The following is a 57,078-nucleotide window of genomic DNA, read 5'->3' on the forward strand; positions in this document are numbered from 1 at the left end:
CTGACGGATTACTTTATCAAGGCCTTCCGCGAGTAGCCCAACTGTGCGCAAGGTCGAGACGATGGCGCGTCTTACAGGCCAAATAGTTGCCCGCAGTGTTGCCATGCCTGTCCTTGACCATCATGCCGGTACATTGGGCGGCAGGCAGGCGTGATACGGGCCGGTTTCGTCCAATTCGGCGTGCACTCGCACAAATTGGGGATTTGCTTCACTGCGCCAAATCGTTAGCGTCACAGCCATATAAATCACGCGTGGAGAAGCGATACATGGGACAATTCGAACGTAAACTGGCAGAAATGGGTGTAGAATTGCCAGACGCGCCCGCGCCAGCGGCCAACTATGTGCCCTATGTGCAGGTGGGCGACATCGTCTATGTCTCAGGTCAGATTTCAAAAGACGAAAGCGGATTGATTACCGGCAAGCTTGGTGACGACATGGACACCGCCGCCGGTGCCGCCGCCGCAAAGGTTTGTGCCATCAACCTGCTGGCTCAGGTCAAGGCGGCCTGTGGCGGCGATTTGGACCGGTTGGTGCGCGTGATCAAGCTGGGCGGATTTGTTAACTCCACTGCTGATTTTGTCGAACAGCCTCAGGTCATCAACGGCGCATCGGATTTCATCGGCGAAGCTTTGGGAGATACGGGCAAGCACGCCCGCGCCGCCGTTTCTTCGCCTTCACTCCCCTTTGGTGTGGCGGTGGAAATCGAAGGCGTGTTCCAAGTTAAATGAGTAGGCTGCACGCCCATTTCAAACAGGTCCCGTTGGCCCATCGTGGCCTTCATGACATGTTTGATGGACGACCCGAGAATTCCCTGTCGTCCATCCGCGCGGCTGTTGCGGGTGGCTATGGGATCGAGATTGATCTTCAGCTCAGCAACGATGGCAATGCGTTGGTGTTCCATGACTACGATCTGGCGCGGCTCACCGGGCAACCGGGCGCAATCCAGCAATTGAACATGCCCGAGGTCGCGGAGCTTCGTCTGAATGGCTCGGATGAAGGTATTCCGACGCTCGCGGAGGCGTTGGATTTGATCGCAGGCCAGGTGCCTGTGCTGGTCGAATTGAAAGACCAACATGGGCAAATGGGGTCTACTGACGGACGGCTGGAACGTGCCGTGGCCCAGGAGGTCAGCGGCTATGAAGGCGCAATCGGGTTGATGTCGTTCAATCCGAATTCAATGGTCGAACTCTCTACGCTATTGCCCAATGTCCCGCGCGGATTGGTGACTGAGAAGTTCTCGGCCAAGGATTGGTTGCTTTTGAAACCCGAAGTCCGCGCGCGCCTACGCCACATCCCGGATTATGATCGTGCGGGTGCCTGTTTTGTCAGCCACGCCTGGGATGATCTGGCCAATCCACGCGTCGTGGACCTCAAGAAGAAAGGCGCAACGGTCATCTGTTGGACCGTCCGATCAGAAGAACAAGAGGCCGAGGCGCGCAAGTTCGCGGATAACATCACCTTCGAGAAGTATTTGGCCGCCCACACGTCTTGACCTGCGCTCCACACGGCACAGATTGGAACGAGACAGGGAACCGGTCATGAGTGACGCACAAATCACCATTAATCTGCATGACACGTTGGCGGCGATTGACCCGCACGACTGGGATGCGTGCGCTTGCCCTGAGGCTCAGGATGGCGCCCGCCCGGAGGATCCTTTCACCACCTACCGGTTCATGAAAGCGCTGGAGGATAGCAAATCCATCGGCGTCGGATCCGGATGGCAGCCGCACTATCTGACCGCCGAGCTGGATGGACAGGTGATCGCCTGTGCGCCGCTTTATTCCAAATCTCACAGTCAGGGCGAATATATTTTCGATCACAACTGGGCCCATGCGTACGAGCGCGCAGGCGGGCGTTATTACCCAAAACTACAGATGGCTGTGCCGTTTACACCGGCAACGGGGCGGCGCTTTCTGGTGCGCCCCGATTTTGAGGAGATTGGCCAGTCCGCACTGATCCAGGGGGCTGTCAAAATCGCCAGCCAGAATGACGTGTCATCGCTCCATGTCACCTTCTGTACGGCGCAAGAATGCGATGCTGGCGAGCAAATGGGACTGATGTCGCGCACCAGCCAGCAATTTCACTGGATGAACGCGGAATACGACGATTTTGATACGTTTCTGGCTGGGTTGAGTTCACGCAAGCGCAAAAACATCCGCAAGGAACGGAAGCAAGCGAATGCATTTGGTGGCGAGATTTTGGAACTCACCGGTGATCAGATCGCTCCAGAATACTGGGATGCGATCTGGGCGTTTTATCAGGACACGGGCGCGCGCAAATGGGGCACGCCCTATTTGACTCGGCGCTTTTTCGAGATCGCTCATGACACTTTGCGCGATGATATTTTGCTGGTTTTGGCCTGCCGTGATGGATACCCGGTCGCAGGGGCGATGAATATGATCGGTGCGTCGGCGCTATATGGCCGCTATTGGGGCTGTGTCGAGGATCACCCGTGCCTGCATTTTGAGCTGTGCTATTATCGGGCAATAGATTACGCCATACGCAATGGGCTACAGCGGGTTGAAGCTGGTGCGCAGGGCGAACACAAATTGGCGCGTGGATATTTGCCTGTTCCGACACATTCGCTGCATTGGGTGCGAGATGCGGGATTTTCCGACGCAATTCAGCAGTATCTGCAGGCTGAACGTCAGGCTGTTGAACAAGATATCGAAGTTCTGACAGAGTACGGCCCGTTCAAAAAAGTCACGATGGAGGATCACGAATGACCGAACGTCTGAGCGATACGGCACGCAAGACCACCTTGGAGCCGCTGTTGGAAAACGGGTGGAGCATGGTTGCGGATCGTGATGCGATCGAAAAAGAATACAAGTTCAGCGACTTTGCGGATGCCATGGGTTTCATGACGCGCGCGGCGATCTGGGCCGAGAAATGGAACCACCATCCGGAATGGTTTAACGTCTACAGCCGCGTTCGGGTGACATTGACCACCCATGATGTCGATGGGTTGAGTACATTGGATGTGAAACTGGCGCGCAAGTTCGACACATTGGCCGGTTAGCTGCGGTGATATGGCCCGCCCGATAAAATCGTGGTGGCGCGATAGAGCTGTTCTGCCAGCATCACTCGCGCCAGCATGTGGGGCCACACCATCTGACCGAAAGACAATTTGAAGTCAGCGCGAGCGCGCAGTTCCGGCGCGATGCCGTCTGCACCACCGATCAGAAAAGCCACATCGCCCCGGCCGTCATCGCGCCAGCCAGCCAGCTTTTCGGCGAATTTTGGTGAGGTAAGGAGGCTACCGCGCTCATCAAGCGCTACCGTGATGGCGCCGTTGGGCAATACGCGCTCCAACAGCAGCGCTTCGGATGACATGCCGCCGCCCTTGCGATCGTCGACCTCATGAACCGTCACAGGGCCGAGGCCAAGCGCTCGGCCCGTTCGATCAGTTCGGGTCAGATAGTCATCAATCAGATCGCGCTCGGGCCCGGCGCGGAGCCGGCCCACAGCGCAGATATGAAGGCGCATTTAGGCTTGGGTGGCCGCAGCATGCCCGGCGGGCAGCCACATTTTCTCAAGCTGATAGAATTCGCGCACTTCCGGGCGGAAGACATGAACGATTACATCGCCCGTGTCGATCAGAACCCAATCACCTGCATCTTTGCCTTCGACCTTGGCAGCAACGCCGAGGTCGTGTTTGAGCCGGTCAACAAGTTTGGCAGCGATTGCGGCAACCTGACGGGTCGAACGTCCCGAACAGATGACCATAAAATCGCCAATAGCCGATTTGCCGCGCAGATCGATCTGCACAATTTCTTCGGCCTTGTCTTCGGTGACTGAGGAAAGGATACGCGCAAGCTGCGTTTCGCTGGTTGCGGGCATTTTGGAGGCCACTACAGGCGCCCCTTTATCAGCGGTTGATACCGCGTCGGCAGTAAAAGACAGGACATTGTCCTCCTCTCTGGCGCATCGTCAAAACCCCGATGCCGGGCGTACGTTTAAAGTAGCAATCGTTTTACGAAGTTTCAATGAAACGGTGCGCGCGGTGCCATCAGTCGTCACAATTGTGCTCGAATACCACCAAGTTGCAATATTTCGTGACGATTTGAATGTTTTGGGTCCCGGGCACAAAGCTCGAAAGGCGCGTCAGATCAAGAGGTTTGTGCATCCGGCTCTGATTTCGGCTCAGATGTCTCCTCATCTTCCAAAAGGCGCACTTCGCGCTGCGGGAACGGAATTGAGATATCGTGCTCCTGAAACGCGTCCCAAAGCGCAAGATACACGTTGCCGCGGATATTTGTCAGGCCACCGGTCGGATCGGAAATCCAGAACCGCAGGATGTAATCCACGCTGCTGTCGCCAAATCCGACGATGTGACAGACCGGCGCTTTGAAACTCAGCACCCGTTCCACGTCCTGCGAGGCCTGGATCGCCAGTTTGCGCACGAGATGCGGATCGCAGCCATATGCCGTCCCAAAATAGATATCGAGGCGCACAAAGTCATTGGAATGAGACCAGTTGACCACCTGACCCGTGATCAGGTCTTCGTTGGGGATCAGGTATTCGCGCCCGTCCCGTGTGACAACGGACACGTATCGCGCGCCCAGAGAATTGATCCAGCCAAAAGTTTCCCCAAGTGAAATCACGTCTCCGGGCTTGATCGACTTGTCCATCAGGATGATGACACCGGACACCAGGTTGGACACGACTTTTTGCAGGCCAAAACCAAGACCCACACCGATGGCACCAGACAGAACAGCAAGACCGGTCAGGTCTACGCCAACCGCGCGAAGCCCAATGAAAAACGCCGCACCATAGAGCAAGACCTGCAGGAACTTGACCGCAAGGACCTGCATGGACGGTGATATGTCCTTGTTCGATTTGATCTGTGCGGTTGTCGTTCGCGACAGAAAACGCGCCAGAATAAAGAGCGAGGTGATGACCACCAGCGCCTGCAAAACAAGCCAGAGCGAGAACCGTGTTTCGCCGACGGTAACCGCGGCACTGTCTAGAAGGCCCTGAGCCTCGGACGTTAAACCCAAAATGATCAGGGTGGCCCAGATCCACCCGCCATAGCGGATAACGGCACGCATCAACCCATTCGAGATCAACCGCGTAAGCAGGGCAATCAGCAGCCATGCGGTGGCCAGACTGGCCACGACTCCAAGGATGTAAGACCGGCTCGGCCACGTAAATTCGCGCATAGCCCAAACGACCGGCCAGATCAGGATGACAAACGCAATTAGCTCGAGGCGCCTTTGCAGAACCACGGCCATCCGCATGCGCCATTTCGGCCAACCCTCACGCGACCTCAGCCATTCACGGATGCGCGGGGCACAGATTTTGGCCAGACAATAGGCCAGAAAATAAGTGCCAACCGCGATGCCGATCTGATAGGCGTTCCAGGGGCGCATTAACCCATCGAGGAAACTATGCCCGTAGCTCAGCATAACTTCTAGAAATGCTTGCGCTTCCTGTGCGATCTCGACCGGTTCTTGTTCCATGCGGTCACATTGGCACGGGCCAGCGGGCGCAACAAGCCCGCCTGGACACTTGCCACGCGCTGACGTTTCTTGGCACCGGAAAAGGGAGGATCTCGCATGGCAACGGCACTGGTCACACACCCGAGTTGTTTGGAGCATGAAAACCCGCCGGGCCACCCCGAACAGGTGGCGCGTCTGGAGCGTATCTTGCAGGCTTTGGAGGGCAAAACGCTTGAAAAGATTAAAGCGCCGCTTGTCGCCGAGGACGATCTGCTTTTGGTGCATCCGCGCGAGTATGTGGAAATGGTGCGCGATGCCTCCCCATCCACGGGCTGGGTGCAATTGGACGGCGATACATTCATGTCGCCGGGTTCGCTTGAGGCGGCGCACCGGGCTGCGGGCGGTGCGGTGCGGGCGGTTGATCTGGTCATGGCGGGGGATGTCAGCAACGCGTTTGTGGCGTGCAGGCCGCCAGGACACCACGCAGAAACATCAACGGCCATGGGATTTTGCTTTTTTGGCAATGTCGCCATTGCTGCAAAACATGCGCTTTCACATCACGGGCTGGATCGGGTGGCGATCATCGATTTCGATGTGCACCACGGCAACGGTACGCAAGATCTGGTCGAAAGTGATGCACGCATTCTCTTCTGTTCAACGCATCAGTCGCCGCTCTTCCCGGGCACAGGGCACGCCCATGAAACCGGCGTGGACAACAATGTCCTGAACGTACCATTGCCCGATGGCACCGGCAGCGCGAAGTTTCGCGAGGTGATGGAGAATGTGGTTGTGCCCGCCGTTGATGCCTTCAAACCGAACCTGATTTTGGTGTCAGCCGGTTTTGACGCACATGCCGCTGATCCGCTTGCGGGAATGCGCCTGACGGACGAAGACTACGTTTGGGTGACGGATCAAATCTGTGATCTGGCCGATACGCATTGCGACGGCAGATGCGTGACCAGCCTGGAAGGTGGTTACGATCTTGATGCGTTGGCATCCAGTGTCGCCGCCCACGTGGACACATTGATCCGGCGGGGAAGCAAAAAACTCACGTGACGGCTCATTCAGCGGCGAAACGTTTGCGCGACGCACTCTCCTGCAGCAGCCAGTTTGACACGACCTCGCTGGCAGCAGGTTGTTTTGCGCCGTGACGCGTCAAAAGGTAGTAGCCCGAATTCGTTCGCACGTAGTCTGACCCCATCGGCCGGATCAGATTGCCCTTTTGCAGGTGGTGGTCCACCAGATGGCCCCAGCCCAACGCAACACCAAGACCGTCGACAGCGGCCTGAATGGCCAAGGGGTAGGTGTTCACAAAGGTCGAATGGCGTACCTTGTCCGGATCAAGCCCCTTTTGCGCCAGCCAGGTTTTCCAATTCAGCCACTCAGTATGGTTATTGTTGATCTCGATCAGCGCGTGATCCAGCAAGTCTGACGTGTTGGGGATGTTGACGTGGTTTTCCAGATAGCTTGGGGCGCAGACAGGAAACACCGTTTCGCCAAAAAGCAACCGCGCATCAAAGCCGGGCCAGTTGCCATCGCCGCGCAGAATGGACAGATCAAAGTCTTTGGTCAGACATTCGGAATCAAGATCACTGGACATCAGCGAAATTGTAATGCTGCGATTGGCTTTTCGGAACTTGTGTAACCGCGGCATCAACCACAACGAAGATACCGAATTCGTTGCGGACATACGCACCGTGGTCGGGGCCTGGTCTGTCATCATTTCCTGAGATGTCCGCGCGATCGAATTCAATGCGGGCGTGATCCCGTTCAACAATTTTCGCCCCGGTTCCGTCAATCGCACAGATCGATGCCCGCGCACAAAAAGTGCACAATCGAAATGCTCCTCCAGAAGTTTCATCTTGCGGCTGATGGCGGTTTCGCTGACGTTCAATTCCTTTGCCGTGGCCGCAAAACTTTCAAGTTCTGCGGCGATCTGAAAGGTCACGAGGTAATCCAGCCGCGGCAGTGCGGCGCGATTTTGCAACATTGGCGATGGCCCCGTCGTTACAGGCACTGACTTTGGCTGACCAACATTAGTGCGGTTCGTATTGTTTGCCAAACTTTTTGTTGGGCAAAGCAAAACCTTTTTAGATTCACACATTCAAAAAAACTGGGCCATACTGAAAATTCTAAAACCAGGCGTTCGCACGGAATGGACGCCACATAGAACGCTAATGGGGAGTTAGTATGAAAACCAAAATCCTTATGACGGCATCTGCACTGGCGCTGGCCACAGCAACCGCATCCTACGCTGCGGACAGTTCGGACCCGATTGTTATTCCTATTCACAACTGGTCCAGCCAAATTGTGATGAGCAATGTTGTTGGTCAAATTCTTGAAGCCAACGGCAACAATGTTGAATTCGTGACAACAGACAGCCAAGCGGTTTACGAGTCGATCCGCTTGGGCGACGTGACCTTGGAGCTTGAAGTTTGGGAAGGTGCCTTTGGTGCGTCCTTCCGTGCCGCTCTGGAAAAAGGCGGTATTGTTGACGTGGGTGACCATGACGCCGTCACACGCGAAGACTGGTGGTACCCTATGTGGACCAAGGACGCATGCCCTGGTCTGCCAGACTGGAAAGCACTGAACGATTGTGCCGAGCTTTTCGCTACAGCTGAAACAGGCGGCAAAGGTCGTTACCTGGACGGTCCGGTTGACTGGCTGAAGCATGGTAAGGAGCGTGTTGAAGCGCTGGGCATGGACTTCGTTGTGATCAACGCGGGTTCGGCTGCGGCACTGTGGGCTGAAATCGGTGCGGCTGAAGCCGACAAGAAGCCGGTTGTTGTGTTCAACTGGACACCTAACTTCGCCGAAGCCGTATGGCCCGGTGAGTTTGTGGAATTCCCAGCATGGGAAGACGGATGTGACAAAGACCCAGCCGTTGGTCCAAACCCTGACGCGCTTTATGACTGCGGCAACCCTGCTACGGGCTACCTGAAGAAGGCAGCCTGGGATGGTATGGAAGCCAAATGGCCAAGTGCGTATGGCATTCTGGAAAAAATCTCGTTCACCAACCCGCAAATCGCGGAAATGGCCAAAAAGGTCGACATTGATGAACTGGAGCCAGAAGAAGCTGCAGAAGTCTGGCTGGAAGAAAACCCAGACGTCTGGAAGGGCTGGCTGAGCTCGGGCAGCTAAGTCTGTCAGGCAGAGATAGAGATCTGCCCACCAACAACGACTGGTGGGCAGGTTTGCTACCTAAGTCACAAGAGCCCGTCCGACCCTTTTGAGCGGGCGGGATTTTTTTACCTCGTGGCGATTTTTCCCGAGCAACAAAATTACAGCAAGGACACCTCGTAATGACCGACTCCGCACCAGTAATTTCCTGCAAGAATGTCTGGAAGCTTTTCGGCGCTAATCCCCAAGAATACTTGGCAAAGATGACGCCCGGACGCAGCTTCGATGAGATTCGCGAGGATGGCTATATTGCCGGTGTAAAAGATGTTTCGGTTGATGTCGGGCGTGGTGAAATGCTGGTGATCATGGGCCTATCAGGCTCAGGCAAATCCACACTTGTACGATGCTTTTCGAGGCTGCACGACATTACGGGCGGCACCATCGAAGTTGATGGCGAAAACATCATGGACATGGATGAAAACGCTTTGATCGAGATGCGCCGCAGCAAGATGGGTATGGTGTTCCAGTCTTTTGGTCTGCTGCCGCACCGAACCGTTCTCGACAACGTGGCCTTTCCGCTGGAAATGCGCGGACAGGACAAGCATGACCGGCGCGAGCGCGCACTAGAGGTCATCAAACTCGTGGGCCTTGAGGGCCGCGAAGAATACTTCCCGCGTGAGCTCAGCGGCGGTCAGCAACAGCGCGTGGGTATTGCCCGCAGCCTCGCGATTGAGCCGGATATCTGGTTCCTCGACGAGCCGTTTTCGGCACTTGATCCGCTCATTCGCCGCGAAATGCAGGATGAATTTCTGCGTCTTCAAGAAATGCTCGGCAAAACGATTGTCTTCATCACGCACGATTTCGACGAAGCCCTGCGCCTTGCGGATCGGATTGCCATCATGAAGGATGGCGCGGTTGAGCAATGCGACACACCCGACCAGATCGTGTTGAACCCGCAAACACCCTACGTCAAGAAATTCACCGAAGAGATCGAAAAATCACGCGTGGTGCATGCCCGCGTTCTGGCCAACCCGGTCAATGGGGCGACACCAGAAGGTGAGCCTGTGCGCGCCGGACATACGATTTTGCAACTGGCCCGCCAGTTGGTGAACGACCCGCGTGAAGAATTGCCTGTCGCCAACAAAAATGGTGAATTGATCGGGATCATGAACCGTCAGGAAGCGTTGGACGTTCTCCTGGGGAAAGGGTGACATGGTCGACTTAGCCGCAAAACTGGAACATGAACCCGCCGGATTGAGCAAGACGAGGATCTTGCAGATTTTGATTGGCGTCGCGGTGCTTTTGATTGCGGCGCGCCCTGTTCTGCCAGAATTCCTTGTCCGGCTGCCGGAGGCGTGGATACCGCCGCTTGCGGATTGGCTGGATGCGATTTTCGGCTTTTTGATCGATGATCTCAAACTGACCGTTCTGACCCGTTGGTTTGCGGAAGGGCCGCTTGATTTCATGCTGGGCCTCACCGCAAACCTGTTGGAAGGCAAGCACCGTTGGCCCTTCATCGGCCCCGTGCCGTGGTCCTGCGTGGCGGCGGTTGCGGCGGTGATCGGCTATTACCTGGGCGGATGGAAGTTTGCTTTGCTAGGCGGCGGAACGTTCGTTTGGACCGCGATGGTGGGCCAATGGGAAATTGCCATGCAGACGCTTTCGGTGTTGGCTGTTGCGGCGCCCATGGCGTTTGGTATCGGTCTGGTCCTTGGTATCGCCGCGTGGAAATGGGACGCCTTTGAGAAGGCGATCAAGCCGATTCTGGCCATCCTTCAGACAATCCCGTTCTTTACCTACCTCCTTCCGGCGGTGATTTTCTTCAAGGTGGGGCCTACGGCGGGCGCCATTGCGACAACCATCTATGCCATCCCGCCGATGGTTCTGATGACATCCCTCGGCCTGCGTAAAGTGTCCCCTGAGATCGTGGAAGCGGGCAAGATGTCCGGCTCGACACGCTGGCAGATGCTCTCCAAGGTCTACATTCCCTCGGCCCGCACAGAGATCCTTGTGGGGGTGAACCAGGTGATCATGCTCTGTCTGGCCATGGTGGTTCTGACTGCCTTCATCGGCATGCCCGGACTGGGCGGCAAACTTCTGGCCATGATGAACAGCTTCAAACTGGGTCGTTCGTTCGAAATCGGCGTGACGATCGTATTGGTTGCTGTCATGCTGGATCGCTTTTCCAAAGCCTGGGTTGTCAAACTGCCCGAGCACCATGAGCGCGGCACATCTTGGTTCGTACGCCACAAATACCTTGTGACGGCTGTCGCCGCCTTTGTCGGCTTTCTTCTGATTGCGCAAGTTGTGGGCATTCTGAATGAAGTTGGTCGCCGTCAATCCCTGTCGATGGGCAAGGAAATGGACCAGATCATCAAGGGATTTCTGGCGATTGATGCCGTGCAATGGATCACGGGCAAAATGCGGTATGTCCTGAACGTCTGGGTGCTGATCCCATTCCGGAACGCGCTGTTATACATTCCGACACCTGCCTTCATCCTGTTGGTCGTTGCCTTTGCCTATTGGCTGGGTGGCAAGCGCCCCGCCATTTTTGCGGCGATCTTCTTTTCGATTGTGGCGTTCAGCGGATGGTGGGATCGTTCGGTAATCACGCTCTATTCCGTGATCTCCGCTGTGATTCTGTCGATGTTCATCGGCATCCCGCTTGGTATCTTTGCATCGCGCAGCGAAAAGTGGTCAAACCGCATCCTGCTTCTCTGCGATACGGCCCAGACCTTCCCGAGCTTCATCTACCTCTTGCCGGCAATCATGCTCTTTGGCGTTTCGGACGTGACCGTTGTGCTCTCAATCGTGATTTTCACAACGGTACCGCTCACACGCTATACAATCGAAGGCTTGCGCACCGTGCCGTCGGAAATGACCGAAGCTGCGGACATGGCTGGCGCAACTAAGCGGCAGAAGCTCACATCCGTGCAGTTGCCACTCGCGTTGCCGACGATGGCTGTTGGCTTCAATCAGGCGATTATGTTCGCGTTTTTCATGGTCATCATCGCGGCCTTTATCGGCACGCAGGACTTGGGTCAGGAACTTCAGCGGACCCTCGCGGGCACCGATTTGGGCAAGAACTTTGTCTTGGGGATGAACGTTGCACTGATGGCGCTGACTTTTGATCTGACGATCATGAGTTGGGCGCAAAGACGCAAAGAGGCATTGGGGTTAGCATGATGGCACATCTGGACGAACAACGTACAATCGCCGCGTTCAACAGAGACGTATTCGAGCCGATGATGCTGGACGGCAAACCGCTCGAAGGAAGCTGGTGGCACAACATATCCTTTGATGCGTCCACTGGTATCGGCAGCTATCTGATGATCATGGCGCCGGGTGCAAAATCCAACCCGCACCGTCACAACGGCCCGGAAGAGTTTTACATGGTCGAAGGTGATTTGGTGGATTGTGACGGGACCACCTATCACGCAGGCGATTTCATATCGCTTCAGGGCGGTTCCGCCCATGAAAGCCATTCGCCATCGGGATGCAAAATCATCGTGACGCATCGCGGTAGCGTCGACAACATTTCCAAAGCTGAATTGGAAAATGCCTCATGAATGTAACACCCGTCTTCCAGACCCCGTATGAACGCGCCGGTGTGGTTACGCCGGGTTTGCCGATATTACCGCATGGTACAGAAAGACACCCCATTCCGGGGGTGGGTCGCGTGCCGTCCCGGTCTACAAGGGTGACGAAATTTCGGTGCTGGACCGTGAGGGGTTGCAGCCCGGAGAACTGGTTTTCTTCACCCCGGACGGACGCTCAGACGCGGCCATGCTGGGCGCAACTGTGACGGGCAGGCCAGACGGTGTGATCTCGGTTCTGAGCAACGGATCGCGATCCGGTGCAAAAGTTGCCAAGGCCTTGGAGGCGGCCGGGTTTGATCTGTCCAAGGGGCAGGCAATCCGGATCTTTGCCGAAGGTTCGCATCCGGGCGACATGGCGACCTTTGCCGCCGGATGTGACGGGTTGCTGATCGTGGCCGCACCCGGTGGCCCGATGCATCCGGGTGAGCAGAACGCACCAAGCGAATTGATCCTCTATATCCGCCGAGCCAATCCCGGCACGGCCAAGGGAGAGCATGACGTACCGGACCCGCTGGCCGACCCGCTGGTTGACATCAACATTCAGCCCGGCAACGCGAAGAGTTATGAAGTCAAAAAGGGCGAGTTCATCCAGATTCTGGATATTCAGGGCCGCGAATGCTCGGACTTTCAGGCGTTTTCGACCCGGGCGCTCGACAAGGGTCTTGAGCGTGAAATCGACCCGACGACAACCCGGGCGTTGATGGGCAATCTTTATCCCGCACCCGGCATTTTCTCGAAGTACTGGTCGTCGGATCAAGAACCGCTTGTCGAGATCATTCAGGACACTTGCGGGCGGCATGACACATTCGGTCTGGCCTGCACGGCGCGCTACTATGACGATCTGGGCTATCCGGGCCACCTGAATTGCTCGGACAATATGAATGCCGATCTGGCGCAATACGGTGTGCGGCCGCGCGGCGGCTGGCCCGCGATCAATTTCTTTTTCAATACCATGCTGGATGACACAAACGCCATCGGGATGGACGATCCGTGGTCACGCCCGGGGGACTATGTCCTGCTGCAAGCGCTGACCGATCTGGTCTGTATCTCGACCGGGTGTCCGTGTGACGTGGATCCGGCAAATGGGTGGAACCCCACGGACATTCAGGTGCGCACCTATGGTGCAACAGAGGATTTCAGCCGCTCGGTCGGCTACAGAAAATCGGCGGAGGCGGATTTGGAAGAAACAAAGCAGACAGGTTTTCACGAGTGTTTTGCCCGTCACACACGGGACTTCGTGGAGTACGCAGGATATTGGTTGCCCAACCAGATGTCGAATCACGGGGCGATTGCGGAGTACTGGGCGTGCCGCGAAAAGGCAGCGATCATGGATTTGTCGCCGCTGCGGAAATATGAGGTCACAGGACCCGATGCAGAAGAACTGCTGCAAAGTTGCCTGACGCGTAACGTCAAGAAACTAGCCGTGGGGCAACTGGTCTATACGGCCATGTGCTACGAACATGGCGGCATGATTGATGACGGTACGTTGTTCCGATTGACCGACACCAATTTCCGCTGGATCGGCGGCAATGATACCTCAGGGCTTTGGTTGCAGGAGCAGGCGCAGAAATCAGGCCTGAACGTGTGGGTCCGCAATTCGACGGATCAACTGCACAACGTGGCCATTCAAGGCCCGCTCAGCCGCGATATCCTGAAGGAAGTGCTGTGGACCGCGCCGACCAACCCCACGGTTGAAGAGCTGGGCATGTTCCGGTTTTGTGTGGCCCGGTTGGGCGATGTCAGCGGAACACCCGTTGTGTTGGGGCGCGCGGGATATTCCGGTGAACTGGGCTATGAGGTTTTCTGTCACCCCAAGGATGCGGTCGAGGTGTTCGACGCAATTTGGAAAGTTGGCGAACCGATGGGGTTGACGCCTTTTGGTTTGGCCGCCCTGGATATGGTGCGGATCGAGGCGGGGCTGATCTTTGCAGGATCAGAATTCGATGATCAGACAGACCCATGGGAAGCAGGTATTGGTTTCACGGTGCCGCTCAAGTCAAAGAATGATGACTTCATCGGTCGTGCGGCCCTCGAAGAGCGCAAGGCACATCCACATCGTAAACTCGTTGGGCTTGAGGTCGAGGGCGGTATCGTCGCGTCGCCCGGTGACTGTTTGCGTATTGGTAAAGCGCAGGTTGGCGAAGTCACCAGTGCGGTGAAATCCCCGATCCTGGGCAAGAACATCGCCTTGGCGCGCATTTCGGTGTCGCACGCGGAACCGGGTACGGAGATTGAGATTGGACAGCTGGATGGACAGCAAAAACGCCTCAAGGCGCGTGTTGTTACCTACCCGCATTTCGACCCGACCAAGGCGCGCGTAAAAGGCGACTACAGCCAACCATTGGCCGCCGCAGCGGAATAACATAGCGGCGCACGTTGCCATTCTGTGGTTGCCGTGCCACGCAGGGCGCAATGAAGTTCTCCCGGGAGATGTTGCTCATGCGCGCCGGTCTTATCCTCCTTTGCTTGGCCTATGTACTCAGCCAGTTTTTCCGCGCCTTTCTGGCGGTGCTGAGCGGCGTCTTGGCACAGGATATCGGCACGACTGCGGATGACCTGGCCTTCGCATCGGGTCTTTGGTTTCTTTCATTTGCGGCAATGCAAATACCTGTAGGATGGGCTCTTGACCGCATTGGCCCACGGCGCACTGCCTGGGTTTTGTTGTTGCTCGGCGGGGCCGGTGGTGCCGCCGTTTTTGCGCTGGCGAACTCGGCTTTCCATATCAACATAGCCATGCTCCTGATCGGCGTCGGGTGCTCGCCGGTCCTGATGGCCTCTTACTACATCTTTGCGCGGCAATTCCCGGCGGCGCAGTTTGCGACATTGGCCGCCCTGATGCTGGGCGTAGGATCCATTGGCAATCTGGTGGCGTCCTATCCAATGGCATGGGCGGCCGAGACCATGGGATGGCGTGCGGCTCTCTGGGTCTTGGCAGGTGTATCGGGCGTGGTCGCACTCGGTATTGCTTTGACAGTCCGTGATCCGGAACCGGTTGAGGGGGATGCAAAGGGCTCCGTTCTGGATTTGTTGAAAATGCCAGCCCTCTGGCCAATTTTTCCATTGATGTTTGTCGCCTATGCCCCCTCCGCAGCGGTACGGGGCTTATGGATTGGGCCGTACCTGACCGACATTTTCAACCTTGAGACCGGGCAGGTCGGACAGGCCACATTGGTGATGGGGCTGGCGATGATCGCAGGCACACTTTGCTATGGCCCGCTGGACCGGGTCTTCAAAACGCATAAATGGGTCGTATTCACCGGCAACATGCTATGCGCCGTGACCACGCTGCTCTTGGCGTTTTTCATCAGCAACAATGTGGCCATCTCCGTGGCACTATGCGCGGCGCTTGGCTTTTTCGGGGCGTCGTTTCCAGTGATCATTGCCCACGCCCGCAGCTTCTTTCCAGCGCACCTAGCAGGCAGGGGGGTGACACTTCTGAACCTCTTTGGGATTGGAGGTGTGGGTGCCATGCAGTTTATCTCTGGTCCTCTGCACACCGGGGCGTTGGCCGCTGGTCCGCAGTCTGCCTATGTGACGCTTTTCGCCTTCTTCGGACTTTCACTGCTTGTTGGCACGCTGATCTATCTCTTCAGCCGCGACAGCACCAACTGACGCACCCCCTTTCCACTCCGGCGCTAAGGGAGTAAGAGGCCGCAGCCAACCCTCTAACTCTGGAGAAAATCAAATGGGGTACAAGGTCGTCGTCATCGGCGCCACAGGTAATGTGGGCCGCGAAATGCTGAACATTCTGGCCGAGCGCCAGTTCCCGGTGGATGAAATCACCGCACTTGCCTCGCGTCGGTCGCTGGGCACGGAAGTGACGTTTGGTGACACGACGCTCAAGACCAAGGACCTTGATGTTTTTGATTTCACGGGCTGGGATATTGCGCTGTTTGCTGTGGGATCCGAGGCAACCAAGGTCTATGCCCCAAAAGCAGCGGCGGCGGGATGTATCGTGATCGATAACTCCTCACTGTACCGCTACGATCCGGACGTGCCGCTTGTGGTGCCGGAAGTGAACCCGGACGCTGTGCTGGGATATGCCAACAAAAACATCATCGCGAACCCTAACTGCTCGACGGCACAAATGGTTGTGGCGCTCAAACCGCTGCATGATCGGGCGACGATCAAGCGCGTTGTCGTCAGCACGTACCAATCCGTATCAGGGGCGGGCAAAGACGGGATTGATGAGCTTTGGGATCAGACCAAATCCATCTACAATCCGACCGATGACAAACCGGCCAAGAAATTCACCAAGCAGATCGCGTTCAACGTGATCCCGCATATCGACGTCTTCATGGATGACGGCTCGACCAAGGAAGAATGGAAGATGGTTGCTGAGACGAAAAAGATCGTCGACCCGGCCATCAAGGTCACAGCGACCTGTGTCCGTGTGCCTGTGTTTGTGGGCCATTCCGAGGCCGTCAACATCGAGTTCGAAGAGTTTCTGGACGAAGATGAAGCACGCGATATCCTGCGTGAAGCGCCGGGGGTTATGGTCATCGATAAACGCGAAGACGGTGGCTATGTGACGCCTGTCGAATGCGTCGGTGATTTCGCGACGTTCATCAGCCGCATCCGTCAGGACAGCACCATCGAAAACGGCCTGAACCTGTGGTGTGTGTCTGACAACCTGCGTAAAGGTGCTGCGTTAAATGCCATCCAAATCGCCGAAACACTGGGAACACGGGTTCTCAAAAAAGGCTGATTTTGCAGATGCTTATGTAACGAAAGTGGCGGCGTTTAGCGGCCCCTTTTTTATGGCTGGTTTCCGCGCATCCTGCCTGTTTTTTCACCGATCCGGCGGCTTGCCCCTTGTATTTCGCGCAAATGAGGCCCCACCTTATGGGCATCTGAGTATCTCAAGGAGTTCCCTGATGCGTGCTTTGCCAATGGTTCTGGCCTTTTTCCCGACATTCGTTTTTGCAGAAGATATTGCTCTGACCAGCGATGTGACCGCGGTCACGATGTATCCACGTGGCGCAACTGTTACGCGCGTCATTCCATTTGAAGCTACCGCGGGACAGCATGACTTGATCCTGACCGACCTGCCGCAATCAACGCCGCTGGATTCTGTTCGTGTTGCCGTCGATGGCGCGGTGCTGGGAAGTTTGACGGTACGGAACAGTTTTGTGCCTCCGCGGAATGACCAAAACGATGCCGCGTTCGAGGCTGCCGAGGCCGAAGTCGAACGGCTTGAGGCCGCGTTGCGCGATGGTCTGGCCGGAGTGGAACGGATCAAACTGGAAAGCCAGGCTGCGGAAGCCCGTGTGCTTTTCCTGCGCCAATTGGGCGAAGGTGAGGGCGTGGCGGAGATGGACGTATCGTCGCTGCGCGAATTGGTTGGCATGATTGGCGAAGAAACACTGGCGGCTCAGCAGGCGGCGCTGGATGCGCGGCTGCGCGCGGATGAGGCCAAGCGCAATCTGAAAGACCTTCAGGAAGAGCTGGAAAAAGCACGACAGGCCCTTCAGGCGCTTGTTCCCGAAGAAGAAGCGCGCGCGATGCTGGCCGTGGCGGTTTCGTCCGAACAGGAAATGCAAGGCACGCTGACTGTGACCTATAATATCTGGGATGCGCAATGGCGCCCGGTCTACGACGTGAAACTGGACCGTGACGCGGGTCAGTTGGACATTGAGCGTGGTGCATTGGTGGCGCAGGGAACGGGTGAAAACTGGCAAGATGTAGAGCTTACCCTTTCAACGGTGCGCCCGTCCGAACAAACATCACCGGGCCAGATCTGGCCATGGCAGCGCTGGATCGAAGATCCGGCGGACCTGCGTCAAAAACAATTGGAACGGGTGCAAACCTATTCCGATGAGGCCGTCATGGGCGCCTTGGCAGAACCGGTTATGGAGGCCGAAGCCGCGGATGCCGTATTCGATGGTTTGGCGGTGACCTATTCCTACCCGAGTGCGGTTTCTATCGCCTCGCGGGCGGATAATATCCGCATCTCGCTTGGGTCTTTGGGCACATCCGCTGAAACAATCGCTCAGGCGGTTCCGCTAAGCGACACAAATGCATTTTTGATGGCTGAATTCACCAATGACATGGGCGAACTGATCCTGCCGGGATCGGCGATGTTCTATCTCGACGGGCGTTTCATCGGCAAACAACAGCTTGAAATGATCCCGGCGGGCGCGGAGGCAGATTTGGCCTTTGGTCCGATTGATGGCATCCGCCTGACCCGCACTGTTCTGGACCGGAATGCCGGTGATCGGGGCATCATCACCAAATCCAATGAGTTTTCAGAACAGGTTCAAATCAAAGTGGAAAACCTGACAGGCGAGGCATGGCCCCTGCGCGTTCTGGATCGCATTCCGTTTTCGGAACAAGAAGACCTCGAGATCAGCTGGCGCGCACAACCCAACGCGTCTGATGAAAACGTAGAAGGGCAGCGCGGCATTCTTGCGTGGGAATTCGACCTTGATGCGGGCAGCAACCAACTGATCAAGTTGGATCACGCACTGGAATGGCCAGAGGGCAAAGTGCTCCGCTAGAAATCCCGCATGAGCGGCCGTATTACAGGTGGTCCACCACTTGCAAATGCTGCGCCAGCGTGTCGATTTCGCCAAGGAAGCGGCTGACCAGTTTTGGATCTGATGGCGCCGGGGTTACACCGGCAGGGATTTCGCGGTTCATCACTGCCTCGACGGCCATTGCCACCGGGATCGAAACCAAGCGGGCCATTGCGGTGCCGCGGGCGTCACCCCAGGCATCCATCACAAAGGTCTTGTGCCACACGGGCACGCCTTCCTTTTCGGCCTTCAGCGCCACGCAGAGAACTACCCTGTCCGGCTCATCTTCGTCATACGCGTTTTCGGCCCAGAATTGATCGGACATCTCCTTGAGGCGCGCATCCCCGGTTGGCCCTTCCAGCGTTTCGATTTCTTCAAACACGTCTTTCCATGCGTCAGTCCAGCCATTCAGGCGCAATGTCCCGCGGACGAATTCCTTCACGCGCCAATAGGGTTCGAACTGATAGTCTTCCATGAACGGCAAGCTGTCCCGGTTGGGATAGACTTCAAAACTCTCCGGGCTGGGCAGCGGAGCGATATAGCTGCTGATCGCATCCCATGGGCGGTTCACATTCAATTCAGCGTAGTTGCGAATCGAACGGGATGGGGACCGTAACGCTTTGAGCACCCCCAAGGGCGACCAGCTAAACTTGTAGCGAAACGGGTTGGGATGTTTCGGAATGCCGCCGCAATAGGAAATGAAAGACAGGTCATTTTCCGCGTCAAAGGCTGGCGAAGCGCGATAATCGGCGATCAATTGATGCGCCATCAGGTGATCGATGCCCGGGTCCAGGCCCACCTCATTGACGCAGGACACGCCGCGCAACAGAGCCTTGGCGTGCAGCTCGCGCATTTCGGGTGCGATGTAGGAGGAGCTGACAAAATGCGCGCCCTTGTTGATGCACATTTCCGCCAAAGGGACATGCCAATCACCGGGCAACATCGATACCACAATATCGCCTGCCTGTACCTCGGCGGCCAAGGTATCGGCGTCAAATTGCATGATCCGTTTCGTCAAATCTCCGACGGCACTTTCTGCCTTATCGAGGGTCCTGTTCCATACGGTGACTTCGTGGCCCGTTTCGATCAGCCTACGCAGACCCGGAATGGCCGAAAGCCCTGTACCGCACCAATGGATTGTCATCGATTAAATCCCCTTCATCGCCGCGTCAAACGTGGCCTTTGCCCTGGCCCAAACGCCACTGTGCAGAGTGTCCAAGCATTGCAGCGAGGGCAAGAGCTGTTCAGCAAAATCTATCGAGGATTCGACCGGCAAAAGCGAGGGCAGATTATCAATCGCCATCACATCAAGGGGCGGGTGATCACAGACGCGGAACGCCGGGGCGTCCCAGCTTGTGGCGTCTGAATATAGAGGGACGGGGTTGTAGTCACTGTCGGGATCGCAGGCGACATCACCGATAACACTAAGCTTCCGCGGCGCATTTACGGCCTCCTTTGGAACGAAAACCGGGGTGCCGGGGCGCGCAAAGATGCAATTGATGAAAAGATCATGGGTCAGAATTTCCGGGAACGGTCCACCATGGGCAGTTTCATCCATGTCCCACTGCGTGGGAGTGATGCCAAGGGCGGTGCACAGATCGGATGCGCCTGTCCCCACGCGCCCCAATGCGCCGATGACGATGGCCGTGGGTCGTGGCATCTGTGTTGCATCCAGATCGCGCGCCAGATCTGCCAAAAGCACATCTTTGTTTGCGTATGTCGACACGGCTGGGCAAATCGCACCGTGTTGCTGTGCAGCCCAGCATTTCAATGAGATCGCGGCGCCTGCGTACCCCGCCCAATAGCCAAACGCGGCGACGCGGCGGCCTGTCTCATCCACCAGATACTCCAGATCGTAAAGTGTGCCGCCCCCGGCTTTAAATCGTTCGAGCAGCGCCCGCCCGGAATGCTGGCCCTTGAACGCGTGTCCAAAGAGAATGTGTTTGTGCAGGAGCGGTGTGCCGTCCTCCGGCAATTCCTTGACCCCGAAGATAATCGCGTCACGTGGCGCCTCGGGCCAGCTGTTTTCCGGCGCAATGGCGCAGCCGGCGGCGCGGTAGCCATCGATTGGTATCGCGCGCACATGGCTTTCCTCGACAGTCACCGAGATGCCCTTGGCCATCAAAACGGCGGCCCCGTCCGGTGTGAGGGCCACGCGTTCCTCATTGGGGCGCTGTTCTGCTCGAACCCAAAGATGTGTCATGGTCTGATTTCCTATCCAAAGAGCCCAGCATCATGGGTGCGCTGAACGGATGGCCTCGCCCGCATCGCCGCACGAAACGCTTCTAGTTTCGGGAATGCCTCGAGCGAGACGCCATCGCCCTCCAGCCAACTGGCAATGGCATAAAGATAGGGGTCAGCGATTGAGAATGTGTCGCCTATCACAAAGGGCCCGCGCAGGGCGTGGTCGCATATATAAGTGCAACTTTCGGTCATGGTTTGCGGGACCTTTGCCGTCATGTCGGCCAGCGCGCTTGGGTCATCGGCCCAACGGTGGCCGCGCATTTTATGGGCATGATTTACGTGCATCGTGGAGGCCAGATAGAACATGACGGCGCGCATATGGGCGGCCTGCCACGGATCGTCGGGCACCAGGCCGGCATCCGGTGTGATGTCCGCGATGTATTCCAGGATGGCACCGGTTTCTGTCAGGATACCATCGTCGGTGATCAATGCAGGTACACGACCTTTCGGGTTGACGGCGTGGTATTCGGGTTTGGTCTGGTCGCCGCTGGCGAAGTCCAGGCGGATCAGTTCGGCATCTATCCCGGCCTCAAAAAGGGCGATGACAGACGCGGTCGAGATCGTGTTCGGTGCGCAATAGAGTTTCATAAATCAGCTCCTGTGGCGTGGTCAGACAAAAGTACGCGCATGGGCGCGCTCGGGCGCATCCAGATGCGGCGTGGCATTGAACGTTCCCAACATGAGCTGATCATGCACGTAGTGCAGCCGATGCATGGAAGAGTTCATGATCTGCAACATGATCCGCGAGGTGGCTGCGCTGTCTAGGGCCAGAATGTGTCGCACGATAACGCCAATCACGCCGCCCGATGTCACCAGCAAGATGCGACCATGCGCGCCGCAAAGCTCGTCAATCAGCTCCGAAATGCGGGCGGAGAAATTTGCAAATCTTTCGGGAATATCCTCCAGCAGGTCGCGATGCCAATGGTCCATCAACACGGGCAAATGGTGCACGTAATCGCGGACAGTTTGGGGGGCGGGCCTGTCGTATTGCGCTTCCAAAGCGGCAGCCATGGGGAAATACTGCAATTCGTTCAATCGCTTATCTTGCGTGATCTGATCATATCCCATGGCCCGCGCGGTATCGGCCTGGCGTGTCAGTGTCCCGGTAAGAACCTGATCAAAATGTGGATTTGTGTCGCGCAGATGTGCGCTCAGCCACATTGCCTGTTGGCGCCCCAGTTCGGACAAACGGTCATAACTGGCCTCGTCCTTGGCATCAGAATTGGCCTGTCCGTGGCGGACAAGAATGATCTCGGTCATAGGGGTTTGGCCTGTGTGATGAATATCTTTGTCGCGCAGTTTAACGCGGGCAGGTATTGGGTGCTACCCGGCCTGTGCCCGCATTGCAGCCTCGACGTCGGTTAACGATCGACACGCACCCGATTGCAGATATTCCATTGCCTTGAGCGACGCTTCATGTGCCTCAAGGCTCGACCCGGCAACGCAATCCTCGATCACGCGGCAGAAGTAATCTGATTGGTGCCCGTCCACGAAAGTGTAGTGCACGCAAACATCTGTCAGACCGCCACACAGCAAGAGTGTATCCACCTTTAGCCCCTTGAGCAGAATTTCGAAATCAGTTCCAAAAAACGCCGAGTAGCGGCGTTTACGGATCAGGTAGTCGGTGGGTCGAAAATCAACCTCTGGCGCGCGGATTTCGGTTTGCGGATTGCCTTCAACGCAATGAACATCCTCCATCCCATCCAGCTCACGACCAAAATCCACATGATCCGGACGGTGGACTTCCTGGATAAAAATAACCGGGATATTGCAGGTCCTTGCTGTTGCAATCGCCTGACCTGCGCGGGCCATGTATTCGTCGAAACGGGGCATCGTAGGGATGGGCTGATCGCGGTCTTCAGCAAAAAGATCGCCTTGGATATCAATCACGATCAGTGCGGCGCGGCCTTCAATAAGGTCGCGGACGGTGGCAGACATTGCACAATTCTCCTCTCACGCGTGAACTGGCGGAAGCCTAGGCGTCTGGCCCGGCCTGAGAAAGTACAATGTGATTGCGCTTGCGATTTATCGTCGGATCAGGCCGTTTCGAATTCGCGCTCAATCACGCGAAGTTCGGCCTCCAACTCGGCTTCTTCTGCCGCCGACAGTCCCGAATGCCCGCGCAATGCGGGCGGATCCACAAACACGTTCTCGCGTGCGCCGTCGCCGTCAAAGTACCGGACAACCTGTTCAAAAGCGCGGCGCGAAAGCCTTTTGCTTGCGTGATCATCACTGACATCCGGCCCGGTTTTCAGGCTGACATGTTCCACCAGGTGACTGCGCAGGTTTTGCGCCGTGGGTGTTTCGGTTTCGATCGAGAATTCAACCAGAACAAGACCATTCATCACGTTCCCGCGTTCTGGCATCCATTTTTGTAAAATGTGGGTGTTTTGGCATTGGATTAGCATTCATGTGCTCCTTTGCCTGCGCGCCCCCACCCAGTTCCCGCAGAGCTTGTATAAATCAACCTAAAGAAGATTGACTTGATTCGCTAGAGCGCATTGAATCTACTTGCGAAAATCGGCCAATGGCCTGTTGAAGCTGCAAATCGTCTGGCGAACAAAGACGGTTCTCGCGGGCTAAAATCAGGTCTCGAATTGCCGGTCTTGGCGTAAAACTGTTGGGAGGTGTCGGGATTGGCGGACTCCCATTTACCAGAGCATGTTCTAAACTGGCGCGAACGAGGAGTTTTGCTCATGTCCGACACGGTCAAATTCACGCTGGATGGCAAGGAAGTCGAAGCCGAAGCGGGTCAAACGATCTGGGAAGTTGCCCATGGTCGCGGATTGGTCATTCCGCATCTGTGCCATAAGCCTGCACCGGGATACCGGCCCGACGGAAACTGCCGCGCGTGTATGGTCGAGGTCGAAGGCGAGCGCACCCTGATCGCGTCCTGCATTCGCGAGGCTGTGGACGGCATGGTTGTTACCACAAATTCTGCGCGAGCCGAGAACGCGCGCAAAATGGTTGTTGAAATGCTTTTGGCGGATCAGCCCGAGCGTGATCAGTCACATGACAAGTCCAGCCATCTGTGGGACATGGCCGATGCCAATGGGATCGATGCCAGCCGGTTTCCGAAGCTGGAAGAAGGGCGCATTCCGCTGTTGGACGACAGCCACGTGGCAATGAGCGTCAATCTGGATGCCTGCATTCAGTGCGGGCTTTGCGTGCGCGCCTGCCGCGAGGTTCAGGTCAACGACGTGATTGGCATGGCGGGCCGTGGGCACGATGCCTATCCAACCTTTGATTTCGCTGACCCGATGGGCGCCAGTACCTGTGTGGCCTGTGGCGAGTGCGTGCAGGCCTGCCCGACGGGTGCCTTGATGCCATCGAGTGTGGTCGATGAGGCGCAGGTGGGTGACCGCAACGATTACGAAAGCGAGGTCGAAAGCGTCTGCGCCTTCTGCGGTGTTGGTTGCCAGATCAGCATCAAAGTCAAGGACGGCAAGGTCAAATATGTCGAAGGCATCAACGGGCCGGCCAACGAAGGGCGCCTGTGTGTGAAGGGCCGGTTTGGATATGACTATATCCACCATAACCATCGTCTGACCAAGCCGCTGATCCGCCGTGAAGACGCGCCGGCAAAGGGCCTCAACGTCAACCCGGACAACTGGCAGGAATTTTTCCGCGAAGCGAGCTGGGATGAAGCGTTGGACTTTGCCGCTGGCGGCCTCAAGGGCCGGGGCCGCGAAGTGGCGGGTTTTGGCAGTGCCAAATGCACCAACGAAGAGGCGTATCTGTTCCAGAAGTTCATCCGACAGGGCTTTGGCCACAACAACGTGGATCACTGCACGCGGCTTTGCCATGCATCATCGGTTGCGGCGCTGATTGAAAACGTGGGCTCCGGCGCCGTGACAGCCACGTTCAACGAAATTGAAAACGCCGATGTGGCGATTGCGATTGGGTGTAACCCCGTTGAAAACCATCCTGTGGCGGCGACCTATTTCAAACAGTTTACCAAACGCGGCGGTAAGCTCATCGTGATGGATCCGCGCGGCGTTGGATTGCGCCGATTTGCCAGCCATATGCTGCAATTCCGCCCCGGTGCAGATGTCAGCATGCTCAACGCAATCATGCACACGATTGTCGAGGAAGAGCTGTACGATCAGCAGTATATCGAGGCCTATACCGAGAACTGGGAGGCGGAAAAGGCGCATCTGGCCGATTTCAGCCCCGAGAAGATGGAAGACATTTGCGGTATCCCGGCCGAAACGCTGCGCGCGGTGGCGCGTGAGTTTGCCACGGCCAAATCAGGCATGATTTTCTGGGGCATGGGCGTGTCGCAACATATCCACGGCACGGATAATTCCCGTTGCCTGATCAGCCTTGCTCTGATGTGTGGCCATGTGGGCCGTCCGGGGACCGGATTGCACCCGCTGCGCGGGCAGAACAACGTGCAAGGCGCGTCCGATGCGGGCCTCATCCCGATGTTCCTGCCGGATTACCAGACCGTCACAGACGATGGCGTTCGATCAGCCTTTACCGATGTCTGGGGCACGGGTGATTTTTCGAACGAAAAGGGCCTGACCGTGACCGAGATTATGGATGCGGTCCATGCGGGTGACATCAAGGCGATGTATGTGTTGGGCGAAAACCCGGCCATGTCGGACCCGGATGTGGAACATGCCCGCGATGCGTTGGCCAAGCTCGATCATCTGGTGGTGCAGGATATTTTCATCACCGAAACGGCGAACTATGCCGATGTGATCCTGCCGGCCTCGGCGCTTTATGAAAAATCAGGGACCGTGTCGAACACCAACCGTCAGGTGCAGATGCTGCGCCCGGCTGTGATCCCTCCGGGAGAGGCCAAAGAGGACTGGCAGATCGAAGTCGAACTGGCCAAACGCTGTGGTCTGGACTGGAATTACGCCCATCCATCAGAGGTTTTTGCCGAGATGGCGATCAACATGCGCTCGCTCGACAACATTACATGGGAGCGGTTGGAGAATACTGCGGTGACCTACCCCAGCCTCAGCCCAGAAGATCCGGGTCAGGCTGTGGTATTTGGTGATGGGTTCCCGCGCCCTGATGGGCGCGCGCGGTTCACACCGGCCAATGTGATTGCGCCGGATGACACGCCAGATGCAGAATACCCAATGATTCTGACCACCGGGCGGCAGTTGGAACATTGGCATACAGGATCAATGACGCGCCGCGCGACGGTGCTGGATGCGGTCGAGCCAGAAGCCAATTGCTCCATGCACCCCAGCACCTTGCGCAAACTGGGTGTCGAGCCTGGCGGGCATGTTCGCCTGACCACCAAGCGTGGCAGTATCGAGATCATGGCGCGTGCTGACCGGGCCATCGCGCCTGATATGGTGTTCCTGCCCTTTGCCTATGTGGAGGCGGCGGCCAATATCCTGACCAATCCCGCCGTGGATCCATATGGTAAAATCCCGGAATTCAAATTCTCGGCCGTCAAGGTCGAACCTGCAGATCAGGATGCTGTAGCGGCTGAATAGAACGCTAGTGGACACCCAAAAAACAAAGCGCCAGGTGGGGAAACCTGACGCTTTGCCGGGGGTGTTGATTGGCCGGGGTTAGCCGAGCAACACGATGTCCGATTTCCCGGCGCCACGGCGCAGCGCATGAATATCGGCCAATTCCGGGTCTTTGATCCAACCGAGCGCGCTATCCCGATTTTCGAAGGCCAAGATAGCGGCGGCGTTGGGCATGTCGGGATTGCCGTCAAGGGCGACCAACTCTCCGCTCCCTTGCAGCACTTGTCCGCCATGTTTTTCCAGCGCCTCCACGGCTTTTTCGCGGTAGGCAGCAAAGCTGTCGGGGTTCGAGATCGTCAGTTGAGCGTAGGCGTATACCATATTGATGTCCTCTTCTGTCAGGTGTCCGTGAGTGCGACATCTGGAAAATAGGAACTGTGGAAACCAGCGAAAACGCGTGTAATTGCATGCAAGATATGCAAAAACGCATGGCATGGGTGCGCAGTGGGATGATCTGAAAACAGTAATGCATCTGGTGCGGGGCCGGTCATTGGCCGTCGCGGCGGAGTCTCTGGGCGTGAACTACACAACTGTCGCTCGCCGGGTCGCGCGTGCCGAAAAGGCATTGGGTGTCTTGTTGTTCGAGCGATTGGCGGACGGATACAGACCCACGGCGGCAGGTATGATAGTGGCCCGTAATGCCGCCGAAATGGAGGTGCAGGAATTCGACCTGTTGAGAAGTTTGGGTGGACAGGAAACCCGTCTTGAAGGCCCATTGGTGGTCACTGCACCGCAGCTTTTGATCACGACATGTCTTTACCCGGTGCTCGATTCATTCTGCACCAAACACCCGGATGTCGAATTGCAGGTGCGTGCCGGAACCGAGATGCTGGACCTCACCCGCCGGGAAGCGGATTTAGCTATTCGCATCAGCAACGATCCCGGCGACACTTTGAAGGGCATGCGTCTGGCACGCCAAGACACGGCCAGTTTTGCCGACCGTACGTGGGCGGAACGCATCGACGCTGACCCCCATGGGCAGATTGATTGGGTTGTCTATTCGCAGCTTGGAACCGTACCAAAAGCGGCGTTGAAACGGTTTCCCAATGCCCGGGTCAAGATGATGTTTGACGATATGGCCCCGATGGTTGCCGCGGCTCAGGCCGGTCTGGGAGTGGTGCGAATGCCAATGTTTCTGGGGCGTACAACACCCGGCTTGGTACAGGTGCCGATCCTGCCACCGCAGTCCTATGTCGATATATGGGTCGTGGCCCATCGCGATGTCTGGCCCTCTGCCAAGGTGGCGGCATTTCGAGAGTGTCTGGTGCCGTATTTCCGATCAATCCGCAGTCAGTTCGTGGCATAACGATGCTGCGTAGAATTCTGGTCGAAACGTGCCCCCCATATTTTCAACGTGACATCTGCCAATCGCTTGCAAAAGAAGCAGTGTTCCGGTCCGCCTGCGTTAACCAAAAACAAATGTAAACGTATTCGTTTAAAGTTTTCCATAATACAAAGAGATAACTTTAATCATATCCTTTGTTTGTTGGAGCGAACATGGCGGCCACACCACAACATGCAGCGCGCGTCCTGGGCCTATCTCTGGAAGCAAGCTTGGCTGACGTTCGGAACGTACGGCGCAAGATGGCGCGTAAGTACCACCCGGATTGTTGCCACGATCAAGATCGCTCAACGCGCCACATGGCTCGTATCAATGCGGCCGCTGATACATTGACCGCTTACCTGAAGAACAAGCCCGTGCCTGAACCAAGGGCAGCAAAACGGACTTCGCATTTCTCTGGGGCAAAACACAGCCGTCCTGCTTCGGCGCCTTCTGGTGCGTCTCACCGGAATGCGGAGGCGAAGGGGTCCGAAACCAGCTCGACCAAGCCAAGGCATCAGACATCGACGGGTAGCGCGGTCAAGACAGTGAAACAACCCAAGGTCGCCTCTGCGGCCGAGCGCGCTTTGAGCCGGTTGGCCTCCGAGTCATATTCAAGCACCCTGGCACGGATCAGCACGATCGAAGCCGGGCCAACAATTGATGTGAGAGTGCTGAATTTCAGTGGCGCGCACTAAATGCCAATCTTAATCGCAAGGCGTTTGATTGGTGCGCTGCTCGTATTGCGTCAGGGCCAATCCACGTCGCCCAAAAAAATATATCCCGCTCCGTAAATCGTTTTGATCAGGCGGGGGTTTTTAGGGTCTTCCTGTAGTTTGGTGCGTAACCTCGAGATGCGCACATCCATGGCCCGGTCAAAACTTTCGCCCGCAGCACCGCCCAGCTCTTCTTGCATGGTTTGGCGTGAGATCAGGCGTTTGGGTCGGGACAAAAACAACCGCAGAACTTCCCCCTCCGCATGGGAAAACGGTGTCTCCTTGCCCTGATCGTCCTCAAGGATGTAGCGGTCGAAATGCGCGGACCATCCCTCAAAACGCGCAATATCGCCTGCCTGTTGAATAGGTACTTCGCGGCGTAATCGGGCGCGGATACGTGCCACGACCTCGGACGGGTCAAAGGGCTTGATGATGTAGTCATCGGCCCCCAATTCCAGGCCCGTGACACGATCTTGCACCTGTGCACGGCCCGATATGATGATCACGGTTGCGCCTTGTTCCAGCGCGAGGCGATGCACCAGCGTTAACCCGTCCCGGTCCGGCAAGGATAGATCGACAAGACAGACATCCGGCGTTGCTGTTTGCAGATATGCCTCAAATTCCGTGGCGCGCGCGAAGGTTCTTGTGCGATACCCGGCCTCTTCCAATGCGTCGGACAATATGCTGCGAATGGCTGGCTCGTCGTCCAAAATGGTCACAAGCGGTTCGGTCATCGTGATGCTCCCTCAAGCAGAAATGAGGTGAGCTCTGCGGGTGAAAATGGTTTGCGGAGCACCGGGGCATGTGCCGCAGCCTCACGGTGCAACGGATCGTCCGGGGGCAGGGACGTCATCAGATAGGCCGGGCAATGACCCGGCGGTAAGGCTTGCAACAGGTCAAGGCCTGTTTGCGATCCTTCCAGACGAATATCTGACAAAAGCGCTGATATTTCAGGAAGTTCCGGTAAGAGAGCCAAGGCCTCCGCCACGCTGCTGGCCTCAACAACGGCGTGTCCGATATCGCGCAGCATATCCCGGACAGACCGGCGCAGATCGGGGCTGTCTTCAACCAAAAGCACCATCCCGGGGGTCAATTCCGCGCCGGCGGGGCGCAGTGGAAGCTGTATAGAAACAAAAGCCCCGTTTTCAGTGTTTCCAAAGGTGATACGCCCGCCCGCCAATTTGGTCATGTCATAGACCATGCCCAGTCCCAGCCCGGACCCTTCACCACCCTTTGTTGTAAAAAACGGCTCAAGCGCATGCTCAAGAGCCGCCTCTGAAAACCCCGGACCCGTGTCTGTCACAGAAAATGCCAACCACGTTTCTTGCACCGTTTTGACGTCCAACTCGATCTGACCTTCCAACCCACAGGCATCGCGTGCATTGATCACAAGGTTCAGCAGCAGAATCCTGCAACATCCCGGCATCAAGGCGCCACGCACCGGACCCCGCGTGATTGACAATATCAAAAGCGACACCCGCGGGCAGGGTCGAACGCGCCAGAAGATCGAGGTCGGACAGGAACGCAGGCAGATCCGTGGCCGAAGGGCTGTGTTCGCGATGGCCGGTCATATCCGCGATCCGGTTTAACAGGCTGCCACCGCGCCGGGCGGCCGACAGCGTCGCGGTGATCCAGTCATTTGCGTCATCCGGCAAATCCATGCGCTGCAATTTTGACTGCATGCCCAGAATAATTGTCAGAAGATTGGAAAAGTCATGCGCCAGTCCGCTTGTCATTTGCGCGGCCAACTCGCGACGGCGGGTTTGTTGCAGAGCGGCGCGGGTTTGAGCTTCCTCGGTGATATCCATGGACAGAATATAGACCCCTCCTTCGGACCCGTCGGGTGTGAAGGCCGCGCGGATACGGCGCGTACTGTGCAGATGCGTGAACTCAAAAACAGACGGCGTGCCATCAAAGGCTTTTTCCAGCCGTTCATGAATGGCGGCATAGGCAGCCGCGCCCATAGCGTCGGAAACTGTCAGGCCCACAATGTCGGATTTGCTGCCAGGCATCACGGAACTCAATCGACGGTTTGAATAGGTATACCGCCGGTTAGGCCCGACATGTGCAATATGCGCTGGCATCATTTCGGTGGTCAGCCGGGTGCGGGCTTCAGACGCCGTCAATTGGCGCTTTGCCTCTTCGAGCGCTGTAATCGTGGCCTGCAATTGGCGGTTGGTGGCGGTCAATTCTTCTGAATATCCCGAAAGCTGGTCCGACATTTCCGCCGACCGGGCACGCAATAGCTCTTCCTGGCGTTTCGTGCGCGTGATGTCGGTATAGACGGTGACCCATCCGCCTTGCGGCAAGGGCGACCCCTCCACACTGATCATGCGGCCATTGGCACGGGGGCGCTCCATGTAATGCGGCTCAAACGCGCGTGCGACCTCTACACGGGATTTAACGAAAGCCTCCAGATCCCCAACATCTCCGTAGTCGCCGCGCGCGGCCAGAAACCTGATCGTGTCGTCAAAGCCCGCCCCGGGCGTGACCAACGTGTCGGGGAGGTCAAACATTTCCTGAAAACGTCGATTGCAGACAGCTAACTTCAGGTCACTGTCGTAAATGGACAGTGCTTGTTGGATCAGGTTTAGCCCGGCGGTGGTCATCGCGTCGGTATGTGGATTGTCACCCATGGGTCACCGCCCAGTCGAGTGCCGTTTCCAGCTGATCGTCTCCCCAGAAAAGTTCATCCCCGACCATGAAGTTCGGCGCTCCGAACATGCCGAGCTTGATCGCGGTATCGGTTGTGGTCCGCAACGCGTTCTTCACGCCATCGGTCTGAGCCAAATCCAGAAGGTCAGGGGCAAGACCAGCCGACGCCGCACAGGCAGACACCACATCCGGATCTGAAATATCCAGCTTTTCCGCAAATTGAGCCAGATAGATGTTGTGCACATATGCCACGAGTTGCGGGCCTTGGCCGGCAGCGGTGGCGACCCGCGCTGCAAGCAAGCCGTTTTGCGGAAAGGGCTCGGGTTTATGCACGCTCAAACCCAGTGCATTGGCGCGTCTGGTCATGTCGCGCCACATGTAATTGCCTTTGGCCGCATAGATGTTGAAGGGCGACGTGTTCCAGCCCTGAGCGGCAAAAATCGGCCCAAGCAGGAAGGGATGCCATGACACCTCAACGCCAGCTTTGGCAGCGACTTTGGGCAGGCGCAGGGCGCTGAGATAGGAATAGGTAGACGCAAATTCGAACCAAAACGCGATCTTCATTCTGCCCTCCTTTCTTGCCGAACCGGGGTCTGCAGGGCTTCAACGTTTCTGGAGCCTTGAGGGGCATGTCAAGCCTTGGGTGACCGCTGTTACAATTCGTAAGGTTTGGGAAATGTTCAGGTAAAAGTTGACCTTGAAGATGAAAAGCGCACCCTTAGTGGAGGAAAGAATCGCCTCAGAGCGATCTTCAGTCCGCTTGTCGGACGCATGGGAGGAAGAATTTTGGCACAGTCGCCTGAGGCGACCGGAGGACTTGCGTCCTTTCCGGCGCTATTGCATCGCAACGCCACTGCGTTCGGCAGTAAAATCGCATACCGCGAAAAAGAATATGGCATTTGGCAGAGCTGGAGCTGGGCTGAAGCTGAAAAAGAAATCGAGGCGCTGGCGCTTGGGTTTTTGAATCTCGGCGTAAACGAAGGTGACTTCATCGCAATCATTGGCCGCAACCGGCCGCATTTCTACTGGGCGATCGTCGCGGCGCAATCGGTTGGCGCGATACCAGTGCCGCTCTACCAGGACAGTGCGGCGGAAGAGATGGCTTATGTAATGGAGCATTGCGGCGCGCGCTTTGCGGTGGTGCAGGATCAGGAACAGGTCGACAAGCTGATCGAAATACAAGACGACCTGCACCAGTTTGAACACATGATCTACATCGATCCGCGCGGACTGCGGAAATATGATCACCACAAGCTGCACCAATTCACGCATGTTCAGGAACAGGGTCATGCGGCGAGAGACGAATTTCTAAGTGATCTGAAAGCCCGCAGTGAAAAACTGACCTATGACAGCATTTGTGTGATGCTCTACACGTCCGGCACGACCGGAAAACCCAAAGGTGTTGTTCTAAGCAATCGCAACATCATCGAGGCGTCCAAATCATCATCGGACTTCGACAAGCTGCGTCAGGATGACGAAGTGCTGGCCTATCTGCCCATGGCCTGGGTTGGTGATTTTATCTTCTCAATCGGTCAGGCCTATTGGTGCGGTTTCTGTGTTAATTGCCCGGAAAGCGCCGACACCATGCATACGGATTTACGCGAGATCGGGCCGACCTACTATTTTGCCCCGCCGCGTGTGTTCGAGACGCAGTTGACCAATGTGATGATCCGTATGGAAGATGCGGGCCGGTTCAAGAAATGGCTGTTCCACCGGTATATGGACCATGCCCGCAAGGTGGGCCCGGATATTCTGGATGGCAAATCCGTAGGCGCGCTTGATCGGTTCCGGTATTGGTTGGGTAACCTGATGGTTTATGGCCCGCTCAAGGATACGCTGGGGTTTGGTCGGGTTCGGGTGGGATACACCGCCGGCGAAGCAATCGGGCCGGAAATCTTTGATTTTTACCGGTCCTTGGGCATCAATCTGAAGCAACTATACGGCCAGACCGAAGCGTCTGTGTTCATCACACTGCAGCCCGATGGTGGCGTGCGAAGTGATACGGTGGGTGTGCCTGCGCCCGGGGTCGAAATTCGGATCGCCGACAATGGCGAGGTGTTTTATCGCAGCCCTGGCACGTTTGAATATTACTACAAGAACGAAGAAAGCACGAAGAGCACCAAGGATCCGGAAGGATGGGTGGCAACGGGGGATGCTGGTTTCTTTGACGATGACACGGGACAGTTGCGGATAATCGACCGGGCCAAAGATGTGGGTAAAATGGCTGATGGCGCGATGTTTGCGCCAAAATATGTTGAAAACAAACTGAAGTTTTACCCAAACATCCTGGAAGCGGTTGTCTTTGGCAATCAGCGTGAGGAATGCACCGCTTTTATCAACATCGATCTCACGGCAGTGGGCAATTGGGCCGAACGCAACAACATCGGCTATGCGTCTTATCAGGAACTTGCGGGTCATCCGAAGGTTTTGGAGACGATCCAAGGTCATGTTGAAGAGGTAAACCGCAGTTTGGCCGACGATCCGATGCTGGCACATTGTCAGGTGCATCGGTTCTTGGTGCTGCATAAGGAACTGGATGCCGATGACGGTGAAATGACCCGGACACGCAAGGTGCGACGGGGTGTAATTTCCGACAAGTTCGAAGACTTGCTGGGCGCACTTTATGACGGGTCGGACGAGATTTATACGACGACGGAAGTGACCTATGAGGATGGTCGCAAGGGCGCGATCAGTGCGACGCTCAAGATCGTTGATGCGCAGGTGACGTCGATGCAGGCACAAAAAGTGGCTGCGGAATGAGGGCCTGTGGGACGCCGCTCGCCCGTGCCGGGCATCGCCCCGCCCACCGGCCCGTGTGCCGCGTGAACTCAGAGGATACGCCATGTTAGATGCCACCGAAGGCTATACCACCGAAGACGGTCGCAAGATTGGCGGCGTCGTGATGGAGATGCGTAACATCACGCTGCGATTTGGCGGCGTGAAGGCGATCACCGATATCAGTTTTGACATCCGTGAAGGCGAAATTCGCGCAATCATCGGGCCCAATGGCGCCGGTAAATCGTCGATGCTCAATGTGATCTCGGGCTTCTACGTGCCTCAGGAAGGTGAGGTTTGGTACAAGGGTAAAAAACGCCCACCAATGAAACCCTATCAGGTCGCTCGGCAAGGGATCGCGCGGACATTTCAGAATATCGCGTTGTTCGAGGGGATGTCCGTGCTCGACAACGTGATGACCGGCCGTATCCGGCAGATGAAAGCGGGCTTGTTCTCGCAAGCGATCTGGCGCGGGAAGGCTGAGGCTGAAGAAGTCGAAAATCGGGAATTTGTTGAGAAAATCATCGACTTTCTCGAAATCCAGCACATCCGCAAAACGCCGGTAGGACGTTTGCCCTATGGCTTGAAAAAGCGTGTTGAGTTGGCGCGCGCCCTGGCGGCTGAACCCAGTATTCTTTTGCTGGATGAACCAATGGCCGGAATGAACGTTGAAGAAAAAGAGGACATGAGCCGGTTCATTCTGGATGTGAATGATGAATTTGGCACGACGATTGCGTTGATCGAGCATGACATGGGCGTTGTCATGGATCTCAGCGACCGGGTTGTGGTGATGGACTACGGCAAGAAGATTGGTGATGGCACGCCGGATGAGGTGCGTAACAATCAGGCGGTGATCGACGCCTATCTGGGGGTGGCCCATGATTAAGGGATGGTCCATTTGCCGGAGCTATTGGGGCGTGGTTTTGGCAACCGTTCTGCTCGCCCAACCTGCTTTGGCACAGACCGATGGATGGGGTGCGTTTATGGCGCGGTGCCTGACACCTTATGAGGCGCAGTTTCCACCGATTGTTGACGGGCTGGAGCCGGCGACATCGCCCAAACACTCGCCGTCTTACGTTGTGACCGAAACAGCGCGTCTGGTGGTTGAATTGGAGCCGGACGACGCGTTCACCGCATGTCATTTGGTTGATGAGGCCGGGCGCTCTGAAATTGCATTCGATCACTGGATCGAGGATCAGGTCGCGAAGGGCCGATACGAACAAGTTCATGAGAACCATTGGGAGAGCTTCCAGTGGATTGAGCCCAAGGTGGCCGTTCAAAAACGGCGTGAAAAGGCGGGCGTCATCCTGCGTGTAATGGAGACGTATCTTGAATCCTAACCAAACAGAAAATCGCGGGGCGCACCGGATGGCCGGACCCCTAGCAGGAGGCGCTATCAATGCCTGAACAGCTCATTTTTGCGATGGAGGTTTTCCTCAACGGGTTGATGGCGGGTGTGCTTTATGCGCTTGTCGCCCTGGGGTTTGTACTGATCTACAAGGCGTCTGGAATTTTCAATTATGCTCAAGGCGTTATGGGGCTGTTCGCGGCTCTGACGCTGGTGGGGATTATGGAAGGGCAAGTGCCGTTTGCCCATCTGATCAACGCCACTTTTGGCACGGAAATACACCATTTTGGGTGGCATGTTCCGGCATTGCTGGCAATCCTGTTCACCATGGTGATCATGGTCGGATTGGCGTGGATCGTGAACAAACTGATCTTCAAACATCTGGTCAATCAGGAACCGATCATTCTGTTTATGGCCACGATAGGGCTTGCCTATTTCCTCGAAGGTTTTGGGGACATCATGTGGGGGGCCGACATCAAGAAACTGGATGTGGGCCTGCCGCAGGGCATCAATGAATGGATTGATGAGACTACGTTCAACATCTTTGATTATGGCTTCTTCATCGACAACCTGGACATTGTGGCAACGGTCGTGGCGGCGCTTCTGGTGACGGCGCTGGTGATCTTTGCACAATACACCAAACAGGGCCGCGCGATGCGGGCCGTGGCAGATGACCACCAGGCGGCATTGTCGGTTGGCATTTCGCTCAACTTCATCTGGGTCATGGTCTGGTCAGTGGCCGGGTTTGTGGCGCTGGTGGCCGGCATCATGTGGGGCACAAAATCCGGTGTGCAGTTTTCGCTGTCGCTGATCGCGCTCAAGGCGTTGCCGGTTTTGATGCTCGGTGGGTTTACGTCGATCCCGGGGGCCATCGTAGGTGGTCTGATTATCGGGGTCGGTGAAAAACTCTTTGAATTTGGGTTCGGCCCGATGCTGGGCGGGGCGACCGAAAACTGGTTTGCCTACGTGCTGGCGCTGATTTTTCTGGTGTTCCGACCGCAGGGCCTATTCGGGGAGAAGATCATTGAGAGGGTCTAGCATGCTGGTTCACTTTGGGTTTGCGATAGGCTTCGTTTTTCTGGCCGTCTTTGTGTTGCAGATGCGAACGCTTCACCTTGGGTATGCAGGTGCATTTGCTGCGTTGAAACAGCAGAATGAAGTCTCAGCATCAAATGAGAATGACGGCTTAACGTTTGTTGTGAAGCCATTATTCGATCAGCCTCATGCCCCAAGCCAATTGCCTGTTCTATTGGCCTTTGCAGGTTTCGCCGTTGCCTGGGCCGGTTACGCAGTGAAAGGATACCGATATGTTCTACCGTGAAGCAGGTGATTTCAAGACATCCTATTCGGCGGACAATCAGACCTTTCCGATCAAATTTGACCGGTACAGGTATTATGTCGTGCTGCTGGCGGCCTTTGCCGTCGTGCCGTTCATCATCAACGATTACTGGGTCAATGCTGTCTTCCTGCCATTCCTGATCTATGCCATTGCCGCCATTGGGGTGAACATTCTGGTCGGATATTGCGGGCAGGTCAGTCTTGGGACCGGCGGATTCATGGCGGTGGGGGCCTATGCCTGCTACAAGCTGATGACCGGCTTTCCCGAAATCAACATCTTCTTTCACATCATCCTGTCCGGTGGGATCACGGCAGCGGTTTGCGTTGTTTTTGGTCTGCCCAGTTTGCGGATCAAGGGGTTCTATCTGGCGGTGGCCACGCTGGCTGCGCAGTTCTTTCTGGTCTGGCTCTTTAACAAGGTCAGCTGGTTCTACAATTATTCCGCTTCTGGTCAGATCAACGCGCCGGAACGCGCTGTTTTTGGCATCCCTGTGACAGGGGCAGAAACAGCGCCCTGGGCGGCCTATCTCTTCTGTCTGGTCTTTACCTTTGTCAGCGCGATCATCGCGCGCAACCTGACAAGGGGCATGGCCGGGCGCAAATGGATGGCCATTCGCGATATGGACATTGCGGCTGAAATCATTGGGGTGAACCCCTTGAAGGCCAAGCTGAGCGCTTTCGCCGTATCCGGTTTCTTCGTGGGCATCGCAGGGGCACTGTTTTTTGCGGTCTATCTGGGCGCTGTCGAAGTGGGTGAAGTCTTTGGTATCACCAAATCGTTCCTCGTCCTCTTCATGGTGATCATCGGTGGCCTCGGCTCGATCTTCGGCAGCTTTGCAGGGGCAGCGTTTCTGGTGCTTCTGCCGGTGCTTTTGAAAAACGTTCTGGTGGGTACACTCGGCTGGCCCACAGATCTGGCGGCCCATCTGGAATTCATGATCGTCGGTGCGTTGATCGTGATCTTCCTGATTGCGGAACCACACGGGCTGGCGCAGCTTTGGCGCGTGGCCAAGGAAAAACTAAGGCTTTGGCCCTTCCCACATTGAGGGGCCGGAAAGGTGCGGCGGGGTCAACCTGCCCTACGTAACATCGGAAAAACCAAGGGAGGTACCTAACCGATGAAGAAGACACTAATCTCAGCCGCAGTGGCGGCGATGATGGCCACGGGTCCGGCGCTTGCCGATCTGACCATCGTTGATACCAGCTATCGGACCGGGCCTTACGCGGCCAACGGTATTCCGTTCTCGGATGGTTATCAGGACTATTTCACGCTCCTCAACGAGCGGGATGGCGGTATTGGCGGTGAAATGGTCAACATCATCGAATGCGAGACCGGCTATAACACCGAAAAAGGCGTGGAATGCTACGAGGCCACCAAAGGCGAAGGCGCGTTGGTGTATCAGCCGCTGTCAACCGGCATCACCTATCAGCTGATCCCGAAAGCCACTGCAGACGGCATTCCGCTCCACACCATGGGCTATGGTCGGACCTCCGCCAAAAACGGCGGTGTGTTCAACTACGTCTTCAACTACCCGGCCAACTATTGGGACGGTGCCAGCCTGGCGATCACGCATATTCTGGAACAGAATGGTGGCGACATCAGCGGCAAGAAAATCGCGCTGGTGTACCACAACTCCGCTTATGGTAAGGAGCCGATCCGCACGCTGGAAGAGCTGTCGAAGAAGCATGGCTTTGAGTTGAGCCTTCTGCCCGTCGACCACCCCGGTCAGGAGCAGAAATCACAGTGGCTGCAAATCCGCCGTGAGAAGCCTGACAATGTCCTGATGTGGGGCTGGGGCGTCATGAACCAGGTTGCCATTCAGGAAGCCGTCAACATTCGCTACCCAATGGAAAACTTCATCGGCATTTGGTGGTCTGGCTCCGAGAACGACGTGAAGGCGGCGGGCGACAAAGCCAATGGCTACAAGGCGCTGACCTTCCACAACCTGGGTTCGGATTACCCGGTTTATGCTGACATCCAGAAATACGTTGTGGATGGTGGCAAGGCCGCGGGTGCCGGCGACCAGGTTGGCACGGTGCTCTATAACCGTGGCATGTATGCGGCGATGCTGGCCTCCGAGGCGATCAAGACAGCGCAAGGCATCCACGGTGTTTCCGATATCACATCGCAGCAAATGCGCGACGGTATGGAAGCGCTTGAGATCACCGAAGCCAAGATGGCGGGCATTGGTCTACCGAACTTTGGCCCAGAGTTCACGGTGAGCTGTGAAAACCACGGTGGTAACGGTTTTGGTGCCGTATCGCAGTGGGATGCTGCTGCGGGTGAGTTCAAGCTGATCACCGAGTACTACCAGTCAGATCAGGATGTGATCCAACCGCTGGTCGAAGAAGACTCGGCTGCTTTCGCTGCTGAAAACGGCATCGAAGGCGGCTGCTGATCAGCCCTTTTGACACCTCCGGCAGCGGCTGATGTCGCTGCCGGATATCAATGACCACGCAAGTGATCGATGGGGTGCGCGCCCCGAAATCCAACACGCGCGAAAATTTACGGAGACAGCCAATGTCCGATGCCACGCAAACAAAAGAGACCCTGCTTGAGGTCAACAATATCGAGGTGATCTACAATCACGTGATCCTCGTGTTGAAAGGCGTCAGTCTGAAGGTGCCCAAAGGCGGGATCATCGCGCTTTTAGGGGGCAATGGCGCGGGCAAGACAACGACATTGAAGTCTATTTCGAACCTCCTGAAATCCGAACGCGGTGAAGTGACCAAGGGTACGATTTTCTATCGTGGAGAGCGTGTGCAGGACCTGCTGCCTTCTGATCTGGTCAAAAAAGGCGTCATTCAGGTGATGGAAGGGCGCCATTGTTTCGAGCACCTGACGGTCGAGGAAAACCTGTTGACCGGGGCCTATACACGCGGCTCTGGACGCGGTGAGATCGAAGCGGATCTAGATCTGGTCTACAGCTATTTCCCGCGGCTCAAGGAGCGTCGCAAAAGTCAGGCGGGGTATACCTCGGGCGGGGAGCAACAGATGATTGCGATTGGTCGCGCCCTGATGAGCCGGCCGGAGACGATCCTGCTGGATGAGCCGAGTATGGGGCTTGCGCCGCAGCTGGTCGAAGAAATTTTCAACATCGTCAAGTCGCTGAATGAAAAGGAAGGCAATACGTTCCTTCTGGCCGAACAGAACACCAACGTGGCGCTCAGATTTGCCCACTACGGGTATATCCTCGAATCCGGTCGCGTGGTGATGGACGGCCCCGCAGCCGACCTGCGCGAAAACCCGGATGTTAAAGAGTTTTATCTGGGCATGTCGGATGAGGGGCGTAAATCGTTTCGCGATGTACGCTCTTACCGTCGCCGGAAAAGATGGCTGAGCTAATGGTTGACGCCAAGGTCCCGTGTCGCACACCCAACCCCGACAAGCCGGGCGTGACGAACATCCCGGAATGGCGGTTTTCGTTGGTACGCGCGGCGATCCGAGATGTTTTGCAGGAAGGCGACCTGGCGTTTTCAGAATTGAGTGACGCTGTTCGGCGGAAATTGCCGTCCACTGACATTGATCGAATTGGTTCGATCTCATGGAATGTGACGACCGTGAAACTGGAAATGGAAGTGCGCGGTGAAATCGAACGTATCGCAGACATTGAACCGCAGCGTTTGAAATGGGTGGGCGTATAAATGCCAGATCAAACCGGCCCACATGAAATGCCACCGCAATGTGACTGCAGTAACGGGTAAAGGATCGCAGATGTCCCAGTATTTTGATGACCTTGAAACCCGGAGCACGGATGCACGGGATGCAGCCCTCGCGCAGTCATTGCCACAGCAGATCGCGCGCGCACAGGGTTTGCCTGGATATCAGGGCACGCTGGACGGGATCGATGCCGATGCCATCCGCAGCACGTCTGATCTGGCCACATTACCGGTGTTGCGCAAATCCGACCTCGGGCAGGCGCAAAAGGGTGCTTCACCTTTTGGCGGGCTGACGACGCGTGAGGTTTCCGGCTTTGCCCATGTGTTCCAATCCCCCGGTCCTATCTACGAACCGGGCGGTGGTGATCGGGATTGGTGGCGCATTGGGCGGTTTCTGCATGCCTGCGGAATCGGGCCCGGAGACATCGTGCAAAACTGTTTTGGGTATCATCTGACACCGGCTGGCACGATTTTTGAGAATGGCGCACGCGCTGTTGGTGCGGCAGTACTGCCTGCAGGCACAGGCCAGACAGAGCTTCAGGTTCAGGCGGCGGCTGATATTGGAACCACGGCCTACACGGGCACGCCGGATTATCTCAAAACCATTTTGGACAAGGCAGATGAGATGGGTCAGCGCCTGAAGATCACCAAGGCGGCAGTTGGCGGGGGCGCTCTTTTTCCGTCTCTGCGGCAGGAATATGCCGACCGCGGAGTCCTCTGCCTGCAAAGTTACGCGACCGCCGATCTTGGCAATATTGCATATGAAACGACGGCTCAGGATGGTCTGATCGTGGACGAAGGCGTCATCCTTGAAATCGTAACGCCCGGCACCGGTGATCCAGTGGCCCCGGGTGAGGTCGGCGAGGTCGTGGTGACCACGCTGAACCCGGACTATCCGCTAGTTCGGTTTGCAACCGGAGATTTGAGCGCATTGATGGACGGTACAAGTCCTTGTGGACGAACAAATATTCGCATCAAAGGCTGGATGGGACGCGCGGATCAAACCACCAAGATCAAGGGCATGTTTGTCCGCCCGGAACAAGTGGCGGCTCTGGTGGCCCGCCATGCCGAGATTGGCCGCGCGCGTGTGATCGCCAGCCGTGAAGGTGAGCGGGATGTGATGACGGTGCAGATCGAAGCCGATGGGGGTGAGCCCGAAGCTTATGCCGGATCAGTGAGCGAGGCCCTCAAAATGAAGGGCCGGATCGAGATCGTGGCGCGTGGCAGCCTTCCAAACGACGGCAAAGTGATAGAAGATCAACGCAGTTACGATTGATCACGAACGTTGGGGGGAACGATATGTGGGTCTGGAGAATAATCGGGGGCCTGCTGGTGGCTCCTGCACTTTTTGCACAAACAGCGCTGGCAAGCGACATGGCACTGATCCTGGGTGACACAGGACAAACGGCCGCCTTGCGCAACGAAACATCAGCAACAGCAGCAGATTTTGCAGGTCCTTTGCGAGAGGCCGGGTTTGAGATCGTTCAGCCGCGCAACAGATCGTCCGGAAATATGCGCTTGGCAGCGCAGCGCATCGAAACCGCGCTGGATCAGGAGGAAGTTGACCGACTGGTCATCGTGGTTATGGGCCCGGTGGCAAGCTCTGCGCGCGAAAGCTGGGCATTGTCGAATGGTGGCGCTGGAGCCACGTCCCTGACAGCAGGCGTGAGCGGCATTTCTATCGGCGCCTTGTCGGATATGGCGGCGGCTGCCCAAGGGCGCGCCGTCATCCTGATCGCCCCGGGCAAGGACCTCGAAACACTGGGAAGCGGCCTGCGCTCAGGCTTGCATGATCTCGCACTTGCAGAAGATGTGACCTATGTCATGGGCGCCGCGGTGCCATTGGCGAATGTTTTGTCCGAAGGATTGCTCGACCCGGCAAAGAGTATTGGCGATGTCGCTCGCAACGCCCCCAAGGGCGTCGCACTCTCCGGGTTCACGTCTGACCGGTTTGGATTGATGGGTCAGACCGAAACGGTCGATACATCTGCTGCGCAGGAACGTGGTTTTTGGAGTGCTGTACAGGCGATCGATACGCCTGAGGCATACCAAACCTATTTGGATGCTTACCCTGCAGGCCCGCAGCGCTCTGAAGCGAAAAAGCGTATTGAATGGCTGAAAACGGCTCCCGAACGGGAGGCAAAAGCAACAGAAGAAGCGCTCAAACTGACGCGTGAAGCGCGGCGGGTCATTCAACGGGATCTGGCGCTTTTGGGGTTTGATCCGCGTGGTATAGACGGGCTCTTTGGTCGTGGAAGCCGCACCGCAATTGCGCGCTGGCAGCGCGACCAAGGGTTTGAGGACACCGGGTATCTGAATGGCAATCAACTGCTCAGAATGCGCAGTGATGCCCGGACACGGGCCGAGGCACTGGAGGCGGAAGCGCGCCGGGCGCAACGCGAAAAGGAACGTCAGGATCGCGCCTATTGGCGTGAAACCGGCAAAAACGGTGATGAAACGGGCCTGCGTGCCTATCTTGCCAAGTATCCCGATGGGGCGTTTTCGGAAATTGCCCAAACGCGGCTGTCGGAGATCGAAGAGGCACGACGGGCCGAAACCGAGCGCCGCGAGCGCGACGCGTGGGATGCCGCGAAGGAGGCCCATTCGATTGAGTCCTATCAGGCATTTCTGGGTATTTACCCCAACAGTGGTTTTGCACCAGGCGCCCAGGACAGATTGCGACAGCTGAAGGAAGATGCGCAAAACGCGGGCATCATCGAACAGGCCAAGAACGAAGAACGCCAGATCACCAGCGTGCCGACGGCGCGGCTTGTGATCGAAAAGCGCTTGGCACAAATCGGAGCGGATCCCGGCGTTGTTGACGGTAAGTTCGACAAGAAAACACGGGCCGCTATCCGGAGATACCAGCGCTTGCGCGAACTTCCGGCCACAGGTTTTGTATCCCGTCAAACCATGGTTCGACTGATGGCAGGTGGGTAGCCGCTAGCGACTGAAACGATCTGCGGAATAGGGCGCCATATCGATATTCGGGCGCCGTCCATCGATCATGTCTGCCACCAGTCGGCCCGTTTTTGGACCGGCTGTCAGGCCGATATGCTGGTGCCCGAAGGCTGCATGAACGCCGGTCTTGCCGATCTCACCCACCAGGGGAAGGCTGTCGGGTGTGGAGGGCCGGAACCCCAGCCATTCCTCGGCTGTGTCATAGGTAAGCTCGGGAAAGGTCTGGGCAATATGGCGCCGGATCAGGGCGAGCGGTTTGTGCGATGGCCCTTTGGTGATGCTGCCCAGCTCGACAGTGCCGGCACATCGCAGGCCGTTGTTCATGGGATTGACGCCGAACTTACCCTCGCTCACCATCAAAGGATTGCGCGGCATCTGTGATGGGTTTGTCAGGTGTAAATGGCAACCGCGTTCAGCCTCCATGGGAATTTTGAGGCCTAGTTTTTGCATCAACGGCTTTGACCAAATGCCCGCGGCCAATACGGCCTGATCGCAAGTCAACTGGCCCAGATCGGTCTCGATCGACGTCACATGTCCGTCTGTCAGCGTAATGTCCTGAACATCAGCCTGTAAGACAGTGCCGCCTTCTTCGGTAAAGACCTGCGCCAAGGCCGTTACGTAAGCCCCCGGGTTCACGATATGCCCATGCCCCTTGGTAACCGCGAGACATGTGATTTTTGATCCCAAAATGGGTTCGGCTTCCTGTACGGCGGGGCCTTCGATCACGTGGGGTGCCATGCCAGCGGCCTGACGAAAACGCCATCCATAGCTGTCCGCTTCAAACGCTGCACGGTTTGAATAGGCATAGCTGAAGTCACTTAACGCAATGAATTTTTCGGCGCTTGTGCCGCGTGCGAGTGCTTGATGCTGCGCAACACTGTCGGTGACCATCGGGATCAAACCTTCGATCATGCGCTGCGCGTCACGGGCGTTGGCATGGGACAGAAACTGCATCAGCCATGGCAAAAGGCGTGGAAAATAGCTCCATTGCATGAACAGCGGTGAGTGCGGATCCAGGATGTATTTCAAACCGGTTTTAATCAGTCCGGGCGTATTGACCGGGATAATGGCCCATTGCGCCAAGAGACCGGCATTGCCAAAGGAGGCGCCGGAACCGGGGGTCGATTTATCCAGCAGGGTCACGCGGTGGCCCGCGCGTTGCAACCAGATTGCGCTGGCCACACCGTTGATGCCAGCACCGATCACGATGATTTTTTGCGGGCTGGACATATGTGTGACCTTCATCAGAATGGCGCAGACTATGTCACCTAACCTCAGGCCGAATTTCGACGCAAGGGATTGCGGTGCCTGATTGCGCTATTCCGGCGCATGGTGACGAAGCTGAGGGGTGACATGAAACTGGACGTCCAAGAAGGTCGCGTGACGATCGATGCCCACGATCTGGCCCCGTTGATTGGATGCGACGCCTCGGAGGTTCCGGGCCTTATGCGCGCTGGCAAGATCACCAGCATCTTCGAGAAGGGTGAAGATGCTGACGCCGGGCGCTTTCGGGTGACATTCAGGTATGGCGCAACTCGGGTACGGTTCACCTGTGCCGCAGATGGCACTGTTTTGTCTCAGATACGCACAACGGGTAAAGCCCCTTAGATTGCCCTAAAAGTTGGCAACCTGAGGTCAATTCGTCTTCACGTTCTCCCCATTGGTGCGCGGATCAATTGATCTCAGCTTCAGGTTTTGCAAGACTGACGGAACAGGGGGAAATGCGTTTAAAATCAGTTGCGCTGGCCTCGTGAAGATTATATTGACTGGTCAGTCAATAAAAAACCGGGAGATGAAAAATGAAATCAACAACATTGGGCGTGGCATTTGCCTGCGTTGCTGGTGTGGCCAGCGCCGCCGAGTTGGGTGCTGTGGACGAACCAATCAAATTGGCCGTGAACGAATGGACCGGGCAGCATGTCAGCACGCATATCGCGGGTGAGATGCTCAAAGCAGCAGGCTACAAGGTGGAATATGTAACCGCGGGTTACATGAACATGTACCAGGCCATGGCGGATGGTGAAATTCATGGCGCGATGGAAATCTGGTCATCGAACGTGTCGGATGAATACGCCAAGCAAGTTGAAGCGGGCGGTGTGACCGAATTGGGCGATCTGGGATTGGACGCCAAAGAAGGTATCGCATACCCCGCGCATGTTGCTGAGATTTGCCCAGGCCTGCCGGCATGGGAAGCACTGAAGGACTGCGCACAGAATTTTGCAACGGCAGAGACACTGCCCGCGGGCCGTCTGGTTGATTATCCTGCGGACTGGGGCACACCCGGTGGCGATCGTATGATCGGTCTGGATTTGCCGTTCAAAGCGGTTCCGGCAGGTTCGGAAGGTGCATTGATCGCTGAACTGCGTGCGTCGACCGACAAAAAATCGCCATTGCTGATCACATTCTGGCAGCCACACTGGGCGATGTCGGCCTATGATGTTCAATTCGTTGACCTGCCAGTGGGCGAAGCCGCGTGCTTTGAAGACGCCTCATGGGGTCCAAATCCGAATGCTGTGAATGATTGTGATTTCGCACCATCACGTATTTTCAAAGCGGGCTGGTCCGGCATGGCAGACAAATGGCCAGCGGCGGCTGAAATCCTGACCAACTACCAGCTGGCAGTCGAAGATCAGCAGCCTCTGATGGGTCAGATCGATGTCGACGGTCAATCCGTGGAAGAGGCTGTAGCGGCCTGGATGACTGCGAACGAGGCCACATGGAAGCCCGTCGTCGACGCGGCAACCAACTAAGCGTCAGGCCTCCGGAATGACCTCTCAGACTGGCTCAAGTGAGCCCGCCATCAGTTGCCGGAATGTCTGGCAGGTCTTTGGCCCCAACGCGAAACAAAAACTAGCCGATGCATTGGCCAATTCGGGCGGCGACAGCGATGCCGCCGCCCAAAGCTTGCGCGAAGACGGGTTGATCCCCGCCGTGCAGGACGCGACTTTCGATGTGCACCCCGGTGAGCTTTTCGTGATCATGGGCCTGTCGGGCTCGGGAAAATCGACGATTGTGCGCTGTATCTCGCAGCTGCTGCAGGCCACGGGCGGCGAGATCCTGATCGAGGGTGAAAACCTTGTTGATGCCACCAAGGCGCGGCTGATCGAATTGAGACGCCGAAAACTGGGCATGGTGTTCCAGCATTTTGGACTATTCCCCCACATGACGGTCACCGAAAACGTCGCCTTCCCGTTGAAGATGCAAGGGCAGGGCAAAGCGGACCGCATCAAACGCGCACTTGAGGTGATTGATCTTGTTGGCCTTAAGGGGCGTGAAAACAGTTTCCCGCGCGAGATGTCAGGCGGTCAGCGGCAGCGAGTCGGCATTGCGCGCAGCCTGGCGGTAAATCCTGACATCTGGTTCCTGGATGAGCCGTTTTCAGCGCTTGACCCTTTGATCCGACGTCAGCTGCAGGATGAATTTATCAACATTCAGGCCACGTTGAAAAAATCGATTGTGTTTATCACCCATGACATCGCTGAAGCACTGAAAATTGCGGACCGAATTGCGATCATGCGGGACGGAAAAATCGTACAAATTGGCACGCCGACCGAGATCGTTCTGAACCCGGTTGATGATTACGTCAGCGAGTTTTCCAAGGATGTTGCCAAGGGTCGCCACGCCAAGGTTGCCTCGGTCATGCAGCCCGCAAATGGTGCGGCTGTCGATGGCCCGGTTCTGCGCAAGGACATGACTTTGGAGGCCGCGCTCGCCTCTTGCATCTCACACTACGAACCGGTGCCTGTGCTGGCAGAAGACGGATCCTGTGTTGGCATGGTTGATCCGGCTGATCTGGCCCGTGCATTGCAAGCCGAAGAAACATGATGGCCGATGGTGATATGCCCGCGAGCCGGGGGCTGGGGGCCGTAGCGCTCAGCACCGGGGCTATGGCCGCGCTGATCGCCCTGTTGACCGGTGCGTTTTGTATCGCTTTGGAGCCTATGGCCCCGTGGTTGGTCAAATTTCCAGACGCATGGACTGTACCCGCAGCTGAATGGATTGATCTGGTCCTCACATGGTTCTTGAACCTCATCAAACCGGCAATGCGGGCCGTATCTGCCGTGCTATCTTATCCAATGGACTGGGCGAATATCCTGTTTACGGGCATGCCATGGCCCCTCCTGATCGGGCTGGTGACGGCTCTGGGTTGGTTCATCGGCGGGTTGCCAATGGCGGCCTTGGGCTTTTTGGGCTTGGGCTTCGTTCTGGCCACGGGGTATTGGCTGGAAGGTATGGCGACATTGGCTCTGGTGGCGGTTTCTGTACCATTGGCGTTATTCATGGGTGGGTTGATCGGCGTTCTCGCCAATGAATTCCCACGCTTCAAAGACGCCATACAAACCGTGCTGGACATCATGCAGACGGTGCCAACCTTCGCCTACCTGACACCGCTTCTGTTCCTGTTCGGATTTGGGCCCGTCGTGGGCCTGATTGCCAGTGCGATCTATGCGGCGCCACCGATGGCGCGCAATGTGATCCTGGGTTTGGAGCGGGTCGAAAGCGATATCAAGGAAGCGGCTGTGATGTCGGGCGGCACGCGCTTGCAACAGCTGTTCCTGATCGAAATTCCTTCGGCCAAAACGCAGATCATGGTTGGTGTGAACCAATGCCTGATGGCGGCGCTCAGCATGGTGATAATTGCCGCCGTCATCGGAGGCTTCAAGGACATCGGATGGGAAGTTCTCCTGACCATGCGCAAGGCCTATTTCGGACCCAGTCTCATGGCGGGAATGGTCATCGTGATCTTTGCCATGATCATCGATCGCTACAGTAGCAAACTAGCCTCAGACCGGGTGCGACACAGCCTGCGGGTCGCCGTTGCAATTGCCATGCTGGGCGTGATCGTGGCCGTCGCATCGTGGCGGTCTTTGCCAGATCCGTCGACCATCACGTTGCTTGATCCCGTGTCTGAATGGCTTGATCAGGGTCTCACCGGATTTCTGCGTGAAAACGGCGCCGGTTTGGACGGCCTCAAGAACGGCGCGATGTTCTATGGTCTGCTGCCGTTGAAAATTGGCCTTGATGGGGCGGTGCTTCCCTTCACGTGGGGCTTTTCATGGACATCAGGCATGAGCCTCGCGCTCTTCGCCATTGCGGCCGCTGCAGGACTGATCCTGGCCATGCGCGGACGTGCGACGCTCGGCATCGTGCTGGTGATTGTCGCGGGTATCATCGAGACCGGCGTGGCGGAACTGCCATGGCCCTTTGTCCTGATCGGGGCAGGTGCCATCGGGTGGGTTTCAGGCGGGCGTAAACTTGCCGTTTTTGCCGTGGTCATGCTGGCACTCATCCTGTTCAGCGGCCTGTGGGAGCGCGCATTGTTGTCGCTCTACATGTCCGGCGCCGCAGTCCTGACCTGTGCCGTTGTGGGGGGCGCAATTGGCCTTCTATGTGCGGTCAGCCCGCTGGCATGGCGCGTCGTGTTGCCCATATGCGATATGCTGCAAACCATCCCGCTCTTTGTCTTTTTGATCCCCGTGTTGATGTTCTTTCAGATTGGTGAGTTTTCGGCCTTCCTGGCGATATGTCTCTACGCCATCGTGCCAATGATCCGCTACACCCGCCACGGGTTGATCAACACACCCGATGAAATGATCGAAGCGGCCGTCTCGTCCGGGGCCACGGAGTGGCAGACCATGGTCGAGGTGCGCGCGCCTTATGCCGCGCCGACGATCCTGCTGGGGCTCAACCAGACCATTCTATACGCGTTTGCGATGCTGGTGATTGCGGCCTTGATTGGTACAACGGGTCTCGGCCAATCGATCTACGGTGCATTGGCGCAGGCGGATGTGGGCTTGGGCATCGCGTCCGGTGCGGCCATGGCCATTTTGGCGCTGGTCGCCGACCGTCTGGTGCAGGGATTTGCCGAAGAACGCAGGCAGGCCCTGGGCCTATGACACCACTGGCAGATCGTCCCATGACGCCTGCCATTTTGGCCTTTTTCTCTGCCGCCCTCTGGGGCATCTGGTGGATCCCGATCCGGTATCTGGAAACGCTTGGCATGGACGGCGCTTGGGGCGGCGCGGCGATGAATGCCGGCGCAGCGTTGAGCGTCTTTCTGTGGATGTGTCTGCGCCGCACGCCATTTCGCGTTGGGCTCCACGGTATCATGGGAGCCGCGCTTGTTGGCGTTGCCGTATCGACCTATTCTGTGGCCATCACGATGTCCGATGTGGTGCGGGTGATCCTGCTTTTTTACCTCGCCCCGGCATGGAGCAAAATTATCGAATGGGCGTTTATGGGCCGGGGATGGCATTGGACGTCCAGTCTGACCATTGCGGCGTCCCTCGTGGGTGCATGGCTGGTGTTGGGGGGCGCGTTGTCGCTGACCGGGTTTGGTATCGGTGATGGCCTTGCCGTTCTCTCGGGCATGGCATGGGCGGGCGGTGCCGCCTTGATATTTACAGGCGAGCGTGCCCACGCGGCGGCATTGTCTTTGGTGACCTGCGCCAGCGCCACTGTGATCGGCGTGGGGTTTATCGTGCTGGGGCAGGGCACCGTCTTTTCCGGATCGGCAACATGGACAGGCACTGGCATCGGAGCGCTCGGTGGGCTGATTTATGTTCTGCCAATTATGGTTCTCACGCTTTGGAGCGCGCAGCGCCTGCCACCGGCTACCATTTCGTTTTTGCTGACCGCTGAAATTCTATCGGGAGTCTTGTCAGGGGTTCTCTTGCTGGACGAACCTTTTGGCGCTCTCCAGGCCTGCGGTGCGGTCATGATCCTCTTCGCTGCAGTTGCTGAGGTGCTGAAAGGTCTCAGCCGGAAAGACGCCTGAGCAGCCACAGCCGCACTTGCGCCGATGTCCGCAGTGTCGACCGTGAGAAACGCTTCCTGTGTGCATGGCAGCATTGCATTCTTGTCACTTGTGTCCGGCTCAATTCCACATACTTATTCAAGTGAAGCCGACCAAATTGTCCCGCAAACTGGAGACTGACCAATGAAAAAGATCGATGTCAAACAAGACTACAAACGGTCAAAGTTTCTGATTGTTGCCATGGCGGCCCAGATTGTTGTGGTGTGGGTTATCATGGGTATCTACCTGGCCTGGTTGAACTAAGCGCCAAGTCGTACACGGGGCTGTCCCGGGTCGCTTCCGTGGCGCTTAGAGGGCTGCAAACACGTCGCATTTACAGATTGGCGGCGGTTAGACTTCTCTGCAAAATCACCATTGATGGATCGCCCAACACCAGTCCTTTTGGGCATAAACCAATCGCCCGATATCAGAACCGGTCAAGCAACCGTTGCAGGTAATCGCGTTCGACATCCGACCGGTTGCCTTCGCCCGAGCGGCGGCGAATTTCGTCCAGCAATTCACGCGCGCGTCGGTAGACATCTTCGCCCTGCAACAAGTTATCAGTTGTGTCGCCTCGGGTGCCTTGACCCGGTGTTCGGCCTAACGGGTCCGAACCTTGCTGCCCCAATTGGCTGAACGCTTCGCCCTGACCGCCCTGGCTTTGTTCTTCGGCCAGCGCTTCGCCCATGCTGCGCATCCCGTCGCGCAAGGCTTCCATCGCCTCTGACTGGCGATCAATGGCATCGGCTAAATCCTGATCCCGCAGCGCCTGTTCAGCACCGCGCATTGCCTCATCGGCCTGATCCAGGGCGCCCCGTGCCGTCTCACCGGCCTCACCACCCATGCTGGGCAGGTTACCGCGCTGTCGCTCCAGTTCCCGGCGCAATGCTTCTTGTCGTTCTGCAAGGGATCCCTGGCCGGATTGTGGCTCACCACTACGGCCCTGTTGCGTGCCGCTGCCTTCGCCCTGACCGCTTTGTCCTTCATGGCTCTGGCCTTGTCCCTGACCGCCATTGCGCCCCTGATTGCCTTCGGAATCACCCGCCTGTGCACCGGGATTGTATTGCTCCTGCAGATCGCGGAAGGCCTGATCTGACAGGCCTTGTTGCTCGCGAAGCGTATCGGCCAAACCCTCCATCGCCTCCTGACCGGGCGAGGAGCCGGGACCGCCTTCGGTCACCTGCATGTTTTCCATCATTTCCTGGAATTCTTCCAACGCCTGTTGCGCCTCGGCAAACCGACCCTGTTCCATCAATTCCTGAATTTCGTCCATCATGTCCTGCAGGTCTTGCTGGGACATTTCCATCATGTCTTGCGGCGTCTGCCCGCGCTGGTCCGTGTTATTCTCGCGCTGCGCCTGCTGTGATTTCTGACGAAGGTAATCCTGCGTCGCATCGCGCAGTTCCTGCATCAACCGGGCGATTTCGTCTTCGGTGGCACCGTTTTTCATCGCCTCGTTCAGCCGGTCCTGCGCAGCCTGCATGCGCTCTAGCGCATCGCCGATGTCTCCGTCTTCCAACAACAGCGCCAAATCCCACATCGCTTGGGCAATCTCATCGCGCCCCTCATCGGAAAAGCGTGCTTCGGTCACCATCTTTTCCAGATCACCCAAAATGACGCGCATTTTCAAATAGGCGCTGTCCTTGCGGAAGAGGCCCGGCTCTGGATCATAAGACACGGCCTTCAGGATTTGGATAACCCGCTTGCCATTGCCCTTGGACCACAAAAGATCGCGTCGCTGTTCGATGATGGCGGCTGCCAAAGGATCAAAGAACCGCCGTGCGGGCAGCTTCATCTGTATCACTTCGCTGTCGCCTGTTTGGCCCTTGGCGTCCATCACCTGCATTTGCATTGTGACCGGCAGATGTGCCCACGGGTGTTCCGACAGATTTTCAATGAGCGTTTCCGAGAAGACCGATCGATCGCCGGCGATCGGCATAGGCAGATCAAGAACGATCGGATCGCGCGGCTCGGGGTCAATTCGCAGGCCGTGGTCCCGCTCCACCGCCGTGAGGTCGAGTGCAAACTGCGCCGTACCGCTTTCCACGCCGTAGTCATCTATGCCACGAAACGGCTGGCTCATCTGACCATCAAAGGTCGTGCGCGCGCCTTCTGGCATCAATTCCACACGGGGTGGTACATCGTTCACGGCCGAAACTTTCCAGGATTGCCCGCCGGGTCCGGCAATACTCAGTTCGCCGTCCTGCAATACGTCAAAACTCTGGTTTGGGTCGGTCGCAGCGCCAAGGTTTTCCGTCCGCTGTGACACGGTTTCCGACACGCTCAATGCACCGACTTCGCCGTAAAGCCGAATGGTGATGCGACTACCCTCAGGCGCCGTAATGCGTGTGTCGATATCGTTCAAATATAGGCTGGGCAGGCCCGTATATGCGGGCGGTTCCACCCATCCTTCCCACGCGGGGCCGGACGCCAGTGCCGCACCTGTACCCGGACCCATCTGCCCCACGGTACCCACGCGCCAAACGGACCCGAACAGCAAGCCGACCACCAAACCCAACAGGGCCACATATCGCAGACCGAAAGGATCGCGTCTCGACAGTTTGAGATCTGGCTCAACGGCTTTGGCTTGTGAGGCGCGGCCGGCCATACGTTTTTGATGCGCGTGCCAGAGCGCTTGAGAGGCCGGGTCATCTTCGCCAATCACTTGTGCGTCGGCCAGTGCGGCCAAAGGACGACCGGGCAGAGCGGCATCAATGCGTGCCATCGCTTCAGACCGGCGGGGCCAACGGAAATGTCGCAGGCCAAAAAATACAGCCACCGCCATCGCGACGGCGACCAGCAGTATGATGCTCCACAAAATCTCAAAGGACAGGGTTTCGTGAAGGCCCAGCAACAGTGCTGCAGCCGCTGTCGCAACCAAGGTCCATAGGGGCCAGAATGCACGAACAACACGCTCCGCAATCAAACCCGCCCATGTCAGGGTTAAAGGCCTGCGCAACCGGTATAAAACCGGGGTCAAAGGGTTATTTTGACGTGCCATCTACCGTACCATTTAGGAGCTTTATGCAAAGATTGCACTAGAGCCACTCAGGGATGGTATCTCGTTTTATCATTTCGTCAAAGGTCGGACGCGGCCGGATGACGGCAAATTGATGCTCATGCACCAGAACTTCGGGGATCAATGGCCGGGTGTTATACTCACTCGACATCACAGCACCGTAAGCCCCGGCACTGCGAAACGCGACCAATTCGCCCTCTGACACCGGTGGCATCATTCGTCCCTTGGCAAAGGTATCTCCGGATTCGCACACCGGCCCCACAATGTCATAGGGGGTTTGTTCGGCCCCTGGGGCGGGTTCTAGCACCGGAATGATGTCATGATAGGCTTCATACATAGCGGGGCGGATCAGGTCATTCATCGCCCCGTCCAGGATCAGGAATTCACGGTCCTCACCGGATTTCACGTAAATCACCTTGGTCACCATCAAACCTGCATTGCCTGCAACCAGACGGCCCGGTTCGATCTCGATCTCGCAGTCCAGATGACCAAGCGTTTCCTTGATCAATGCGCCGTATTCCGTGGGCAAGGGCGGTGCATCGTTGCTGCGCGTGTAGGGAATGCCCAATCCGCCACCCAAATCAAGTCGGGTAATCTCGTGTCCATCCGCGCGCAATTGCTCCGTCAACTCGCCCACTTTCTCATAGGCAAGGCGGAAGGGAGCCAGTTCTGTCAATTGACTGCCGATATGGACGTCAATCCCAATGACCTTCAGACCGGGCAGGCTGGCGGCATGAGCATAGACATCGCGCGCGCGTGCGATTGGGATGCCAAATTTGTTCTCGGATTTGCCGGTTGCGATCTTGGCATGGGTTTTGGCATCCACATCCGGGTTCACACGCACCGTAATGGGGGCCACCTTGCCTAACTCCAGCGCCACCGCGTTCAGCGCGGCCATTTCCGGCTCACTTTCAACGTTGAACTGGCGGATACCGCCGATCAGGGCCTGGCGCATCTCCTCACGGGTTTTGCCGACGCCGGAAAAAACGATGCGTTCTCCCGGAACGCCCGCCGCAATGGCGCGGGCATATTCACCGCCAGACACTACATCCATACCGGCACCTAAATCGGCCAGTGTTTTAAGGATAGCCTGATTGCTGGCCGCCTTCATGGCATAGCAAACCAGATGCGGCATGCCGTCCAACGCTTCGTCAAACAGGCGAAAATGACGTGCTAGCGTGGCAGTGGAATAGACGTAGAAAGGTGTACCCACCTCCGCCGCGATATCGGCGATGGCAACATCTTCGGCGTAAAGCGCGCCGTCATGATAAAGAAAATGGTCCATTGCAACCGCCCTTCACTTTCAACCCCCGCGTCATATCAGACCCGGGGCGCGGTGCAATCGTCTGATTAAGTGAGACGCGCATAGAAAAAGGGCGGCGCCATGCCACCCTTTTCCAGGTATCTTTATGTGATGCTTACGCGTTTTTCTTGCGGCGGCGCGTCATCACACCAAAACCGGTCAATGCGCCCAACAGTAACGGCAGGCTCGCCGGGACGGGGATCTCTCCCATGTCGGGGTCTTCAAACATTAGGCTGTCGATCGATCCGGATTCGGTGCCAAAATCAAATGCCAGGCTAAGGACACCGTCGATGCGGTCGAAAGAAAATACGTTGAAGCCGCGGTCCCGGTCCACCGAAAAGGCACCTACATCAATGCTGCCCATATCGGTCAGCGCGGTCACGGTCAGTGACGCGTCATCAACGATTGTGAACCCGGTGAAAGAAACCGCTTGGCGGAATGCGAATTCGATGATGCCCCCAAAACGGCTGTCATCGGGGGTGCTGCCGGAATCGCTTTCCTGAATGACCAGAACATTGCCGGGACGGAATGTCGGATCAGGCGTATCCGTGCCATCGATAAAGAAGTCTGTTTCCAGATCAGGGTCTGCCGTGCCGGAAAGATTGGTATCGAAAATCCGTGCCTCTCCTACGCCAGTTAAAGCACCGGTGTTGTCGCGCTCATCTGCACTGACGGAGGCGCTGATCAATCCGTCATCTGAGGTGACCACATTAACGAGGTCGCCATTGTTGAAGTCCTCAAAGTCAATGGTGCTTGCGGTTGCAGCAACAGGGGCGAATGTTGCAGCAACAAGTGCTGTAATTGCGAGTTTTTTCACGATTAATCTCCCAAACGATCATTTCCCGCAGCTGAAAATACAACTGCTGGTTATTCCGTTATTTTGGAGAACCGGTGGAAAAACAACCGTTCGCGGGCGGCTCTAGTACTGATGAGCGAAAAACCGTCGCCTCGGTCGATTCAATCGGCTGGTTTCAGCCTAAAGTAGAAATAAAGCGGCAATCCGCAGCTTACGCCGATGCAAAAAGTCGCGGGAATCACCGCCAGGTAGCGCCATTCCTTGCGCGTAAACGCTTCTTTTATCACCCAGACCGTCAGCGCGACGGCGGCAATTGTGAGGTCCCAGACCAGTCCACTGGAGGCATCATTGGCATGCCACGCCTCAACCATCGCGCCAAGGTCATAGCCGTTGGCGTTAAACCAACTCAGGAAGTAATACATCGGATGGATTGCGCCCCATATCGCGAGCGCCAGAAACAGCCACCTCACAGACCCAGACCAACCCCGACAGTCCATTTGCCGCGAGTAGCAGAGGCGCGGGTGCTGACATGGGTGCCGCTGCTGCCGACGCCGACGGTTGTCGACACAGACGGGCGAATGGGCGGGCCATCGGCACCGCAGGCCGAAACCACGCTTGCAATGATCAAAACAGCAATCACTCTCATAACAGCACCTCTTTCCAGCGGGCGATCTGCGCACGCACCTGATCGGGCGCTGTGCCGCCATAGCTTGTGCGTGATGCGACAGAATTATGTACGCCCAACACGTCGAATATATCATTTGTGATTTCAGAATGCACGGATTGCATCTGTTCCAGCGTCAGGTCCGGCAGGTCGCCGCCCGCCTCTTCGGCCATCGCAACAAGGCTGCCGGTGACATGATGCGCCTCGCGGAAAGGCATGCCCGCAACCCGAACCAGCCAGTCAGCGAGGTCTGTCGCAGTGGAAAATCCACTGCCCGCCGCAGCTTCGAGGGTATCACGATTGGCCGACATGTCGCGCACCATCCCCTCCATGGCGGCCAGCGCTAGCATCAGGTTGTCAGCGGCATCAAAAACCTGCTCCTTGTCCTCCTGCATGTCCTTTGAATAGGCCAGCGGGAGGCCCTTCATCACGGTCATAAGGGCGACATTTGCCCCAAAAATCCGGCCGATTTTTGCGCGGATCAGCTCCGCGGCGTCCGGGTTTTTCTTTTGCGGCATGATCGATGATCCGGTGGAGAACCTGTCGGACAGCACCACAAACCGGAACTGGGCCGATGACCAGATGACCAGCTCTTCGGCCATACGGCTCAGATGCATGGCGCAGATGCTGGCAGCGCTCAGGAATTCCAATGCAAAATCGCGATCACTGACCGCATCCAGTGAATTTGCCGCCGGACGATCAAACCCCAATTCCTGGGCGGTCATGCCGCGGTCAATCGGAAAGGACGTTCCGGCCAGAGCGGCCGCACCAAGAGGGCATTCGTTCATCCGTGCCCGTGCGTCGCGCATACGGCTCAGATCGCGGCCCAGCATTTCCACATAGGCCATCATGTGGTGGCCCCACGTCACCGGTTGAGCCACCTGCAGATGCGTAAAGCCCGGCATCACCCAATCTGCGCCTGCCTCGGCCTGGGTCAAAAGCGCTTTCATCAGTGCTTGCAGCGCGCCATCCACGGCGTCCAGTTGGTCGCGCACCCAAAGCTTGAAATCCGTCGCCACCTGGTCATTGCGTGACCGTCCGGTATGAAGCCGCCCTGCGGGTTCTCCGATGATCTCCTTCAGGCGAGCCTCAACATTCATGTGGATGTCTTCCAGCGCGGTCGAAAACTCGAACTTACCGTCGTTGATCTCTGACAAGACCGTGAGCAGGCCTTCCCTCATCGCCTTGGCATCACTATCACTTACGATGCCCCTGGCTGCCAACATCGCGGCATGGGCCCTTGAGCCGGCAATATCCTGCGCCGCCATTCGCTGGTCGAACCCGATTGAGGCATTGATCGCCT

General features: G+C 56.9%; 52 protein-coding genes and 2 pseudogenes (2 of these 54 cut by a window edge). 33 read left to right on the forward strand and 21 right to left on the reverse strand.

The annotated features are described in order from the left end of the window. From ACZ1HJ_RS07075 to ACZ1HJ_RS07095, 5 genes are all read left to right on the forward strand, one after another. Positions 1-36: the 3' end of an HlyD family type I secretion periplasmic adaptor subunit gene (locus ACZ1HJ_RS07075; protein WP_472721607.1), read on the forward strand. The gene continues 1,272 nt to the left of window position 1, outside the view; 36 of the gene's 1,308 nt are visible here — the last part of the coding sequence; its start codon lies off the left edge, out of view; the stop codon is at positions 34-36. A 230-nt stretch (positions 37-266) separates the two neighbouring features. Continuing rightward, complete coding sequence (locus ACZ1HJ_RS07080) at positions 267-728, forward strand: RidA family protein (RefSeq protein ID WP_472721608.1); 462 nt, start codon at positions 267-269, stop codon at positions 726-728. Then, the gene (locus ACZ1HJ_RS07085) at positions 725-1,492 is read left to right on the forward strand and encodes a glycerophosphodiester phosphodiesterase family protein (RefSeq protein ID WP_472721609.1); all 768 of its coding nucleotides are present in this window, start codon (positions 725-727) and stop codon (positions 1,490-1,492) included. Before ACZ1HJ_RS07080 ends, ACZ1HJ_RS07085 begins: the two co-directional genes overlap by 4 nt. A 46-nt stretch (positions 1,493-1,538) precedes the next feature. Next, on the forward strand, positions 1,539-2,726 hold the full coding sequence (locus ACZ1HJ_RS07090) for a GNAT family N-acetyltransferase (RefSeq protein ID WP_472721610.1): 1,188 nt from the start codon (positions 1,539-1,541) through the stop codon (positions 2,724-2,726). After that, the gene (locus tag ACZ1HJ_RS07095) at positions 2,723-3,019 is read left to right on the forward strand and encodes a 4a-hydroxytetrahydrobiopterin dehydratase (RefSeq protein ID WP_472721611.1); all 297 of its coding nucleotides are present in this window, start codon (positions 2,723-2,725) and stop codon (positions 3,017-3,019) included. The genes ACZ1HJ_RS07090 and ACZ1HJ_RS07095 overlap by 4 nt, the downstream gene beginning before the upstream one ends. Here ACZ1HJ_RS07095 and rlmH read toward each other — a convergent pair. The 3 genes from rlmH to ACZ1HJ_RS07110 all read right to left on the reverse strand — a co-directional run bounded on the left by rlmH (position 3,016) and on the right by ACZ1HJ_RS07110 (position 5,462). Next, positions 3,016-3,486: a 23S rRNA (pseudouridine(1915)-N(3))-methyltransferase RlmH gene (rlmH, locus tag ACZ1HJ_RS07100; protein WP_472721612.1), complete on the reverse strand. Its 471-nt coding sequence runs from the start codon at positions 3,484-3,486 to the stop codon at positions 3,016-3,018. The genes ACZ1HJ_RS07095 and rlmH overlap by 4 nt on opposite strands. After that, positions 3,487-3,840: a ribosome silencing factor gene (rsfS, locus tag ACZ1HJ_RS07105; RefSeq protein WP_472721613.1), complete on the reverse strand. Its 354-nt coding sequence runs from the start codon at positions 3,838-3,840 to the stop codon at positions 3,487-3,489. A gap of 269 nt (positions 3,841-4,109) precedes the next feature. Beyond that, entirely contained in the window at positions 4,110-5,462 is a 1,353-nt protein-coding gene (locus ACZ1HJ_RS07110; RefSeq protein ID WP_472721614.1) for a mechanosensitive ion channel family protein, read from the reverse strand. Between the two features lie 96 nt (positions 5,463-5,558). On the opposite strand from ACZ1HJ_RS07110, the gene ACZ1HJ_RS07115 reads away from it, so the two are divergent. Further along, positions 5,559-6,497: a histone deacetylase family protein gene (locus ACZ1HJ_RS07115; RefSeq protein WP_472721615.1), complete on the forward strand. Its 939-nt coding sequence runs from the start codon at positions 5,559-5,561 to the stop codon at positions 6,495-6,497. A gap of 4 nt (positions 6,498-6,501) precedes the next feature. Here ACZ1HJ_RS07115 and ACZ1HJ_RS07120 read toward each other — a convergent pair whose 3' ends face one another. Continuing rightward, positions 6,502-7,431 carry a LysR substrate-binding domain-containing protein gene (locus tag ACZ1HJ_RS07120; protein WP_472721616.1) on the reverse strand — a complete coding sequence of 310 codons (930 nt, stop codon included), beginning with the start codon at positions 7,429-7,431 and terminating at the stop codon, positions 6,502-6,504. A gap of 218 nt (positions 7,432-7,649) precedes the next feature. Between ACZ1HJ_RS07120 and ACZ1HJ_RS07125 the strand changes: the two genes are divergently transcribed. The 8 genes and pseudogenes from ACZ1HJ_RS07125 (at position 7,650) to ACZ1HJ_RS07160 (ending at position 18,660) form a co-directional block, all read left to right on the forward strand. Then, positions 7,650-8,582 (forward strand): ABC transporter substrate-binding protein, encoded by a 933-nt coding sequence (locus tag ACZ1HJ_RS07125; RefSeq protein WP_472722173.1) that lies wholly within the window; start codon positions 7,650-7,652, stop codon positions 8,580-8,582. Positions 8,583-8,743: 161 nt separating this feature from the next. Then, positions 8,744-9,772 (forward strand): quaternary amine ABC transporter ATP-binding protein, encoded by a 1,029-nt coding sequence (locus ACZ1HJ_RS07130; RefSeq protein ID WP_472721617.1) that lies wholly within the window; start codon positions 8,744-8,746, stop codon positions 9,770-9,772. Position 9,773: 1 nt separating this feature from the next. Then, positions 9,774-11,747 (forward strand): ABC transporter permease, encoded by a 1,974-nt coding sequence (locus ACZ1HJ_RS07135; protein ID WP_472721618.1) that lies wholly within the window; start codon positions 9,774-9,776, stop codon positions 11,745-11,747. Further along, a complete protein-coding gene (locus tag ACZ1HJ_RS07140) occupies positions 11,744-12,130 on the forward strand; it encodes a cupin domain-containing protein (RefSeq protein ID WP_472721619.1) in 387 nt (128 codons plus the stop codon). Before ACZ1HJ_RS07135 ends, ACZ1HJ_RS07140 begins: the two co-directional genes overlap by 4 nt. Further along, positions 12,127-14,522 (forward strand): annotated as a pseudogene (locus ACZ1HJ_RS07145) (DUF1989 domain-containing protein). The gene ACZ1HJ_RS07140 and the pseudogene ACZ1HJ_RS07145 overlap by 4 nt, the downstream one beginning before the upstream one ends. 77 nt (positions 14,523-14,599) lie before the next feature. Further along, the gene (locus tag ACZ1HJ_RS07150) at positions 14,600-15,772 is read left to right on the forward strand and encodes an MFS transporter (RefSeq protein WP_472721620.1); all 1,173 of its coding nucleotides are present in this window, start codon (positions 14,600-14,602) and stop codon (positions 15,770-15,772) included. 73 nt (positions 15,773-15,845) lie between these two features. Next, the gene (locus ACZ1HJ_RS07155; RefSeq protein ID WP_472721621.1) at positions 15,846-16,868 is read left to right on the forward strand and encodes an aspartate-semialdehyde dehydrogenase; all 1,023 of its coding nucleotides are present in this window, start codon (positions 15,846-15,848) and stop codon (positions 16,866-16,868) included. Positions 16,869-17,037: 169 nt separating this feature from the next. After that, positions 17,038-18,660, forward strand: coding sequence for a DUF4139 domain-containing protein (locus ACZ1HJ_RS07160; protein ID WP_472721622.1), 1,623 nt, complete (start codon positions 17,038-17,040; stop codon positions 18,658-18,660). A gap of 22 nt (positions 18,661-18,682) precedes the next feature. On the opposite strand, the gene ACZ1HJ_RS07165 is transcribed toward ACZ1HJ_RS07160, so the two are convergent. The 6 genes from ACZ1HJ_RS07165 to ACZ1HJ_RS07190 form a co-directional block, all read right to left on the reverse strand. Next, a complete protein-coding gene (locus tag ACZ1HJ_RS07165) occupies positions 18,683-19,822 on the reverse strand; it encodes a saccharopine dehydrogenase family protein (RefSeq protein WP_472721623.1) in 1,140 nt (379 codons plus the stop codon). A gap of 3 nt (positions 19,823-19,825) precedes the next feature. After that, positions 19,826-20,881 carry a saccharopine dehydrogenase gene (locus ACZ1HJ_RS07170; protein WP_472721624.1) on the reverse strand — a complete coding sequence of 352 codons (1,056 nt, stop codon included), beginning with the start codon at positions 20,879-20,881 and terminating at the stop codon, positions 19,826-19,828. 11 nt (positions 20,882-20,892) lie between these two features. Continuing rightward, positions 20,893-21,510 carry a glutathione S-transferase family protein gene (locus ACZ1HJ_RS07175; RefSeq protein ID WP_472721625.1) on the reverse strand — a complete coding sequence of 206 codons (618 nt, stop codon included), beginning with the start codon at positions 21,508-21,510 and terminating at the stop codon, positions 20,893-20,895. 21 nt (positions 21,511-21,531) lie between these two features. Further along, complete coding sequence (locus ACZ1HJ_RS07180) at positions 21,532-22,182, reverse strand: histidine phosphatase family protein (protein ID WP_472721626.1); 651 nt, start codon at positions 22,180-22,182, stop codon at positions 21,532-21,534. A 63-nt stretch (positions 22,183-22,245) separates the two neighbouring features. After that, entirely contained in the window at positions 22,246-22,860 is a 615-nt protein-coding gene (locus tag ACZ1HJ_RS07185; protein ID WP_472721627.1) for a cysteine hydrolase family protein, read from the reverse strand. A 98-nt stretch (positions 22,861-22,958) separates the two neighbouring features. Next, entirely contained in the window at positions 22,959-23,267 is a 309-nt protein-coding gene (locus ACZ1HJ_RS07190) for a hypothetical protein (RefSeq protein WP_472721628.1), read from the reverse strand. Between the two features lie 351 nt (positions 23,268-23,618). On the opposite strand from ACZ1HJ_RS07190, the gene fdhF reads away from it, so the two are divergent. Then, complete coding sequence (gene fdhF, locus ACZ1HJ_RS07195) at positions 23,619-26,384, forward strand: formate dehydrogenase subunit alpha (RefSeq protein ID WP_472721629.1); 2,766 nt, start codon at positions 23,619-23,621, stop codon at positions 26,382-26,384. 78 nt (positions 26,385-26,462) lie between these two features. On the opposite strand, the gene ACZ1HJ_RS07200 is transcribed toward fdhF, so the two are convergent. After that, entirely contained in the window at positions 26,463-26,744 is a 282-nt protein-coding gene (locus ACZ1HJ_RS07200) for a DUF1330 domain-containing protein (RefSeq protein ID WP_472721630.1), read from the reverse strand. 112 nt (positions 26,745-26,856) lie between these two features. On the opposite strand from ACZ1HJ_RS07200, the gene ACZ1HJ_RS07205 reads away from it, so the two are divergent. Both ACZ1HJ_RS07205 and ACZ1HJ_RS07210 read left to right on the forward strand, forming a co-directional pair. Beyond that, on the forward strand, positions 26,857-27,729 hold the full coding sequence (locus ACZ1HJ_RS07205) for a LysR family transcriptional regulator (protein ID WP_472721631.1): 873 nt from the start codon (positions 26,857-26,859) through the stop codon (positions 27,727-27,729). Between the two features lie 191 nt (positions 27,730-27,920). Further along, entirely contained in the window at positions 27,921-28,442 is a 522-nt protein-coding gene (locus tag ACZ1HJ_RS07210; RefSeq protein WP_472721632.1) for a J domain-containing protein, read from the forward strand. 50 nt (positions 28,443-28,492) lie between these two features. On the opposite strand, the gene ACZ1HJ_RS07215 is transcribed toward ACZ1HJ_RS07210, so the two are convergent. The 3 genes and pseudogenes from ACZ1HJ_RS07215 to ACZ1HJ_RS07225 form a co-directional block, all read right to left on the reverse strand. Beyond that, positions 28,493-29,194, reverse strand: a complete 702-nt coding sequence (locus ACZ1HJ_RS07215; protein WP_472721633.1) for a response regulator transcription factor — start codon at positions 29,192-29,194, stop codon at positions 28,493-28,495. After that, positions 29,191-31,096: pseudogene (locus ACZ1HJ_RS07220) on the reverse strand (hybrid sensor histidine kinase/response regulator). Before ACZ1HJ_RS07220 ends, ACZ1HJ_RS07215 begins: the two are co-directional and overlap by 4 nt. Further along, positions 31,089-31,679, reverse strand: a complete 591-nt coding sequence (locus tag ACZ1HJ_RS07225; protein ID WP_472721634.1) for a DsbA family protein — start codon at positions 31,677-31,679, stop codon at positions 31,089-31,091. Before ACZ1HJ_RS07225 ends, ACZ1HJ_RS07220 begins: the two are co-directional and overlap by 8 nt. A gap of 207 nt (positions 31,680-31,886) precedes the next feature. Here ACZ1HJ_RS07225 and ACZ1HJ_RS07230 point away from each other — a divergent pair, with 207 nt between their 5' ends. The 11 genes from ACZ1HJ_RS07230 to ACZ1HJ_RS07280 all read left to right on the forward strand — a co-directional run bounded on the left by ACZ1HJ_RS07230 (position 31,887) and on the right by ACZ1HJ_RS07280 (position 43,176). Further along, on the forward strand, positions 31,887-33,875 hold the full coding sequence (locus tag ACZ1HJ_RS07230) for an AMP-binding protein (protein ID WP_472721635.1): 1,989 nt from the start codon (positions 31,887-31,889) through the stop codon (positions 33,873-33,875). 82 nt (positions 33,876-33,957) lie between these two features. Next, the gene (locus ACZ1HJ_RS07235) at positions 33,958-34,776 is read left to right on the forward strand and encodes an ABC transporter ATP-binding protein (protein WP_472721636.1); all 819 of its coding nucleotides are present in this window, start codon (positions 33,958-33,960) and stop codon (positions 34,774-34,776) included. Next, positions 34,769-35,230 (forward strand): hypothetical protein, encoded by a 462-nt coding sequence (locus ACZ1HJ_RS07240; RefSeq protein ID WP_472721637.1) that lies wholly within the window; start codon positions 34,769-34,771, stop codon positions 35,228-35,230. The genes ACZ1HJ_RS07235 and ACZ1HJ_RS07240 overlap by 8 nt, the downstream gene beginning before the upstream one ends. Positions 35,231-35,289: 59 nt before the next feature. Further along, positions 35,290-36,276, forward strand: a complete 987-nt coding sequence (locus ACZ1HJ_RS07245) for a branched-chain amino acid ABC transporter permease (RefSeq protein WP_472721638.1) — start codon at positions 35,290-35,292, stop codon at positions 36,274-36,276. A gap of 1 nt (position 36,277) precedes the next feature. Further along, the gene (locus ACZ1HJ_RS07250; protein ID WP_472721639.1) at positions 36,278-36,559 is read left to right on the forward strand and encodes a hypothetical protein; all 282 of its coding nucleotides are present in this window, start codon (positions 36,278-36,280) and stop codon (positions 36,557-36,559) included. Further along, entirely contained in the window at positions 36,546-37,622 is a 1,077-nt protein-coding gene (locus ACZ1HJ_RS07255) for a branched-chain amino acid ABC transporter permease (protein WP_472721640.1), read from the forward strand. Before ACZ1HJ_RS07250 ends, ACZ1HJ_RS07255 begins: the two co-directional genes overlap by 14 nt. Before the next feature lie 72 nt (positions 37,623-37,694). Continuing rightward, the gene (locus tag ACZ1HJ_RS07260; RefSeq protein ID WP_472721641.1) at positions 37,695-38,975 is read left to right on the forward strand and encodes an ABC transporter substrate-binding protein; all 1,281 of its coding nucleotides are present in this window, start codon (positions 37,695-37,697) and stop codon (positions 38,973-38,975) included. 122 nt (positions 38,976-39,097) lie between these two features. After that, positions 39,098-39,922: an ABC transporter ATP-binding protein gene (locus ACZ1HJ_RS07265; protein WP_472721642.1), complete on the forward strand. Its 825-nt coding sequence runs from the start codon at positions 39,098-39,100 to the stop codon at positions 39,920-39,922. After that, positions 39,910-40,221 carry a DUF6958 family protein gene (locus ACZ1HJ_RS07270; protein ID WP_472721643.1) on the forward strand — a complete coding sequence of 104 codons (312 nt, stop codon included), beginning with the start codon at positions 39,910-39,912 and terminating at the stop codon, positions 40,219-40,221. The genes ACZ1HJ_RS07265 and ACZ1HJ_RS07270 overlap by 13 nt, the downstream gene beginning before the upstream one ends. Positions 40,222-40,291: 70 nt before the next feature. Further along, positions 40,292-41,512: a phenylacetate--CoA ligase family protein gene (locus tag ACZ1HJ_RS07275; RefSeq protein WP_472721644.1), complete on the forward strand. Its 1,221-nt coding sequence runs from the start codon at positions 40,292-40,294 to the stop codon at positions 41,510-41,512. 56 nt (positions 41,513-41,568) lie between these two features. Then, entirely contained in the window at positions 41,569-43,176 is a 1,608-nt protein-coding gene (locus ACZ1HJ_RS07280; RefSeq protein WP_472721645.1) for a peptidoglycan-binding domain-containing protein, read from the forward strand. 3 nt (positions 43,177-43,179) lie between these two features. Here the strand turns inward: ACZ1HJ_RS07280 and ACZ1HJ_RS07285 are convergent, their stop codons facing one another. Beyond that, positions 43,180-44,427, reverse strand: coding sequence for an NAD(P)/FAD-dependent oxidoreductase (locus tag ACZ1HJ_RS07285; protein ID WP_472721646.1), 1,248 nt, complete (start codon positions 44,425-44,427; stop codon positions 43,180-43,182). A gap of 123 nt (positions 44,428-44,550) precedes the next feature. Between ACZ1HJ_RS07285 and ACZ1HJ_RS07290 the strand changes: the two genes are divergently transcribed. The 5 genes from ACZ1HJ_RS07290 to ACZ1HJ_RS07310 all read left to right on the forward strand — a co-directional run bounded on the left by ACZ1HJ_RS07290 (position 44,551) and on the right by ACZ1HJ_RS07310 (position 49,975). Continuing rightward, complete coding sequence (locus ACZ1HJ_RS07290; RefSeq protein WP_472721647.1) at positions 44,551-44,805, forward strand: DUF6522 family protein; 255 nt, start codon at positions 44,551-44,553, stop codon at positions 44,803-44,805. Between the two features lie 191 nt (positions 44,806-44,996). After that, positions 44,997-45,947 carry an ABC transporter substrate-binding protein gene (locus ACZ1HJ_RS07295; protein WP_472721648.1) on the forward strand — a complete coding sequence of 317 codons (951 nt, stop codon included), beginning with the start codon at positions 44,997-44,999 and terminating at the stop codon, positions 45,945-45,947. A gap of 16 nt (positions 45,948-45,963) precedes the next feature. Beyond that, positions 45,964-47,022 (forward strand): quaternary amine ABC transporter ATP-binding protein, encoded by a 1,059-nt coding sequence (locus tag ACZ1HJ_RS07300; RefSeq protein WP_472721649.1) that lies wholly within the window; start codon positions 45,964-45,966, stop codon positions 47,020-47,022. Beyond that, the gene (locus ACZ1HJ_RS07305) at positions 47,019-49,094 is read left to right on the forward strand and encodes an ABC transporter permease (protein WP_472721650.1); all 2,076 of its coding nucleotides are present in this window, start codon (positions 47,019-47,021) and stop codon (positions 49,092-49,094) included. The genes ACZ1HJ_RS07300 and ACZ1HJ_RS07305 overlap by 4 nt, the downstream gene beginning before the upstream one ends. Continuing rightward, the gene (locus tag ACZ1HJ_RS07310; protein WP_472721651.1) at positions 49,091-49,975 is read left to right on the forward strand and encodes a DMT family transporter; all 885 of its coding nucleotides are present in this window, start codon (positions 49,091-49,093) and stop codon (positions 49,973-49,975) included. The genes ACZ1HJ_RS07305 and ACZ1HJ_RS07310 overlap by 4 nt, the downstream gene beginning before the upstream one ends. Positions 49,976-50,420: 445 nt before the next feature. On the opposite strand, the gene ACZ1HJ_RS07315 is transcribed toward ACZ1HJ_RS07310, so the two are convergent. The 6 genes from ACZ1HJ_RS07315 to argH form a co-directional block, all read right to left on the reverse strand. Then, positions 50,421-52,994: a TIGR02302 family protein gene (locus ACZ1HJ_RS07315; RefSeq protein ID WP_472721652.1), complete on the reverse strand. Its 2,574-nt coding sequence runs from the start codon at positions 52,992-52,994 to the stop codon at positions 50,421-50,423. A gap of 37 nt (positions 52,995-53,031) precedes the next feature. After that, positions 53,032-54,297 carry a diaminopimelate decarboxylase gene (gene lysA / locus ACZ1HJ_RS07320; protein WP_472721653.1) on the reverse strand — a complete coding sequence of 422 codons (1,266 nt, stop codon included), beginning with the start codon at positions 54,295-54,297 and terminating at the stop codon, positions 53,032-53,034. Between the two features lie 133 nt (positions 54,298-54,430). Next, positions 54,431-55,132, reverse strand: coding sequence for a VPLPA-CTERM sorting domain-containing protein (locus tag ACZ1HJ_RS07325; RefSeq protein WP_472721654.1), 702 nt, complete (start codon positions 55,130-55,132; stop codon positions 54,431-54,433). A 140-nt stretch (positions 55,133-55,272) separates the two neighbouring features. Then, positions 55,273-55,581, reverse strand: a complete 309-nt coding sequence (locus ACZ1HJ_RS07330; protein ID WP_472721655.1) for a DUF2834 domain-containing protein — start codon at positions 55,579-55,581, stop codon at positions 55,273-55,275. Further along, on the reverse strand, positions 55,578-55,757 hold the full coding sequence (locus ACZ1HJ_RS07335; RefSeq protein ID WP_472721656.1) for a hypothetical protein: 180 nt from the start codon (positions 55,755-55,757) through the stop codon (positions 55,578-55,580). The genes ACZ1HJ_RS07330 and ACZ1HJ_RS07335 overlap by 4 nt, the downstream gene beginning before the upstream one ends. After that, positions 55,754-57,078, reverse strand: the 3' portion of a protein-coding gene (gene argH / locus ACZ1HJ_RS07340) for an argininosuccinate lyase (protein WP_472721657.1). Its footprint extends 67 nt past the window's final position; only the last 1,325 of its 1,392 coding nucleotides appear in the window; its start codon lies off the right edge, out of view; it ends in the stop codon at positions 55,754-55,756. Before argH ends, ACZ1HJ_RS07335 begins: the two co-directional genes overlap by 4 nt.

Source organism: Roseovarius sp. JB2-10 (assembly GCF_055693585.1).

Bases quoted from the DNA above. Each gene is read 5' to 3' on its own strand.
- ACZ1HJ_RS07335 (WP_472721656.1), bottom strand. From the start codon at position 55,757: ATGAGAGTGATTGCTGTTTTGATCATTGCAAGCGTGGTTTCGGCCTGC.
- ACZ1HJ_RS07150 (WP_472721620.1), top strand. From the start codon at position 14,600: ATGCGCGCCGGTCTTATCCTCCTTTGCTTGGCCTATGTACTCAGCCAG.
- ACZ1HJ_RS07135 (WP_472721618.1), top strand. From the start codon at position 9,774: ATGGTCGACTTAGCCGCAAAACTGGAACATGAACCCGCCGGATTGAGC.
- ACZ1HJ_RS07265 (WP_472721642.1), top strand. From the start codon at position 39,098: ATGTCCGATGCCACGCAAACAAAAGAGACCCTGCTTGAGGTCAACAAT.
- ACZ1HJ_RS07255 (WP_472721640.1), top strand. From the start codon at position 36,546: ATGTTCTACCGTGAAGCAGGTGATTTCAAGACATCCTATTCGGCGGAC.
- ACZ1HJ_RS07125 (WP_472722173.1), top strand. From the start codon at position 7,650: ATGACGGCATCTGCACTGGCGCTGGCCACAGCAACCGCATCCTACGCT.
- ACZ1HJ_RS07130 (WP_472721617.1), top strand. From the start codon at position 8,744: ATGACCGACTCCGCACCAGTAATTTCCTGCAAGAATGTCTGGAAGCTT.
- ACZ1HJ_RS07315 (WP_472721652.1), bottom strand. From the start codon at position 52,994: ATGGCACGTCAAAATAACCCTTTGACCCCGGTTTTATACCGGTTGCGC.
- ACZ1HJ_RS07205 (WP_472721631.1), top strand. From the start codon at position 26,857: ATGGGTGCGCAGTGGGATGATCTGAAAACAGTAATGCATCTGGTGCGG.
- ACZ1HJ_RS07175 (WP_472721625.1), bottom strand. From the start codon at position 21,510: ATGAAACTCTATTGCGCACCGAACACGATCTCGACCGCGTCTGTCATC.
- ACZ1HJ_RS07230 (WP_472721635.1), top strand. From the start codon at position 31,887: ATGGGAGGAAGAATTTTGGCACAGTCGCCTGAGGCGACCGGAGGACTT.
- ACZ1HJ_RS07165 (WP_472721623.1), bottom strand. From the start codon at position 19,822: ATGACAATCCATTGGTGCGGTACAGGGCTTTCGGCCATTCCGGGTCTG.
- ACZ1HJ_RS07225 (WP_472721634.1), bottom strand. From the start codon at position 31,679: ATGAAGATCGCGTTTTGGTTCGAATTTGCGTCTACCTATTCCTATCTC.
- ACZ1HJ_RS07300 (WP_472721649.1), top strand. From the start codon at position 45,964: ATGACCTCTCAGACTGGCTCAAGTGAGCCCGCCATCAGTTGCCGGAAT.
- ACZ1HJ_RS07095 (WP_472721611.1), top strand. From the start codon at position 2,723: ATGACCGAACGTCTGAGCGATACGGCACGCAAGACCACCTTGGAGCCG.
- ACZ1HJ_RS07190 (WP_472721628.1), bottom strand. From the start codon at position 23,267: ATGAATGGTCTTGTTCTGGTTGAATTCTCGATCGAAACCGAAACACCC.
- ACZ1HJ_RS07285 (WP_472721646.1), bottom strand. From the start codon at position 44,427: ATGTCCAGCCCGCAAAAAATCATCGTGATCGGTGCTGGCATCAACGGT.
- ACZ1HJ_RS07115 (WP_472721615.1), top strand. From the start codon at position 5,559: ATGGCAACGGCACTGGTCACACACCCGAGTTGTTTGGAGCATGAAAAC.
- ACZ1HJ_RS07290 (WP_472721647.1), top strand. From the start codon at position 44,551: ATGAAACTGGACGTCCAAGAAGGTCGCGTGACGATCGATGCCCACGAT.
- ACZ1HJ_RS07155 (WP_472721621.1), top strand. From the start codon at position 15,846: ATGGGGTACAAGGTCGTCGTCATCGGCGCCACAGGTAATGTGGGCCGC.
- ACZ1HJ_RS07110 (WP_472721614.1), bottom strand. From the start codon at position 5,462: ATGGAACAAGAACCGGTCGAGATCGCACAGGAAGCGCAAGCATTTCTA.
- ACZ1HJ_RS07185 (WP_472721627.1), bottom strand. From the start codon at position 22,860: ATGTCTGCCACCGTCCGCGACCTTATTGAAGGCCGCGCCGCACTGATC.
- ACZ1HJ_RS07215 (WP_472721633.1), bottom strand. From the start codon at position 29,194: ATGACCGAACCGCTTGTGACCATTTTGGACGACGAGCCAGCCATTCGC.
- ACZ1HJ_RS07310 (WP_472721651.1), top strand. From the start codon at position 49,091: ATGACACCACTGGCAGATCGTCCCATGACGCCTGCCATTTTGGCCTTT.
- rlmH (WP_472721612.1), bottom strand. From the start codon at position 3,486: ATGCGCCTTCATATCTGCGCTGTGGGCCGGCTCCGCGCCGGGCCCGAG.
- rsfS (WP_472721613.1), bottom strand. From the start codon at position 3,840: ATGCCCGCAACCAGCGAAACGCAGCTTGCGCGTATCCTTTCCTCAGTC.
- lysA (WP_472721653.1), bottom strand. From the start codon at position 54,297: ATGGACCATTTTCTTTATCATGACGGCGCGCTTTACGCCGAAGATGTT.
- ACZ1HJ_RS07245 (WP_472721638.1), top strand. From the start codon at position 35,290: ATGCCTGAACAGCTCATTTTTGCGATGGAGGTTTTCCTCAACGGGTTG.
- ACZ1HJ_RS07180 (WP_472721626.1), bottom strand. From the start codon at position 22,182: ATGACCGAGATCATTCTTGTCCGCCACGGACAGGCCAATTCTGATGCC.
- ACZ1HJ_RS07305 (WP_472721650.1), top strand. From the start codon at position 47,019: ATGATGGCCGATGGTGATATGCCCGCGAGCCGGGGGCTGGGGGCCGTA.
- ACZ1HJ_RS07160 (WP_472721622.1), top strand. From the start codon at position 17,038: ATGCGTGCTTTGCCAATGGTTCTGGCCTTTTTCCCGACATTCGTTTTT.
- ACZ1HJ_RS07295 (WP_472721648.1), top strand. From the start codon at position 44,997: ATGAAATCAACAACATTGGGCGTGGCATTTGCCTGCGTTGCTGGTGTG.
- ACZ1HJ_RS07210 (WP_472721632.1), top strand. From the start codon at position 27,921: ATGGCGGCCACACCACAACATGCAGCGCGCGTCCTGGGCCTATCTCTG.
- ACZ1HJ_RS07275 (WP_472721644.1), top strand. From the start codon at position 40,292: ATGTCCCAGTATTTTGATGACCTTGAAACCCGGAGCACGGATGCACGG.
- ACZ1HJ_RS07120 (WP_472721616.1), bottom strand. From the start codon at position 7,431: ATGTTGCAAAATCGCGCCGCACTGCCGCGGCTGGATTACCTCGTGACC.
- ACZ1HJ_RS07085 (WP_472721609.1), top strand. From the start codon at position 725: ATGAGTAGGCTGCACGCCCATTTCAAACAGGTCCCGTTGGCCCATCGT.
- ACZ1HJ_RS07240 (WP_472721637.1), top strand. From the start codon at position 34,769: ATGATTAAGGGATGGTCCATTTGCCGGAGCTATTGGGGCGTGGTTTTG.
- fdhF (WP_472721629.1), top strand. From the start codon at position 23,619: ATGTCCGACACGGTCAAATTCACGCTGGATGGCAAGGAAGTCGAAGCC.
- ACZ1HJ_RS07235 (WP_472721636.1), top strand. From the start codon at position 33,958: ATGTTAGATGCCACCGAAGGCTATACCACCGAAGACGGTCGCAAGATT.
- ACZ1HJ_RS07080 (WP_472721608.1), top strand. From the start codon at position 267: ATGGGACAATTCGAACGTAAACTGGCAGAAATGGGTGTAGAATTGCCA.
- ACZ1HJ_RS07140 (WP_472721619.1), top strand. From the start codon at position 11,744: ATGATGGCACATCTGGACGAACAACGTACAATCGCCGCGTTCAACAGA.
- ACZ1HJ_RS07260 (WP_472721641.1), top strand. From the start codon at position 37,695: ATGAAGAAGACACTAATCTCAGCCGCAGTGGCGGCGATGATGGCCACG.
- ACZ1HJ_RS07200 (WP_472721630.1), bottom strand. From the start codon at position 26,744: ATGGTATACGCCTACGCTCAACTGACGATCTCGAACCCCGACAGCTTT.
- ACZ1HJ_RS07250 (WP_472721639.1), top strand. From the start codon at position 36,278: ATGCTGGTTCACTTTGGGTTTGCGATAGGCTTCGTTTTTCTGGCCGTC.
- ACZ1HJ_RS07170 (WP_472721624.1), bottom strand. From the start codon at position 20,881: ATGACACATCTTTGGGTTCGAGCAGAACAGCGCCCCAATGAGGAACGC.
- ACZ1HJ_RS07270 (WP_472721643.1), top strand. From the start codon at position 39,910: ATGGCTGAGCTAATGGTTGACGCCAAGGTCCCGTGTCGCACACCCAAC.
- ACZ1HJ_RS07090 (WP_472721610.1), top strand. From the start codon at position 1,539: ATGAGTGACGCACAAATCACCATTAATCTGCATGACACGTTGGCGGCG.